The sequence below is a fragment of the Antricoccus suffuscus genome, assembly GCF_003003235.1.
GTDB lineage: Bacteria > Actinomycetota > Actinomycetes > Mycobacteriales > Antricoccaceae > Antricoccus > Antricoccus suffuscus.
The window spans coordinates 1-57,671 of record NZ_PVUE01000017.1; the positions used below are offsets into that span (position 1 = coordinate 1).

The window sequence follows — 57,671 nt, forward strand, 5'->3', positions numbered from 1 at the left end:
CTTCTACACTCCCCGCGAGGTATTCACTAAACTCCTCAACCAGGACCTAGAAAACCAAGAACGTGTTGCGACCACCCCTTGAATTCACCGACGGATCGCGGGTTTTTCGTGACGGATCGCGGGTGAGGGCTACTTCGCCTCTGTGTCGACGATCGCCGCGACCGGCCCGCCACCAGAAGGGCCTTGGTGTACGGCCGCGACGGAAACGAACACGGCCGGGTCGCCGGTGACCGCGGCGGTGACGCCGCCGACCGTTGCCTTGATCTGCCGGTGCCAATGCACGTCAGAATCGTCGAGCATCGCGTTGCGGCGGTCCCGCACCATGCCGCTCGGATCGGCCTCGCACTTGAGGAACACGTTAACCAGGCTGGAGCCGAGATCACTGTGGTGCGGTCGATCTGGCAGTTCGAGGCCTGCCGAACGTATCGCTTCCCAGATACCGTCTTGGTCGAGAGCATCCTTCATGACGCTGTGACCGACGCGGTAACGACCGCCGATCCCGCGCACATTGCCGACGACCACAATCTGCGCTTGGTCGAGCTCGACTCCCGATGAGCATGAGGCAACAGCGGAATAGAGCTCAAGGTTCTCCATCACATCCTCGTCGGTGGGCATCGCAATCTCGCCCAAGGCCACGGCGATCCCGAGGGCCGTCGTGGCATTGGACAGGTCCATCGACTCGTGAGTGTGCTCGGTCCACACGGTCTTTCCGCGCCTTTTCGCGTCGCGGATCGTGTCGATAGTCAGCAAGGGCGTTTTCGTCTGTACATAGTGCACGTCGGCGGCGTCAGTGATACCGGCGTTCTCCATCGCCTTGCGTACGCCGGCCGCGACCTTCTCGATCATCGGCGTACGACCGATGTCCTCGGGCCGGATCTGTTCGCTCATCGCGATCCCGACGGACACGCGCGGCTCGTCGGTCTTCGTCGCCTTGTCCGCGGGCACTGTCGCGAAAATGGTGGCATGCGGGCTAATGACACCATCGGTGCCGCCGGACCAGACGATCGGGATTTGTTTGACGTCGTACGCCGAGCGGCTTCCCTTGGATACCAGCACTTCACGGAAGGCGCGATCGGCAATGATGCGCGTGTAGTCGTTGACTCCGCCGTTGCCCTCGGTCTTGCCGATGACGGCGATCACCCGGTCCGCCTCGAGCGCTCCCTCGTCAATCAGCTTGGCCAGCTCCGATGCATCAGAGACGTTGTGCAGTGGTACTTTGCGAACCTCAATGGCTTCTGGCATTCAAATCACCTTCCGTGTTGCTTCCTACGAATACCGCAGGCTGGTCTTTTCAGTCAGGTACGACGATGGTGCCGATATCACCCGCGATCGCGTCCCCGATGTGTTCGAGCGAGGTGATCACCGCGCGGTGTCCGCTGCGTGCGAATCGAAGCACCGCCTCGACTTTGGGGGCCATACTGCCGCTTCCGAAATGGCCCTGGGCAGCGTACTTTTCCAGCTGCGACACCGTGACTCGGCCGATGTCCTGCTGGTCGGGAGTGCCATAGCCGAGTACGGCGTGGTCCACATCGGTGGCGATAACCAGTACGTCGGCATCGATCGACCGAGCGAGCAATGCGGCGGTGAGATCTTTGTCGATCACGGCCTCGATACCGCGCAGTCGGCCGTCGTCCTGGCGAACGACCGGGATCCCTCCCCCACCTGCCGCTATGACGACGTAACCCGCGTCTCCCAGGTCACACACCGCTTGCGCGTCCAGGATTTCCAACGGTTCCGGGCTGGCCACGACCCGCCGCCATCCCTTCGCCCCGCGGTCTTGCCAAATCTGGCCGGCCGCTATCAGCAACTCGGCACGTTCCCGGGGCAGATAACGCCCAATAGGCTTCGTCGGATTGGTGAATCCCGGATCACTTTCATCGACCCGGGTCCGGGTCACGACGGTGACCGTCTGACGGTGCGCGCCGCGCGCCGCGAGCGCGCTCTCGAGCGCGTCTTGAATGGTGAATCCGATCGTCGCCTGGGTCTGCGCGCCGCACCAGTCCAGCGGTACCGGCGACATCTCATGCGCCGCTAACTCGTTCTTAGTCAAGACATTGCCGACCTGTGGGCCATTCCCATGCGTCAACGTGACAGCCATACCGGTGGCCAGAAGGTCGGCGACCGGTTCCATTGCGGCCTTGATCGCCACGTTTTGGTCGATCCAGGACGTGCTTCCGTCAGGCCCGGTCATCGCGTTGCCGCCGAGCGCGATCAGCACCCGGTGCGCAGTGGCAGGTGCACTGGTCGTCATGTCAGTCCTCACCGATGTCTTCGTGCCAGACCTGTGGACTTTGAGCGATAAAGGTCGCCATCAGCTGCTTACATTCGGCTGACTCCATGACGACAATCTCGACCCCGTGCGCGCGTAGCAGGTCTTCGGCGCCGAGGAAGGTGGCGTTTTCACCGATGACGACCCGCGGGATTTTGTACAGCAGAATCGCGCCCGTGCACATGCTGCAGGGCGACAGTGTCGTGTACATCGTCGACCGTGCATACGTTTTGGCCGTTAATCGTCCGGCGTTCTCCAGGCAGTCGGTCTCGCCGTGGCGGATCGCCGAACCCTGCTGCACGCGCCGGTTACGACCGACTGCCAATACGCCGGAATCGACGACAAGCGCGGCCCCAATCGGTACCCCACCCTCGGCCAACCCGATTCTTGCCTGCGCGAGCGCGGCCTCTAGGAACCGTTCGTCCTCGTCAGTCATCGCGTGTCCAGGTCGGCGTGCAGTGGCCCACCGGACAGTCGGGCGTAGCCAGGGCCGCGGTCGAAAAACGGGTCGGACGGCGAATGTGCCTCACCGGCACGGTCGACCCGCAGCTGCCTGGTCCTCCGTTCGTCAAGGGTTGCCTCGGTACCGGTTCCGTCAATCACCACGGCATAGCTGTCGGCCGCCCCCTGCACCGATACCTTGCCCCAGCGCACATCGCGCAGCACCAGTTGTGGATCGCGCTCGAGAGGATCGCCCCAGCCGCCACCGCCGGTCGTGCGAATCCGGATGACTTCTCCGGCGGCGACATGGTCCCCATCGGCCAGTGCGTCGACGGCCCGCTCGTTGGGTCCGCCGGGATCGATCGTGACCCCGAACGACATCCCGGCTTTACCGCCCTTTACTCCCCAGCAGGCGAGGATCGATCGGTCCGCGATCGACATGAAGCGCGCCTCGCGCAGCATCCGGATGTGCTTCTCGTAACCCAGCCCGCCGCGAAACTTGCCTGCGCCCCCAGAATCCACGGCAAGGCCCAGCTTTTCGACGATAAATGGGAAACGCGACTCCGTGAACTCACTGGGCAGGTTGCGTGAGTCCGGTACGACGTGGATCGTGTCCTCTCCATCGGCGTAGTAGCGGCCTCCCGAGCCGCCTCCGAGCACCTCCCGCATGAGGTACGGCTGTCCGTCCGCGTCCGTGCCATAGACACCGGTATAGCGAATAGTCTCCTGATCGGCGGGCATCTTGCCGTCCACCGCCTTCGCCACGACGCCGGCGAGTACGCCGAGGAGCCGAAGGATGACAAACGTCCGCGCGTTGGTCGGCGCCGGGAAGATCGGCGTAATCAGGGTGCCCTTCTCCGGAAACCTCATCTCGATCAACGGAATGATGCCTTCGTTGACGTCGAGTTCGGCCATCCGATCTGGAGTATCTGCAAGGTTGCGCAGAATCGGCGCGAGCCATTTTGCAAGGAAGTTTCCGTCGGCATAGTCACCACAGTGGTTGATCGGGCCCTTTGCCTGCGGCGCCGTACCAGTGAAGTCGAGGATGATCTTCGGACCGTCATCGGGACCACCAGTCGAACTCTTGGTGAGGGTGATCCGCTGTGTGTGTAGCTTGGGCTCATCGACACCGTCATGCTCGGCGTAGTCCTCCCACGCGTAGACACCGTCCGGGATTTTGGACAGGATCTCTCGCTGGTAGGTCTTGGTGGTCTGATCGAGAATCGCGTCGAAGCACCGCTCGACGGATTCCACGCCGTACCGGGTGAACAGCTCACCTAACCGGCGCGCACCCATGAGGCAGGCCGAGCACTCGGCATCAAGATCGGCGGCAAGGGAGTCAGGCATCCGCGAGTTACGGGTCATGATTTTCAATGCCGACTCGTTGGGTACGCCGGCGTCCCATAGACGGATCGGCGGCACCATGAGCCCCTCCTCGAACACGCTTGTCGCGTGCGAGGGCATCGACCCCGGTACGGCGCCGCCAATGTCGTCGTGGTGTCCAAACGCTTGCACGAATGCCACCACATAAGGCTTCCCATCCGAACCGTCGGCGAAAACCGGCACCGTGACACACAGGTCCGGCAGATGTCCTATGCCGCCCTCAGAGAGGTAGACGTCGTTGTGGAAGAAGACGTCACCGGGCTGCATCTGCTCGATCGGGTAGTCCCGGGTCACCGGATGGACCAACGCGGAGTACGAACGTCCGGTCAGCTTGCGTAGGTGCCGGTCATGAATGCCGGCCCGGAAGTCGTGCGCGTCACGGATCATCGGTGAACGCGACGTCCTTCCGATGGCCGTTTCGACTTCCTGCTCGACACTCGCGAGATAGCCTTCGACGATTTCGACCAGGATGGGGTCAACCGCACTTTGCTTGTCCCGCAGGGAGTATGGCTTCGAGGCCGTCACAGCGTGTCGTTCCCTTCGCTGGTGCGATGGATGATCAGGTTGCCGTAGTCGTCGACGGTGGCGGTGAATCCAGGATGCAGCGGCAGCGTCGCGCCAAACTCCTCGACCACGGCAGGGCCGTCGAGTACGTCGCCCGCACCGAGCCGGGTGCGCTGATAGATCGGAGCGTCGTACCACTTGTCGTAGTAGACCTGCCGGGTATCGGATCGGGCGGCCTCCGCTCCTCGACCCTCGACGATTTTGTCGATCTGCGGGCTGCGGATCGGGCCGACCCCGCTGACCCGGAGGTTGACCCACTCGACGTGCTGCGTCGGATCATGCCGGAAGTCGTAGCTGTAAAGCTCGCGATGCGCCTCATGGAAGTCTGCTGCCGCGCGATCAAGAGTCTGCTGACCAATGTGACCGTCCGCGACAGCGACGCGCACCTCGAAGGCCTGTCCGTAGTAGCGCAGATCCGCTGTACGCAGGAATTTTCGATCAGCTTCGTCGAAACCCTCACGCTCCAGTGCGCCCGCGGCTTCGGCTTGCAGGTCGTCGAAGACGGCGCCGATTTGGGCGACTTCAATGCGATCATGCCGACTCACGTGTGTGCGCACGTAGTCGTTGCGCACGTCGACGGTCAGCAGCCCGTACGCCGAGACGTTGCCGGGATTGGGCGGCACGAGCGCGCCGGCCAGACCGAGGATGTCGATCAGCCGGCAGGCCAGCAGCGAACCGGATCCTCCGAACGTCACCATCATGAAGTCGCGGACGTCGAGACCGCGCTTGACAGTGATTTGGCGTAGCGCGTTGGCTTGGTTCCACGCGGACACCTCGAGGATTCCAGCCGCAGTCTCCTCCACCGTCAAGCCGAGGCGACCACCGAGCTCCGATAGGCCATCTCTCGAAAGTCCCCTATCCAGCGGAATTTCACCGCCGAGCAAGTGCGGAGGGATCCGCCCGAGCGACAGGTGCGCGTCGGTGATGGTGGGCTCGAGACCGCCGGCGCGGTAACACATCGGACCGGGTGCGGCGCCGGCCGACTGTGGACCCACCTTGAGCGTTCCTTCAGGTGACACCCAAGCAATCGAGCCGCCGCCGGCGCCGACGGTGACGACGTCGATCATCGGGATCTTGCTCGGGTAGGCGCCGATGGTCCCCTCGGTGGTCAGCGCCGGTTGTGAGTCGATCACAACGGTGACGTCGGTGGAAGTCCCGCCGCCGTCACAGGTGAGTACGGCGTCATAGCCGGCCTGCGAGGCGATGACCGCCGCGCCGAGTGCGCCGGCAGCCGGTCCGGACAGCACCGTGGTGATTGGCTGATGCACGACCTCGGACGCTGACAGGACGCCACCGTTGGACTTCATCACGTAGAACGGGACCGAACGCGGACCGTGTTCGTCGGTCGTGAACTGTGCCAGCCGGCGGGCGATATTGTCGACGTACCGCCGGATGTTGGGCTTCACGGCGGCGTCGACAAGCGTCGTGATCGACCGCTCGTACTCGCGGTACTCGCGGAGCACTTCGGCCGATATGCTTACGACCGCGTCCGGGTGCTCACGGGCAAGTACGTCGCGCATTCGCAGTTCGTGCTCTGGGTTGGCATAGCTGTGCAGGAAGCAGACGCCCACGGTGTTGATGCCGAGGTCCTTGAAGAACCGTGCCGCGGCGACCGCGTCCTCCTCGTTGAACGGCCGGATCTGTTCGCCGTCGACATTGAGCCTGCCGCGCACCGTGCGCACCCGATCGGCCGGCACGATGCGGTCCGGCTTCACCCAGAAGTAGGAGTTGCCGTAACCGTCTGGCACGGACTGCCGCGCGATCTCGAGAATGTGCCCATATCCCTCGGTCGTGATGAAGCCGAGGTTTTCCACCTTGCCCTCAAGCAACTTGTTCGTCGCCACGGTCGTGCCATGACTGACGGCGCTGACCGCCGTACCGTCGAGTCCTAGCGCGCCAAGGACTTTGTCGATCCCAGTGAGGAAGCCCTCGGCGGGGTCGTCGGGTGTGGAGGGGGTCTTGGTCGTCGCGACTGCGCCGGTCTGCTCATCCATCGCTACGACGTCGGTGAACGTGCCACCGGTGTCGATCCCGATTCGCACCTGCGCAGGAGAGCTCATCGGCCTGACCCCCTGCGCACGCAACTGCCAACAATGACTCCCAGCAAGGCGATCCCGGCACCGACGCCGACGGAAAGAAGGTCAAGCGCGGGCATCCCCGTGCCGGGCGACGCGGCTGCCGCGCGACCAGTGAAAGCGACCGGAGCACCCGGCGTGGCCCTAACCGGCACCGCCGCTACGGCCTTGCCCGTCAACTGGTCGTTGAGGTTGCCGAAGAACTCGGCAGCCATCTTCTTTGCCACCCCGGCGAGCATCCGCTGACCGACGCCGGCGACCACGCCCCCTACGACCGCGTCCGCGTCGTACGCCACATTGGTGCCAGACCCCTTGGCCGACAGGGTAATCCGGCACGTCGCATCGACAGTCCCGGGAGCGCCCGCACCGGAGGCACGCAGCACGTACGACGACGGTGGTTGCTTGTCGCTGAGCGCGACCTTGCCGTCGTACGTGCCGCGGATCGATGCCACACCAGCGGACACGGTCATCTTGAAGTCGTCGACCGCGACCTGCTCCAGCGACTGGCAGCCGGGAATGGATTGGGCCAGCACGGACGGGTCGTTGAGCGCCTGCCACACGGTCTCGGGCGGTACGTCGAGGGTGGCTTCACCGGCGATCTTCATCGGGGATCTCGCATTTCTGTCGACAGACTGGGGTGCTTGGTGAGAGAGGCCTCGTCGTTGGCGGCGGCCGCACGCAGATGGTGCAGTTCGGACGGGGAGATGGGCATTGCGCTGATCCGTACGCCGAGCGCATCTTCGATTGCCGAGGCAATGACCGCCGACACGGGGATCACCCCGGCCTCGCCGGCACCCTTGATGCCGAGGGGGTTGAGCGGTGACGGTGTCTCTAGGTGCGCGGTGTCGATATGCGGGATCTCGCTGGCATACGGCATGAGGAAGTCCATGAAGGATGCGTTCTGCAGCTGGCCATACTCGTCGTAGGCCATCCGCTCGTAGAGTGCGCCGCCGATACCTTGGGCGACACCGCCATGGATCTGACCCTCCACGATCATCGGGTTGATCATCCTGCCGCAGTCGTGGACGACGGCGTACTTGAGAATCGTGATCTCGGAGGTCTGCGGATCAATCTCGACGATCGCGGCGTGCATCCCCGAGGCGAAGGTCGAGCGGATTGGTGAGTAGTACTCGCGGCCCTCGAGTCCGGGTGCCTCCCCCGCCGCGACGGGTGGCGCGTCCGGGTCATTGGGCCCGGCAAACTGGGTGGCCGCGCGGGTCGCGTCGTCGAAGGCGTAACGCAGCGGGTTGGACAGCACCGCGATCGTCTGCAGCGCAATCGACTGATCCGCAGAGCCTTTGACCCTCACGAGCCCATCGACTATCTCCAGATCATTGGGGTCGACCTCCATCGCATCGGCCGCTATCCGAGTCGCCTTCACCCGCACCGCGCGCGCCGCCAACGCGACAGCGTTGCCGCTCATCACGGCCGCTCGCGAGGCAAAAGTGCCGACCGCATAAGGAAAGCGTCGAGTATCACCGGTCGTGACCTCGACATCTTCGAGTGGTACGCCGAGCTCGTCGGCGACGATCTGCGCGAACGACGTCTGATGGCCCTGGCCCTGACTGGTAAGCCCGGTCGACACTTTGACCTTGCCGGTCGTCTCGACTTGCACGTGGCCGCCTTCGTAAGGCCCGACCCCCGTCCCTTCGACGTAGCAGCCGATCCCGAGCCCGACGATGCGTCCCTCGCTGGCGGCGATGCGCCGCTGGGCGGCGAAGTCGTCCCAGCCGACGAGGTCCTTGAGCATCGCCAATGACTTCGGGTAGTCGCCCGAGTCGTAGATCAACGGGCGACCGTCCTGGAATATCAAGCCGTGGTCGTAGGGAAACTCGTCGGGCTGGATGAAGTTGCGCGACCGCACCGTCGTGCGGTCCAGTCCGAGCGCGTCGGCGATCCGGTCCATCGTGCGCTCCATGGCGTACACGGCTTGCGGCCTGCCGGCGCCACGATACGGCGTCACGATCACGGTATTGGTGTAGAGGCTGTCGAAGACACAGCGGTAGGCGCCGGGCTTGTAGGGACCGAGGAGCTGGGTCGAGGTGATGATCGGGACGATGACGCCGTACGGCATGTAGGCGCCGTGATCGTGCCACACGCGTACATCGAGGCCGAGCAGTCTGCCCGCGTCGTCGAAGCCGACCGTAATGTCGTGGATCTGTCCGCGTTCGTGTGCCGCAGAGATGAAGTGCTCGCGGCGGTCCTCGGTGAACTTGACCGGTTGGCCGAGCATCCGGGCGGCCATCGGCACCAGCAGTTCCTCCGGCCACGGGTGCACGATCTTGACGCCGAAGCCGCCGCCGACGTCCGGCGCGATGACTTCGACTTGCGAAAGGTCGAGGCCGAGCTTCGCGGCGATCGCGGCCCGCACGGAGGTGGATGCCTGAGTGGACGTGTAGACGCGCAGCGACTGGTCTACGTCGTCCCAACGGGCGTGTACGGCGCGGCCCTCCAGCGGCATCGAGGCACTGCGCTCGATCGCGTGTGTGAAGGACAATGTGTGCGGCGCGTTGGCGATCGCGGACTCGACGTCACCGACTTCCTGCTCGAAATGCGCTCCGACGTTGCCTGGCGCATCGTCGTGGACCAGCAGCTGCCCGTCTCGTGCTTGCTCCAGGCCGACTACCGGTGGGAGGAACTCGTAGCTCACGGCGATCTTGTCAGCCGCGTCCTCCGCGGCGTACCGGTCCTTTGCGACGATGAACGCGATCGCCTCCCCGACGTAGTTGACCTCGTCCTTGGCCAGCGCATATTGCGTGCGTCCGGCGATTATCGACGGGTGCGGGATGAGCAGCGGTAGTGGCGCGGCCAGTGGACCAGCCAGATCGTCATAGGTATAGATCGCGACGAGTCCGGGGACGTCGATCGCCTCGGTGACGTCGATATCGGTGATCCGGGCGTGCGCATGCGGCGAGCGCAATACCGCCGCACTGAGCGCGTCGATCCCATCGCGGGCAACGTCGTCGGTGTAGCGACCTTCGCCGCGGACGAGGCGGTTATCCTCGTAGCGCAGCACTCGCTCACCGAATTGTCGGGTCGTCATCGAATTGCCTCCGACGACAGTTCCGCGGCACGCAACACGGCTGTTTCGATATTTTGGTAGCCGGTGCAACGGCACAGGTTGCCGGTGATCATGTCCCTGGCCTGGGCCGGGTCGGGCGCCGGATTGTCCAATATTCCGGCGGCAATGGTGATCATGAATCCAGGGGTGCAGAACCCGCACTGGAGCGCGTGACACTCGCGGAATGCCTGCTGCACAGGATGAAGCGAGCCATCGGGCCGCGCGAGTCCTTCCACCGTAGTGATCTGCAGGCCCTCGGCCGAGACGGCGAACATCAGGCAGGATCGCATCGGTACGCCGTCGACCAGCACCGTGCACGCGCCGCAGACGCCGTGCTCGCAACCCACATGGGTGCCGGTCAGCCCGATGTCGTGCCGGATTGCGTCGGACAGCAGTCGGCGACCGGGGACGCTGATCTGGTGCGAGATTCCGTTGACCACCAAGGTGATGCCGTATTGTTCTTCGTCCTCACGCATCGCGCACCTCCTCCATCGCGTCGCTCAACGCCCGCACTGTCAGTGTGCGCGCCAGGTGCGCGCGATAGTCGGCGGTCGCATGGATATCGGCCGTGGGCTCCACGCCGGCGGTCGCGAAGTCGGCGACCGACTGTAATTCGACCCCGGACCGGACGTTGACGCCGCGCAGCACCGCTTCGAGATCCACCAGCTGCGGGGTGTCGGCTACCGAGAAGTACGCCGCCCGCGCCGTCTGTATCGCGCCCTCGGCATCCACGGTGATGATGACCGCTACACCGGCGAGCGCATAGTCACCGTGCCGCCGGGTGGTCTCACGAATCGCCGTACCGGCGCGATCCGGAGCGGTGCCAAACGTCGCCGACACCGCGAGCTCGTCCGGTCGCAGCGCTGACTCCATCGGGCCGACAAAGAAGTCGGCCGCCGCGATGTCTCGCTCGCCTGCCGTGCTGCGGGCTTGGATGCTGCCGCCCGTGAGCAGCAGTACGGCGGGCATCTCCGCGGACGGGTCGGCGTGCACGATGCTGCCCACCGTCGTACCGCGATTGCGGATCGCCGGGTGGGCTACCAGCTGCAAGGCCTTGCGCAGCAGGGGTTGCGCCGCGTGCGCCGCATCGTCGGCAGCAAGCCGCGAGTGTCGCACCAGCGCCTCGACCACCACCCCGTCGGACGTGACGGCGATGTCGTCGAGGTCGGTCAGGTGGTTGATATCGATGATGTGCTCGGGGGCGGCCAGACGCATGTTCATGAGCGGGATCAGGCTTTGCCCGCCTGCCAGCACCTTTCCATGCTGGCCGGTGTCCGCCAGCAGACGTGTCGCCTCGTCGACCGTGTGCGGCCGGTGATACGAAAAGCGGCTAGGTTTCACTCGCGCCGCTTCCCGCTACCTGGGCTACGTCCGACGGCGATCGACGTACCGTCACCGAAGCCTGGGTCGTCCGCTGCTTTCGCGGCGGCATCACGTTCTCGCACAATCGACTCGCGCATCTCTCTCGGAGCCAAGACGCGGGCGATGTGCCAGCCGACAACCGCGACAATAGTGCCGAACGCAATCCCCGCCAGGCTGAACTTAGAGGAGAACTCGAGCGACACGTTGCCGACGCCGATGATGATCCCGGCGGCCAGCGGCACCAGGTTGATCGGATTGGCGAAGTCGACTCGATTTTCCTTCCAGATTTTCGCGCCGAGCAGTCCGATCATGCCGTAGAGCACGACGGTGATCCCGCCGAGTACGCCGCCGGGGATGCCGTTGATGAGAGCACCAAACTTTGGACAGAACCCGAGCAGTATCGCCACCAGCGCCGCGACGTAGTAAGCCGCCGTGGAGTACACCCTGGTCGCTGCCATGACCCCGATGTTCTCGGCGTACGTCGTCGTCGGCGAGCCACCAACGGATGTGGCGAGCACGGTCGCGAGCCCGTCGGCGGCAATGGCGCGGCCCATATAGGGATCGAGATTCTCGTCGGTCATCTCGGCGACCGCCTTGACGTGCCCGACGTTTTCGGCGATCAGCGCAATAACGGCCGGCAGCGTCAGCAGGATGAACTGGCCGTGGAACGACGGCGCGTGGAAGTTGGGCAGACCGAGCCAGTCAGCGTCGGCGACGGCGCCAAAGTTGGTGCGACTGTGCGCGAACGCGGTCGCGTGGCAGTACAGCCCTTCCGCGTCGCATGCCTTACCCGCAGCATCTTGCAGGTTCTGACCGGGTAGCACCGAGGTGATCGGGCCGGCCATCTTGTCCAACAGCCAGGAAAGTAGGTAGCCGAAGACGAGCGCCAGCAGGATCGAGATCCGGGCCCATAGTCCACGCAACAGGAGCGACGCGATGACAACGAACACCATCACAGCGAAGCCCACCCACTGGTCCTGCGGCCAGTAGGTGCCTGCCACCACCGGCGCCAGGTTGAACCCGATCAGCATGACCACCGCGCCGGTGACCGCGGGCGGTAGCCATTTTTGGATGATGTGTCCGCCGGCGATGTGCACAACCACCCCGACCAGCAGCAGTACGACGCCGGCAATCATGATCGAGCCGGTCACGTCGCCTGAACTGCCGCCGGCGGCGCGGATCGCCGCAACCCCGCCGACAAAAGCGGCACTGGTGCCGAGGTAGCTCGGGATGCGCCCGCTGACCACAAGTAGGAAGATGATCGTCGCGACACCGGACATCATGACCGCGAGGTTGGCGTCCAAGCCCATGATCAACGGGAAGACGAAGGTCGCGCCAAACATGGCGACTACGTGCTGCGCGCCGATGCCGACCGTGCGCGGCCAGGTGAGCCGCTCGCCGGGTTTGACCGACTGGCCCGGCCCGGGTGTCTTCCCGTCACCGTTGTAAAGCTTCCATTTCAGACTCAAGACTGCCTCCTAGGACCCCGAATCACCGGCACTTGGTCAATACGCTCGTGAATGAAGCTGCGTGGCGTGCAACACATGATCCAGGAATTCAATCAGTGGGTCGAACACAAAGCATGGTCAACTTTCGACGTGCCGGGCGCTCCGGCATGGCAAGTCTCGCCGGATCACACGGCCCGCAGGTGAAGGACGTGTAGAGCCAGTAATAGGTTGAGCCGAAGATTCGCGTCTTGGCTGAACGGGCCGACAAGCCTCTCCAGCTTGCCGATTCGGTATCGCAGCGTGTTGTAGTGGAAGTGCAGCAGGCGGGCGGATTTCGCGACGTTCAGGTTGGTTTCCAACAGCACCAGTAGCGTCTCGCGCAGGTCGGCGGCATCGTCCGAATCGTCATTGGCCAGCGGTCCGAGCACCTCGGTGACATAGTCACGCAGTTCCGCGCCATCCGGGATGAGTGAGAGGAGCCGGTAGACGCCCAGGTCGTCAAAGTAGGTCACCTCATCGCGGTGGTCGAACTGACGCGACACGGCCAGTGACCTGCGGGCCTGCGAGAAGCCGGACGGGATCTCGGCGACCTCGCGGATGGCCCGGCTGACACCGATCCGGCTGGCGCGACCGGCAGACTTCAACGTTCGGGTCGCTCGGGCGGCCGCGTCCGCAAGCTGCTCCCGGGTGAGATGCGCACCGACCAGTGCAACTGCCCCGCCAGAGGCGGCGACACACGCGGCGGGTTCGTCGTACTCCCGCAGCGCCTTACGCCACGTGTCGGCCAACTGGTCGAGGCTCTCGAGTGTGGGGGCGGTCTTCGCCGCCGGTCCGGTCACGTCGTACTCGATCATGCACACGACGAGGTCGCGGCGCAGGTCCCACCCGAAACCGTGTGCCTGGGAGTGCACGCGGGAGACCTCGAGTTTGCGGCCCTCGATGAGATCGCGCACCAAGTCGGCCTTGTAGCGAGCCTCGACGCCGGCGACCGCCTGCTGGCGGATGATCACCAGCGCCGCGACCGTGCTGAGCCGCTCGAGCACGGTGGTCATGTCCGGGTACGCCGGGACCATTCGGGCGCCGTCCTCCGGCAAGGCACGGATCGTGCCGAGCCGGGCACCACCGGCCACGATCGGTACGGCGATGTGCTCACTGCCGCGTAATGCGCCGAGGCGTTCGAGTTCGTCCGCCGTGCACTCGCCGGCTGGCGTCGCCGCCGACTCCACCCGCCCGGCCTGGTCCTCGATCATGACGGTCGTGGCGAGCAAGGTCGCGGCCTTCTGACCGACCTCGGACAGCCCGCCACCTGCCAGCACGATGCCCAGCAGTGCCTGATGGACCTCCTCGGACCGTGCGGTGGCGACCGTCTGATTGTGCAAGACCTCGGTCAGTACCTCGTTCATGATGTCGTCGAACCCGAACTGGTTGCCCACCAAAATCACCGGGAAGTCACGCTCTGCGGCGGCCAGCAGAGTCGACTCCGGCAGCTCGTCGATGTATCGGCCGAGTTTGATCGCCAGTCCCGCCAGGCCGCGCCGGTCGAGATCCTTGACCAGCTCGGTCAGCGACTCAGGATCTTCACGCAGCGGGTATCCGGTCGTCAGCAGCAGCTCGCCGGCCTTGACCCACGGCAGGACGTCCGGGACCTCCATGACGTTCATCCGCTGCACGATGCGATCAAGGCCGTCCCAGCCGGCAACGACACGTGCATCCGACAGAGAGCCGACGCGCAGCACATCCCGGACCGAAAGCCCACCCTGCATCGATGCCATTTGAATACTCCTTTCGACGACACATGTTGCACTTTGCGCCGTTGGTTGGCAACTTTCGATATACACCTTGGGCGCCGACGTCGTTACCGTCACGGACATGGCGAAGACGATGCAGACCTCGCTACGGTGCGCCGCGCCGGAGCGCACCCGGCCGCTGTGGGAATCTGCCGTGCAGCCACTGCGTGTCGTTATGTCGTTTCGATATGCCATATACCTAGAAACTGAGGCTGGCGAGCCACTGGCGCTGTGCACCCGGGACGCGGCGGCCATGCCGTTCTCTGCGGTGCTGCCGGTGACGTCCGACGACGTGACGATGCCGGCGCGAGTTTCCGACGCGCGGATCGGCGACGGCATCCTCACACTCGGCCACGTCACGGTGCGGCCGGGTAGATACACCCGCTCTCCGGCGCCACCCTCGAGCCTCACGCCGCCGTTCCTCACCCGGTATGCCGCGCTCGGCGCGCAGACGGCGCCGCTGCTCGATCTGCCGGCTAGCGCGTTACGGCTGTGCGCCGCGTCGATCGAGGACCCGTCGCTGCTGCGATATTTAGTCGGGCTCGGTACCGGCCTGACGCCGACCGCCGACGACGTACTCGCCGGGGTACTCGGCGCCTTACACAGCTTTCGCCATGACGCGTTTGGGACGTTCGGCGCTCAGGTCGCGGCCTTGACCGCGCGCACGACGTGGCTGTCCGCGCGGCTACTGGAGGCGGCCGCCGCGGGAGCTCATTCGGCGCCAACTCTCGCGCTGCTGACACGGGTCAGCGATGACGATGCGGCGTGGGCGCGAACTGTGCACGAAGTGCTTCTGCATGGGCACACGAGCGGTGCCGGGCTCGCCTATGGCGTCGCGCTTGGCGCGCACGCGAGCAGCAGCCTGATCCACCTCAACCAAGGAGATGCCGCGTGAGCGAGCACGTAGAGATCCGCAGCGGCGTGTACCGCGACTCGGTCGCGCTGCTTCAGGTCAGCAAGCACGTCGCCGCCGTCGCGGGGGTCGAGGCGGCAATCATTGCGATGGCGACCGAGCTCAACCTCGACCTGGCGCGGCAGATGGGATTCACGGGTCTAGATGCGGCCGAGCCGGCCGACCTGTTGATCGCGATCCGCTGCGGCGACGACGTTCTTGAGACCGCGTTGACCGAGATGGAAGGCGCGATGGCCTCGTCCCCGTCGGTCGCGGCGAGCAGCCTCGAAGTGCCGGCGCACACGGTCGGTGCGGCGTTGCGCCGCGCCGACGAGGCCACCCTGGTGTTGCTGTCCGTGCCGGGCGCCCACGTGCTGCCCGAGGCTCTCGACGCGCTCGAGGCAGGCCGCAGCGTGATGATCTTCAGCGACAACGTGCCTATCGCGCACGAGGTACTGCTCAAAGAACTAGCCGCGCAGCGCGGTCTACTGGTGATGGGTCCGGACTGCGGCACGGCCATCGTGGGCGGGGTTGCGCTGGGCTTCGCCAACGTCGTACGACGTGGCGACGTTGGCATCGTGGCCGCTTCAGGCACAGGCGCGCAGCAGCTCGCCTGCCTACTGGACCACGCCGGCATCGGTATTAGTCAGCTGATCGGCGTCGGCGGACGCGACCTCCGGGCGGAGGTCGCCGGCCGCTCCACGATCCAGGCCCTCAGCGCACTCGATGCCGACCCGGGTACGACGGACATCATCGTCGTGTCCAAACCCGCACCGGCCGAGGTCACCCATGCCGTCCGCGCGGTCGCCGAGCGACTCTCCACGCGCGTAACGTTCTGCGTCCTGGGTCCTGGTCAGCCCACGATGTCCGACACGGTCAGCTCTCTCGTGCAGTCGCGTCACGGCACGTCACCTAAGTGGCCGGCTGTTGGTGTCCGCGAGCAGCAACCGCGCGCCGGACGTCTCAGTGGCATCTATAGCGGCGGCACCCTGGCCGACGAGGCGATGGTCATCGCGTCGTCGCGGCTCGGCGAGGTGCGCTCCAACATTCCCTTGTCGCCCGGGCTGCTCATCGGTCCGAACGAACGCGCCAGCACACACGTGGTCATCGACTACGGCGACGACGAGCTCACCCGCGGCCGACCGCACCCGATGATTGACCCCAGCATCCGGCTCGAGCGGATCGCCATGGACGCTGCCGATCCATCGTGTGCGGTGATCCTGCTGGACGTCGTACTCGGGCACGTCGCCGATCCCGATCCGGCCGCCACGTTGGCGCCTGCGCTTCGCGCCGCGGGCAAGCCAGTCATCGTCTCACTCATCGGCACCGAAGCCGATCCACAACACTGGTCGCGCACCGCCGAGGCACTCGCCGACGCGGGCGCGGAGGTCTATCTCTCCAACGCGCAGGCGACAGCCCGCGCGGTCGACCTCGTCGCCGAAGGGACTGTCGCATGACCGATCCGAGTTATTCGTTTCTGCGCGACGAACCTGTCATCGTGAGCGCCGGCGCCGCGATTTTCGATGAGGCTCTGCACGGTCAAGCAGTGCCGCTCACGGTTGTCGACTGGGCGCCACCGCGATTTGCCGATTCGGCCCACATCGCCTCTGTGACAAGTGATCCGCGGCGGCACGCGGCCAATCAGCAGGCACTCGACCGGGTACTCACGGCCCGTTCAGAACTGGTCGACGTGCGGCCCGCATCCGAGGCGCTGGGTCTGAAACCGGGGCAGTTTCTGCACGCTGGCCCACCGATCACGTGGGACCGCGCATCCGGTCCGATGCGCGGTGCGCTCATCGGCGCGATGATCTTCGAAGGCCTTGCTGCAAACGCGGAAGATGCCGAACGGGCCCTCGCCGGCGACAACGTCGAACTCGACTCCTGCCACCATCACGACGCGGTCGGACCGATGGCCGGGGTCATCTCCCCGTCTATGTGGGTGTTCGAACTGCGCGACCCGGTGCACGGGGGTACGGCGTACTGCTCGCTCAACGAGGGTTTGGGCAAGGTGCTGCGCTACGGCGCCTACGGCCCAGAGGTCATCGACCGGCTTACGTGGATGAGCACGGTCCTCGGCCCCGCACTCCAGACTGCCGTGCGTGCGGCGAAAACCGTCGACTGTGCAACGATTCTCGCGCAAATGTTGCAGATGGGCGACGAAGGCCACAACCGCAATCGCGCGGGTACGCTGATGTTACTGCGCGACTTACTTCCCCACCTTGTCGCCAGCGGCGTGCCGGCGCGTGACCTCGCTGAGGTCTGCCGGTTCGTCGGTGGAAACGACCACTTCTTCCTCAACCTCGTGATGCCGACCGCCAAACTCGCAATGGATGCCGGTCGCGGCGTACCCGGGTCGAGCCTGGTCGTGGCGATGGCGCGCAATGGTACCGACTTCGGGATCCAGTGCTCCGGCACGGGAGACCAGTGGTTTACCGGACCCGCCAACAAACCCGAAGGCCTATTCCTCGGGCAGTACGGCCCCGACGACGCCAACCCGGATATCGGCGACTCTGCAATCACCGAGACGATCGGCGTCGGTGGATTCTCGATGGCGACTGCGCCGGCGATCGTGCGGCTTGTCGGCGGCGACGTCAACTTCGCGCTCACCACGTCCCGGAAAATGTACGAGATCACCCTCGGCGAGCATCCGATGTACTCGATCCCGATCCTCGAGTTTCGCGGGATTCCGTGTGGCATAGACGCTCTCGCGGTTGCACGGACCGGGATCTTGCCGCAGATCAACACCGGAATGGCCGGTGCGCTCGCCGGTACCGGCCAGGTCGGCGCCGGACTGGTCACCCCGCCCGAGAAGTGCTTTACAGATGCCGTTGCGGCGCTGGCGGCAGCGCGTCCGTCAACGGCGTAAGCGCGATACCAAGCAGTCCGGGGCCTACGTGCGCGCCGACGACTGCGCCCACCTCGCCGACCACGATTGACGTATCGGCAGGCAATGCCTTTGCCAAGTCTGCGGCTAACGACTCGGCGCGGTCGGCGGCCGCGAGATGCTGCACCGCGATCTGCACCTGATTGTCACGCTTTGCCGCATCGACCAGAGCAAGGGCCTTGAGCCGGGCGATTGCTCGGCTCGACGTGCGAACCTTTTCCAGCGGCATGATCCGGCCTTCGGACAGGTGCAGCAATGGTTTAACCGCGAGCGCCGTACCCAACAACGCTTGTGCCGCGCCGATCCGACCGCCGCGACGTAAGTATTCAAGAGTGTCCACGTAGAACAAATTGGTCGACTCTTCGGCGATCCAATTGACCAACCGCACGATCTCGTCGGCCTCGATGCCAGCCTCCGCCGCTCGCTTCGCGGCAAGTGCGGCCTGACCCATGGCCATGCAGGTGATGCGGGAGTCGACGACGTGGACCCGGCCCTGCGGACGCTTCTCGTTGCATTCGGCGGCCGCCGTACGCGCGCTGTCGAACGTGCCCGACAACTCGGAGGAGATATGCACGCTGACGATGTCACTTGCGCCTTCGTCGAGCAGCCGGTAATAGACGCTCAGGAAGTCCTCTGGCGTGGGCCGCGAGGTAGAGACCGCGATGCTCTTGTCGCGCAATGCCGTCGCGACGTCCTGCGGAGTAATCTCGCCGCCCTCCTGCCCGCTGCGATCACCGAGCACGACATGCAGCGGCACGATCGAGACCGGGTGCTCGGCAAGCAGCGCCTGCGGGATGTACGACGTCGAGTCCGTCACGACAGCGGTGCCATTGGTCATGGCTCCAACCTAGGGCATTCCAGCGCGATTAGCGCGTCACGGATCAGCGGTGGTGCGGAACGGGCGCTGGCTGGGGTCGTTCGGTGGAGAGCGTCTCGTCCGAGTCGACGTTGGGCGTCGACTCCTCTTCGAGCGCGGCGAGCGGGCCGATGTTGTGTCCGTGTAGCCGCCACGAGCGGTCGGCGCCGCGGCGCAGCTCGCTCCAGCGACAGTTAGCGAGCGGTGACAGCTGCATCCAGTGCTCCTCGGGCAGCCCGAGGACCCGTGCCAGCAGCGCCTTGTGCGTGCCTCCGTGCGCCACCAGCACGACGGTGCCGTCGTACTGGTCGACGATCTCGGCGAGCAGCTCGGCCGCTCGGTCTGCCACCTCGGGTGCGCTCTCACCGTCACCACGGTGGACCTCGTCGCCGCGTTGCCATGCGGCCAACTCATCCGGGAACCGTGCGGCGACTTCGGCGCGGTCGAGCCCCTCCCAGCGGCCTAGCGACGTCTCACGTAAACGTCGGTCTGCGTGGATTTGCATGCCGGTCAACTCGGCCAAGGCTGCGGCGGTCTGCATCGCTCGAGACAGGTCCGAAGAATAGATCGCGGTAGGTTGTTCGGCCGCGAGGTACGGCGCGGCCTCGGCCGCCTGCCGGATGCCTTTCGGCGCGAGCGGGACATCCTGCTGCCCCTGAAACCGGCCGGCCGAGTTCCAGTCAGTGAGTCCGTGCCGCCACAGGATAAGCCGTTCGATGCTCACTCGGCCGAGTCCGCGGCCGCCCGCGCTGGATCCTCGAATGGGATTTCGGGGCAGTCTTTCCAAAGCCGCGCGAGGTCGTAGAAGACGCGCTCCTCGGTGTGCTGCACGTGTACGACGATGTCAACGTAGTCCAACAGCACCCACCGGCCTTCCCGGGCGCCTTCGCGGCGTACCGGCTTGACCTTGTCCTTGAGCAGTCGCTCTTCGATTGCGTCGACAATCGATTTGACCTGCCGCTCATTGCTGGCCGAGACGATGACGAAGCAGTCGGTGATGACCAGCTGTTCACTGACGTCGATGATCACGATGTCGGTGCCGAGCTTGTCCGCGGCCGCGGTGGCGGCGGTGGTAGCGAGGTCAATGGACTTCTGGGTGGCGCTCACGATTACGGCGTACTCCTCAAGGGCGTGGGTGTCGTATACAGGTTACGCGCGCCGATAGAGCTTGCGCTTCTCGATGTACTGCACTACCCCATCGGGCACGAGATACCAGACCGGCATTCCGCGGCCTCGGCGTTCCCGGCAGTCCGACGAAGAGATCGCCAACGCCGGAACTTCGACAAGGGTCACCGCGCCGTCGGGTAGTCCGTCGTCGTCGAGCACGTAGCCCGGACGGGTGACCCCGATGAAGTGGGCGAGCTCGAACATGTCTGCCGCGTTCTTCCAGCTCAGGATCTGCTGAAGGGCGTCCGCGCCGGTGATGAAGAACAGCTCCGCGTCCGGATAGGTGCGGTGCAGATCGCGCAGCGTGTCGATCGTGTACGTCGCACCGCCGCGGTCGATGTCCGCCCGGCTCACGGAAAATCGCGGGTTGGACGCGGTCGCGATGACCGTCATCAAGTAGCGATCCTCCGCGGGGCTCACCTGGCGATCAACCTTCTGCCAGGGCTCGCCGGTCGGCACGAAGATCACCTCGTCCAACCCGAACAGGGTTCCTACCTCGCTGGCGGCGACAAGGTGGCCGTTGTGCACCGGGTCGAACGTGCCGCCCATGATGCCTATACGGGCTGGGCTCACGCGCCCGGGAGGATGTTGTGCACAAACTCGGCGAGCTGCGCCGCGTTTCGGCATTCCTGCATGTCGATGACGTCGGCGTACCGGTCGGCGACGGAGTCACCGCTGCCCCACATCCGCTGCGCCTCTGGGTTGAGCCAGTAGGCGTGCCGGGACCGGCCGACGATCGTGCGCAACGTGGCCAGACTCGGGTCACGATAGTTGCTGCGCGCATCGCCCAGGATCAACAGGGAGGTCTTGGGCCCCACCGCTTCAGGCCATTTTTCCTCGAAGGCCTCGAACGAATGGCCGTAGTCGCTGTGGCCGTCGAACCAGACGAGGTTGGCCTCGCGCCCGATCCGTTGTACAGCGGTGGGCAGGTCGGCACCGGGGGTGAAGAACTCGGTCACCTCGTCGGTGGTGTCAACGAAGGCGAACGCGCGCACCTTGGAGAATTGCTCGCGCAGCGCTGAGGTCAGCATCAGCGTGAAATGCGAGAAGCCGGCAACCGAACCAGAGACGTCGCACAGGACGACGAGTTCGGGTTTGTGCTGCTTGCGCGGCTTGTGGTACGTGTTGATCGGGATGCCGCCAGTGGCAAGCGAGGCGCGGACCGTACGCCGGAAGTCCAGCCGACCGGAGCGCCCGAGACGACGCCGAGCCGCAAGCCGAGAGGCAAGACGACGCGCAAGAGGATGGACGGTACGGCGTAGCTCGGCGAGGTCGTCCGACTGGGCGCGCAGAAAGTCGACCTGGTCGGCCATCGGGCGGACCGTCGACTTTGCGACATTGTCCTTGCCGCGATCCTCGGCGACGCGGCGACGTACCTCGGCGTCGACCAGACGGCGAAACTCGGCGAGCCGGTCACGAATGGTCTGGCGGGCGACAGCTTCTTGCATGCCACCCTTGTCGGCGCCCTTGAGCAAACCGGCGAGCAGTTGAGATACAAGCGTGTCCGGGGACAACGCACGCATCACGCGGTAGCTGTAGTAGGACTCGCGCCCACCACCCGCGGCGCCCTTGCCCAGCGCCGAGACGGCGTTGCGCGCGATTCGGCGCAGCAGGTCGGTATCGCCATTGAGCAACGCATCGGCGAGCATCTTGCGCCACGCTTCGATGTCGGCCTCGCCGTCGGCGTTGGTCGGCAACTCGGGGTTGTCCGGGTCGCCTTCGCCACCCTCACCGTCGCCGGAGCCGATCGCGGTGCCGTCCCCGACCGCCAGCGGCCACCACAGGTCAAACATGGTGTCGAAGGCGAGCCGGTACGACGGCCGCTTGACGCAGACCGCCGCCAGACCCTCGCGAAGGTCTTCGCGGCGTAGTACGTCGACGGTGTTGAACACCGTTGCGGTGTCGATGCACTCGCCGATGCCCACCGGGATTCCGGTGCCGCGTAATGCGTCTACGAATCCGGTGAGGTGGCTGAGGAGTCCACCCGTTGCCACGGTTGCGTCCGGCGCCTGCGTGGTCATGGCTAGTTCAGCTTCAGTTCGCCGGCGGCCTTGGCCGCGTCGCTGGCGTGTTTGAGTACGACGCCGAGCGTGGTCTTGACCGCTTCCTCGTCGAGGGTGTTGATGCCGAGCGCGAGGAGGGTCTGGGCCCAGTCAATCGTCTCGGCGATCGACGGCGACTTCTTCAGCTCCATCGCGCGCAGTGCGCGGGCCGTCCGCACGATTTGCTCTGCGAGCGCCGGTGCAACGTCGGGCACCCGGGAGATGATGATGTCGCGCTCGCGCTCGGGACCCGGATAATCCAGGTGGAGGTAGAGACAACGCCGCTTGAGCGCCTCGGACAGCTCGCGGGTGGCGTTGGAGGTCAGCAGCACGAACGGGCGGCGGTCCGCATGGATCGTGCCCATCTCGGGGATCGTGACCTGGAAGTCACTGAGAATCTCAAGCAGCAGGCCTTCGACCTCGACGTCGGACTTGTCGATCTCGTCGATCAGCAGCACGGTCGGGTCGGTACGCCGGATTGCGGTCAGCAGCGGACGCGACAGGAGGAACTCTTCGCCGAAGATGTCGTCGCTGGCGTCTTCCCACGTCTCGCCGGAAGCGGCTGCGGTCGCATTGCCCTGTTGGATGCGTAGCAGTTGCTTCTTGTAGTTCCATTCGTAGAGCGCGCGGGCCTCGTCGAGACCTTCGTAGCACTGCAAGCGCACGATGTCGGCGTCGATCGCGCCGTTGATCGCCTTGGCGAGCTCAGTCTTGCCGACCCCGGCGGGACCCTCAACCAGGAGCGGTTTGCCCAGGTGATCGGCGAGATAAACGGTCGTCGCGGTCGCGCGGTCGGCAAGGTAACCCTGCTCTCCCAGCTTGGCGAGCACTTCGTCAACGGACGAGAAGTGTGGCCGGTGCGGGACGACCGGAGCGTTTGAAGCCTTAGCGGATGAGTTTGTAGTCACGTATCGCACACTACCGAATGGGATTCGGTTTGCAGACCCCTAATGCCAAACCTCACTTTTACGCATCTTGACAGCGCGCCTACGAGACGCCGCGAATCTGCCCCTCGCCCTGCACCAGGTAGGTCGTCGTGGTCAGCTCGGGCAGCGCCATCGGACCCCTGGCGTGCAGTTTTTGAGTCGAGATGCCGATCTCCGCGCCGAACCCGAACTCGCCGCCGTCGGTAAATGCGGTGGACACATTGACCATGACCGCGGCAGCGTCGACTTGCCGAGTGAACCGGCGCGCCGCGTCGATGTTCGAGGTCACGATCGCCTCGGTGTGACCGGTGCCGTGAGCGCGGATGTGCGCGACCGCGGCGTCGAGCGAATCCACCACGCCGACCGCGAGGTCCAGCGAGAGGTATTCGGTGTCCCAGTCTTCGTCGGTGGCGGGTACGACGCTGTCCCCCACGATCCGACGAGTGTCGTCGTCGCCGTGCAGGACGACGCCCTCGTCCTGCAGCACCTTCGCGGCCTTGGGCAGGAATTCGGCGCTGACCGACCGGTGCACCAGCAGCGTCTCGGCCGCGTTGCACACGCTCGGACGGCGTACCTTGCTGTTGCGCAGGATCTCCAACGCCATCTGCTGGTCGGCACTCTCGTCGACGTAGACGTGCACGTTGCCGACGCCGGTCTCGATCACCGGAACACTCGCGTTGTTGACGACGTGCTGGATCAGGCCGGCACCGCCGCGCGGAATGACGACGTCGACCAGTCCGCGGGCGTGCAGGAGCGCGGTCACCGTGGAACGGTCGTCGGCCGGGACTCCCTGGATTGCATCGGCCGGCAGCCCGCACCCGTTGAGGGTGTCGCGCAGGACGCTGACCAGGGCGGCATTGGACGCCGCCGCTGAGGCCGATCCGCGCAGCAACACCGCATTGCCGCTCTTGAGGCACAGCCCAGCGCCGTCGACCGTCACGTTGGGGCGGCCTTCATAAATGATTCCGACGACGCCCATCGGCACCCGGATCTGCTGCACGCGTACGCCGTTAGGCATTGTGTAGCCGCGCACAACCTCGCCGATCGGGTCTGGCAGCCCAGCCACGTTGCGCAATTGGTCGGCGATCGCGCCGATCCGCGCGTCGGTCAGCTGTAGTCGGTCGATCAACGCATCACTTGTGCCGGACTCTCGGCCGCGTCGTACGTCTTCGGCGTTGGCCGCGAGGATCTGCGCAGACGCGGCGACGAGCGCGTCCGCCATCGCGTGGAGGGCGGCATCCTTGTCGGCGCGCGAGAGCAACGCCAGCGCGGCGGCCGCCTGACCGGAACGCTTGGCCAGGTCGTTGACAAGTTCGGTGGCGCCCACTACCTCTGTCATAACATCGATCCTTTCACGCCCACTGTCAGAGCAGGGCAATGTCATCGCGGTGGATGAGCTCGCGTTGGTGGTCCGCGTCGAGGTCGGCGATCTGTTTGCCCAGCAGCGCGGGGATCTCGCCGGCGTCGTACGACGACAGGCCGCGAGCGACCGCGACACCCTGTAGGTCCCGCAGTTCAATCGCGTCGCCGGCGGCAAACGATCCCGCCACACCGGTGACCCCGGCGGGCAACAGCGACTTGCGCCCCTTCACGACGGCCCGGACAGCACCGTCGTCCAGCGTGAGGTAACCCTTGGGCACCGATGCCCAGCGCAGCCAGAAACGGCGCTGCGGCGGTCGTTTTCCACGTTTGTGTACGAATGTGCCGACGGTCCGGCCGGCGAGGGCGTCGGCGGCGTTGTCCATCGAAGTGATGATGACCGAAACGCCGGCGCCTGAAGCGATCCGAGCAGAGTCAAGCTTCGTGGCCATGCCGCCGGTGCCGACCCCGGCGCTCGATGCGCCCTTGGTATCCACCGCCTGCAGCATCGCTTCATCAGTGATCTCCGCGATCAGGTTCGCCGAACCGCGGTTGGGATTAGCGTCGTACACCCCGTCGACGTCGGAGAGCAGAATCATGCCGCCCGCGTTGACCAGGTGCGCGGTGAGTGCCGCGAGCCGGTCGTTGTCCCCAAACCGGATCTCGTCGGTAGCGACCGCGTCGTTTTCGTTGACAATCGGTATGACGCCGAGGTTAAGCAGTCGGTCGAGGTTGCGCTGTGCGTTGCGGTAGTGCGTGCGCCGCTGCAGATCGTCGGCGGTGAGCAGTACCTGGCCGACGTGCAGACCGTGCCGGCCGAACGACTCGGCGTACGCGTGCACCAGCAGCATCTGCCCGACACTCGCCGCGGCCTGCTGGGTCGCCAGGTCCCGGGGCCGGGCGCCGAGACGAAGGGGCTCCAGTCCCGCCGCGATCGCGCCGGAGGAGACGAGCACGATGTCGCGGCCATCCTTGACGGCGCCGACCAGAGCATCGACCAGCAGATCAATGCGGGTGCGGTCGAGGCCCGTGGCGCGGGATTTTCCGGGCCGGCCGCTGGGCATGGTGAGCGATGACGAGCCGACTTTGACAACGACGCGGCGGGCGTCGCCGAGGGCCTGATGTGCGCTAGCCATCGACTCAGCCGTTGACCGTCGGGCCGTCGGCATCGAGGTCTTCGAGCTCGAACGGTTGGCGCCGCGCACGTTTCGCGGCGCGACGCTCCTCCGCGCGCGGCCGCTGGTCGGCCGCCGATTCGAGCCGAGGGTCTGTGCCCCGGTGGCCGAACGCGACGACGCCGGTGTCCCCCGCGATCGAGTCGGCGGTTGGGTCCCAGCCGAAGGTCACGCCGCCAATGGTGACGTCGCACCCGGCGACGGCACCCGCTTTAGCCAGCGCGGACTCGACGCCGAGCTTCGCGAGCCGGTCGGCCAAGAAACCGACCGCTTCGTCGTTCTGGAAGTCCGTCTGCTTGATCCAGCGTTCGGGTTTGACGCCGCGTACGACGAAACCTTCGGTCTCGGGGTCTGGTTCGACGGTGAATCCGTTCTCGCCGACGGCCTTGGGACGGATGATGATGCGCGCCGCTTCCTCGGGTGGGTTGGCGATCCGATGGGCGACAACGGCCTCACCGAGCGCGAACTTCAACGGTTCGAGTCCCTCGTGAGTCACCGCCGAGATCGCGAATACTGTGAAGCCACGCTCTTCGAGCTGAGGGCGCACCATGTCGGCGATCTCCCGCGCGTCGGGTACGTCGACCTTGGTCAGGACCACCATCGAGGCGCGGGCCGAAAGGTCGCCGTACTCGTCAAGTTCGTGGGTCAGCGCGTCGATGTCCGACAGCGGATCGCGTCCGGGTTCGTAGGTCGCGCAGTCCACGACGTGTACCAGCACGGAGGTGCGCTCGACGTGCCGGAGGAATTCCAGCCCGAGGCCCTTGCCTTGCGAGGCGCCGGGGATGAGACCGGGAACGTCGGCGACGGTGTAGACGTGCTCGCCGGCTTGTACGACGCCGAGGTTGGGCACCAGGGTGGTGAACGGATAGTCGGCGATCTTGGGCCGGGCCGCCGAGATCACGCTGATTAACGATGACTTGCCGGCGCTTGGGAACCCAACAAGGCCGACGTCGGCGACGGACTTCAGCTCGAGTACGACGCTGACCTCGTCGCCGGCCTCACCGAGCAAGGCGAATCCAGGCGCTTTGCGGCGCGATGAGGCGAGCGCGGCATTGCCGAGGCCGCCGCGGCCGCCCGGCGCGATCACGAACTCGTGACCGACCATGGTCAGGTCCGCCAGCGGCTCACCCTCAGGCGTGCTCACAACCGTCCCGGGGGGTACCCGCAACGTGAGCGACTCGCCGTTGGCGCCGTTGCGGTGGTCGCCCATACCAGGCTTCGCGTTGCCGGCTCGCTGATGCGGGCGGTAGTGGAAATCCAGCAGCGTGTGCACATTTGCATCGACCACGAGCGTGACATCACCGCCGTTGCCACCGTTCCCGCCGTCCGGGCCGCCGAGCGGTTTGAACTTCTCACGATGAACCGACACACACCCGTGCCCGCCGTTGCCGCCTGCGACGTGAAGTACGACGCGATCGATGAACGTTGCCACGTCCTACCTCCCGGATTCTGTTGGGACTGCCCGTTGAGCTAAATGCAGCGAGGGCGCGGGACCATCTGGTCCGACGCCCTCGCTGGTGAAATCTGTGGTGCGGTTAGCTGGCGACCGTCTGCTCGACGATGCTGATCTGCTTGCGACCACGACGGCTGCCGAACTCGACTGCGCCGGCGGTCAGCGCGAACAGCGTGTCATCGCCGCCACGGCCGACGTTGTCGCCCGGGTGGAAGTGGGTGCCACGCTGGCGAACGATGATCTCGCCGGCCTTGACGACCTGGCCACCGAAGCGCTTGACACCAAGCCGCTGTGCGTTGGAATCGCGACCGTTCCGCGAGGACGATGCGCCTTTTTTGTGTGCCATGAGGTGTCCTACTTCCCGCTGGTGATGCCGGTGACCTTGACAATGGTCAGCGGCTGACGGTGGCCCTGACGCTTCTTGTAACCGGTCTTGTTCTTGTATTTCATGATCTTGATCTTCGGGCCCTTGGCGTGGTCAACGACCTCTGCCTTGACGGCGACTTTTTCAAGCGACTTCGCGTCCGCGGTTACGGTGCCGTCGTTGACGAGCAGCAGTGCGGGAAACGAGATCTCGTCTCCGGGCGCTCCTGCCAACTTCTCAACTTCGAACACGTCACCCTCGGCAACGCGATATTGCTTGCCGCCAGTCTTGACTACGGCGTACACGGCAACTCCCTGTATATAACTGGTCTTCTCGGTTACGGCTGCCGAATAGGTACGGCGATGATCCGCTATGAACAGAATTGGTAGTGCCAGAAACTTCTGGCGCGACAAGTAAGGATATCGCAATGCACCCCACCCTGGTCAATCGGGGCGGCTGTGCAATGAGACTCAGTACGCGCAGCCCACGCCCCTAGTCCGCGGCCACGTGTGGCGATCCCGCCGGGCGACGAGCCGCACGACGCCGACGCGGGGTCGGCTTGAGCGGTTCGGCAGCCTGTTCGCTGGACGCCTCGACAGTCGGTTCGCCCTGCGCGGTCTCGGTGACCTGCACGGTCTCGGCGACCCGCGGGGTCTCGGTGGTCTGCACGGTCTCGGTAGCCTGCGGGGTCTCGGCGACCGAGTCGGTTTGCACGATCTCTCCTGCGGGCGGAGTCGCGTTCGCGTCGGGTTTGCGCTTCGAGGCATTGGCGATCTCGGAGATCAGCGCCGACGCATCGTGCTTGGGCTCTGCCTCGGGTTCGGACTGAGTCGCCTGTTTGTCGTCAGACTTGTTACGTGAACGGTCTCGCCCGCGTCGGGACTTGTTGTTGTCCGATCCACCACGCGACTTGTTGTTGTCCGATCCACCGCGCGACTTGTCGTTGTCACCAGACTTGTCCAGGTGGCTCTTGTCGACCGGCTCGGCGTGTACGACGACCCCGCGCCCGCCGCAGTGCTCGCACGGCTCACTGAAGGCATCGAGCAGGCCCTGCCCGACCCGCTTGCGAGTCATCTGCACCAGGCCGAGCGAGGTGACCTCTGCGACCTGGTGTTTCGTGCGGTCTCGGCCAAGGCACTCGGTGAGGCGGCGCAGTACCAGGTCCCGGTTGCTCTCCAGTAGCATGTCGATGAAGTCGATTACGACAATGCCGCCGACATCACGCAGCCTGAGCTGACGGACGACCTCCTCAGCCGCCTCGAGGTTGTTCTTCGTGACGGTCTGCTCGAGGTTGCCGCCGCTTCCGGTGAACTTGCCGGTATTGACATCGATGACAGTCATGGCCTCGGTGTGGTCGATCACCAGCGAGCCGCCGCTCGGCAGCCAGACCTTGCGGTCGAGTGCCTTCGACAGCTGTTCGTCAATGCGGTGGTCGTGGAAGACCTCGCCGGCGCCGACGTACTTCGACAGCCGTGGCGACAGATCCGGAGCAACGTGGTTGATGTACGCCGAGATCGTGTCCCAGGCATCGTCGCCGGCGACGACCATCGACTCGAAGTCCTCGTTGAACAGGTCCCGCACGACCCGGATCGCCAGGTCCGGCTCCTCGTGGAGCACCGAGGGGGCGGGTGTCGAGTTATTGGCGACCTTCTTCTCGATTACTTCCCACTGCGCCATGAGGCGGTTGACATCGCGGGTCAGCTCTTCCTCGGTCGCGCCTTCCGCGGCCGTACGCACGATGACTCCCGCGCCGTCCGGCACGATCTTGCGCAGGATGTCCTTGAGACGGTGCCGCTCACCTTCCGGAAGCTTGCGACTGATCCCGGTCATCGAACCGCCTGGCACGTAGACCAGGTAGCGACCTGGCAACGAGATCTGGCTAGTCAGTCGGGCACCTTTGTGACCGATCGGGTCCTTAGTGACCTGCACGAGGACCTTGTCACCGGAGCTGAGCGCGTGCTCGATCGTGCGTTGCTTGCCCTCGAGCCCAGCGGCGTCCCAGTTGACCTCGCCGGCGTACAACACGGCGTTGCGCTTCTTACCGATATCGATAAAGGCCGCTTCCATGCTGGGCAGCACGTTTTGCACGCGACCGTAGTAAATCCCGCCGGCGAACGACTGCTCGCTGGCGAGCGTGACGTAATGCTCGACGAGTACGTCGTCCTCCAGCACCGCAATCTGGATGCGTTCGCCGGACTGGCGCACGATCATCGAGCGGGTCACCGCCTCGCGGCGGGCCAGGAACTCGGCCTCGGTCAAGATCGGGGCGCGACGACGACCCGCGTCGCGACCTTCCCGACGTCGCTGGCGCTTAGCCTCAAGGCGCACCGAGCCACTGACGCCGCGCACCTTGTTGGAGTCATTGGACCGCGCCGAGACGACCGAACGACCGCCGCCGTTGTCGCCGCTGCTGCTGTCGTCAGAGTCGTCGCCGCGCCGCCGACGACGGCGCCTGCGCCGCGTGCCGCTTCCTTCATCATCGGAGGAGTCCTCCGATGAGCCTTCCGACTTTCCATTCTCCGACCTGCCAGAACCGGATTTGTCCGTGTCCTGCTCATTGCGGGCCGAGTCCTGTTGGCGCGACTCTTGCTTCGATGAGTCTGTGCCGGACTCGTCGGACTGCTCTTTCGCCGAACTCTCGCTCGAGCCCGGATCCTCACCGTTCGTCTCGTCGTCGCGACCCTTACCGCGGCCGCGGCGCCCACGACGCCGGCGACGGGACCCGTCGTCGTTGTCCGAATCTGACGTGTCGTCTTGACCGTTCTTCGGCTTCTCGGCCTTCGACTGCTCCGCGTTCTGGGTGTTGCCGCTCGGCCTGTCCTCGGGCTGCTTGTCAGCACTTTGTTGGTCAGTATTGCCGGACCTGTTGTCGTGCGAGCCGTTGTCCTGCTGAGCGTCGCCCTGGTCCTTTTTGGCCGCCCTGGCCGGCTTCTTGCGGGCGACCGTCGGAACGTCCTCGGGCGCGACAAACAGCGCTATCGGCGGCGCGGCGGCCGGTGCGCTCAAGGCCGGCACGCGGGGCGCTTCCTCCGTGGTCGGCGCATCCGCGGCCTGATGCGACAGCGTGAGCTGGGTGGCTTTGCGCGTACGCTTAGCGGCCTTCTTCGGCGGCGCCTCGGAGGTTTCGGCTCCCCCTGCATCGATGGTCTGCGGCTCGGTCGTCTGCGCCTCGACGGCTGGTGAAGCGGCCTTCTTTGTCGTCCGGCGTTTGGGTTTTGCCTCGGCGGTCGGGTCGGCCTGCGCCGGCTCGTCGGCTGGTGCCGCCTTTGCCGCGGCAGTCTTCGCCGCCGCCTTGGTCGACTTGCGGGGCGCCCGTTTGGCGGCGACCTTGCGCGGCGCTTTCACCGGCGCGTTCTCCTCGGCCCCGGCGGTGTCTGAGCTCGAGGCAGGTGCAGGATTCGGTTCGCCGTTTGTCGGCTCGTGGTCGAGCATCGGGTGAAGCTCCTTCGGCTCCAATGCGCGGCCGGGTACGGCGGTCAAGCCGTACCCTCTTCGGGCGCATGCATCGGCGCATGTCGTGCGTGCCTGCATGTCGTTCCATGCCGACTCGCGAAAGTCTGGTGGGCCATCGCAAGGACGCGGGTACATGCGTCTCACGCGATGCGAATGACGAGGCCGTTGCCCGCTTCGTGCCTTTAGGCGAGCGGATCGACGAGCCGGCCGGTGGAATCGAGGGACCCTTGCTGCAGCCGAAGCGCCGTAGGAAGTACGGGCGGTGCAAGTCCTGCGACATCACGCAACGCGGCGTATACGTCATCCGGTCGTACGACGGGAATGGACTGTCGTACCACCGCGCTCATTATGGCACAGTCGCCAGAATCGCCCGCGGAAACGGTCACGTCGGCGATTGGCGACCTTACGTCGACGAGTTTGCGGCCACCCTGTGTGACTCGCTCGATCGTGACTGTCTCCGTGGCCAGGAAGGTGTCGACGGCCGCTTGCAATGTCGGCGCCTCGACCCCCGGGAAGGTGAACCGCCAGTACGACGCGTCGATCTTGTCGGCCAGCGATTTACCGGTCGCGACCACGCACTCGACGATGTCGAGGTCCGCCGGCAGGGCGTCGTTGAGGGACTCTCGCACGACCCGAGGGTCACGGGCCTCAGTAAGCCCGATCTCGACGTACTCCGCTTCACTGGCAACCGTCGTCGGCGCGGCGCCGACCCACGAGATCTTCGGATGCGGCGTAAACCCGGCCGAGAATCCGACCGGCAGCGCGGCGCGGCGAATCGCGCGTTCGAAGGTGCGGGTGAAGTCGCGATGCGACATAAACCTCAGGCGGCCGGTCTTGGTGTAACGGATCCAGAGCCGTTGCACTACCGGCGGTGGCGGCGGTCCTTCGGGAGTACGCGGTTTACGTGGCTTGCGCGGACCGCTCATCCCTGCCCTACTACGGTCAACGGCAGCAGCTTCTTGCCGGTGGGACCTATCTGGATGTCGGTACCCATCCCCGGGCACACTCCGCAGTCGTAGCAGGGCGTCCAGCGGCAGTCGTCTAGCTCGGTCTCGTCGAGCGCGTCGAGCCAGTCGTCCCAGAGCCACTGCTTGTCCAGGCCTGAGTCGAGGTGGTCCCAAGGCAGGATCTCGAACTCGTCACGTTCACGCACCGTGTACCACTCGAGGTCCACGCCGTACGGCGCGAGCGCCTCACTCGCGCACCGCGTCCACCGTTCGTGCGAAAAGTGCTCACTCCAGCCGTCGAACTTGCCGCCCTCTTCCCATACGCGCTGGATGACCGCGCCGACACGCCTGTCGCCGCGCGAGAGCAAACCTTCGACCTCGGAGGGTTTGCCGTCGTGGTAGCGAAAGCCGATCGACTTGCCGAGGTTCTTATCATCAGAAATCGCCTTGCGCAGTTTGGCCAGACGCTCGTCGATAGTCTGCGCCGAAGCCTGCGAGGCCCACTGGAACGGCGTGTGCGGTTTCGGCACGAAACCGCCGATCGACACGGTGCACCGAATGTCGTTACGTCCTGCAGCCTCGCGGCCGGCCCGGATGACTTCCTTTGCCATGTCGGCGATCTCGAGGACGTCGTCATCGGTTTCGGTCGGCAGGCCGCACATGAAGTAGAGCTTCACCTGACGCCAGCCGTTGGCGTACGCCGTTGTCACCGTCTGGATCAGGTCCTCCTGCGAGACCATCTTGTTGATGACCTTGCGAATCCGTTCGCTGCCCCCTTCGGGGGCGAAGGTGAGTCCAGAACGCCTGCCGTTACGGGAAAGTTCGTTGGCGAGGGTGACATTGAATGCGTCGACACGGGTAGACGGCAAGGACAGCGAAGTCTTGGTGCCTTCATAGCGGTCGGCCAGACCCTTGGCGACGTCCGCGATCTCCGAGTGGTCGGCGCTGGACAGGCTGAGCAGTCCGACTTCCTCGAAACCGGTGGCCTTTAACCCTGCTTCAACCATCTCGCCGATGCCGGTGATCGACCGCTCGCGCACTGGACGGGTGATCATCCCGGCCTGGCAGAAACGACAGCCACGAGTGCAGCCGCGGAAGATCTCCACGCTCATCCGCTCATGCACGGACTCGGCAAGCGGGACGAGTGGCTTCTTTGGATAAGGCCATTCGTCGAGGTTCATCGTCGTACGTTTGTCGATCTTGTCCGGTACGCCGTCTCGATTTGCCTGCACAGCGGCGATCTGACCGTTGTCGGCATAGGTCACGTCATAGAACCGCGGCACATAGACGCCCGAGATCGCAGCGATATCGGCGAGCAACTGCTCTCGCCCGCCGACCTGTCCCCCGCTCTTCCAGCGGGACACAGCGTCGGTGATGTCGCCGACGACCTGCTCGCCATCCCCGAGTACGGCGGCGTCGATGAAGTCCGAGATCGGCTCCGGGTTGAAGGCCGCGTGGCCACCGGCGATCACGATCGGGTGCTCGATTCCGCGGTCCGCCGACTTCAGCGGAATCTGGGCCAGGTCGAGCGCTTCGAGCAAGTTGGTGTAGCCAAGCTCGGTCGCGAACGACACGCCAAGTAGATCGAACTCGTGCACCGGACGGTGCCCGTCGACGGTGAATTGCGGAATGCCCTCCTCGCGCATAAGCGCTGCGAGGTCCGGCCATACCGCATAGGTGCGCTCGGCCAGCGCGTCTGGTCGCTCGTTGAGGATTTCGTAGAGGATCATCACGCCCTGGTTGGGCGCTCCGACCTCGTACGCATCGGGGTACATGAGTGCCCAACGCACGTCGACGCTGTCCCAGTCCTTAACGGTGGAGTTGGGTTCACCGCCGACGTACTGGATCGGCTTTTGCACCATCGGCAGCAGCGGCTCGAGGCGTGGGAATAAGGATTCGACAGTCATAACGGGTCCAGGGTATCCGCTTCGCCGTCGCTTGGCGCCATCCCGTGGATCAAACTAGGCCGGCGGGCCTTAGGCGGCCGTGACGACCTTCGGTTCGGCGCCGAGATGCAGGTCGTCGGTAAATCCGCGATAAGCCAGTCGCGACGCATAAATCGTCGCCACCGAGGCCATCGCGAGCAGGCCGAGCGTAAGCGGGACCCCGTAGCTCAGGCCGTCGCGGGCCGTCGCGGACAGAACCCCGTTGTGTCCGGCGTAAACAGCAGCCTTTCCGGCCGGCGGCAAGAACGCCGCCACCGCCGTCAGTACGCCCGCAGTGCCGAAGGCAACGCCAAGGGACTGGATCATCACTCGGACCGAACTCACGCTGCCGAGACTGTCGGACGGCGCCTGGCGCATAATCGCCGACGTGTTGGCCGTGATGACCATGCCACCGCCGAAGCCCGAAATGAAGCCGCCGAGCGCGACAACCAGATACCAGTGCGGGAGCCAGATCATCGTCGCGCACAGCGCCACGCCGACCAGCGACAGCCCGGCACCGACTCCGCTGATCACCGCGCTGCGTACCCGTCGTTCGAGGGCACCGGCCCACGGCGAGGACAGCAGGGTGCCGATCGCGATCGGCAGGACGAGCAGGCCCGCTTGCGTCGGCGAGAATCCGTACAGAGTCTGGTAAATCAGGGCGATGAACAGCAGCAGTCCGAATCGGACAAACTGGTTCATGAACGACGCGAGCGACGCCCAAGCAAAGAGCCGCTCACGGAACAAACCGAGATCGAGCAGCGGCGCCGACGCACGTCGCTCACGGAAGATGAACACCGGCAGTATTAATACGATCAGCAGGAGCCCGATCAGTACGGTCGGATTGGTCCATCCGTGACCGCTCACCGCGCTGAGGGTGGTGACGACCGATCCGAGTACGGCGAATCCGGTGACGGCGCCGCCGATGTCGAATCTTCCGGTCCGCGCCGGGCGCTCCTCTTTGCGAAGCATCGTGAACGCGAAGTACGTCGCGACCGCGGCGACCGGGACGTTGACCCAAAACAGCCAGCGCCATCCGAGGGTGTCGGTGATCACGCCGCCGACAACGGGCCCGATCAGCTGCGCGACGGACGAGGCGGCGTAATAGATGCCCATCCCCTGCCCAAGCATCATCCGCGGCAACGACGAGGTAAGCAGGGCGCCACTCGTCGACCACATCATGGCCGCGCCGACACCGCTGAGTGCGCGCAGCACGATGACGACCCACGCCGACGTGCCGAATCCGACCGCCAGGCTGGCGAGGGTGAACAACAGCATCCCCGACGCAAACATCCGACGCCGCGACAGCATGTCCGACAGTCGACCGAAGATGACGATAAGGCCGGTGCTCGCGAGCATGTAGCCGAGCAGGATCCAGGTCGCCTGGTCGGCGCTCGCCGACAAGTCGTGGGCGATCTCCGGCAGTGCAACGTTAAGGCTGCTCTGGTTAAACCCGCCGACCAGCATGGATGAAGACGTAATCGCCACCACGCGCCAAGCGTAGGAACGCTCGGCGCGGGCGGCGACCGGAGTCGACTTGGTGCGCTTTATCAGCGAGGACCACCGGTGACATAGAGCGTCTGGCCCGTCACGAATCCGGAGGCGTCACTGGCCAGGAATGCCACGACGTTGGCGATGTCCTCGGGCTGACCGACACGACGCAGCGGGGTGCGCTCCGCGGCGGCCTTCTGGTAGTCACTGACGTCGGCACCGACGCGCTGCGCGGTGGCGTCGGTCATCGGAGTCGCGATGTAGCCCGGCGCGATGGCGTTGACGTTGATGTTGAACGGGCCGAGTTCGATAGCGAGCGTCGCGGTGAAGCCTTGTAGGCCGGCCTTCGCGGTCGAGTAGTTGGCCTGGCCGCGGTTGCCGAGGGCCGAACGGCTCGACAGGTTGACGATCTTGCCGTACTTCTGCTCGACCATGTACTTCTGCGCGGACTTGCAGGTGTTGAACGCGCCGCGGAGGTGGACGCCCATGACGGTGTCCCAGTCCTGTTCGGTCATCTTGAACAGCAGGTTGTCGCGGGTCACGCCGGCGTTGTTGACCAAGATGTCCAGTCGCCCGAACTCCTTGGCGGTCTTGTCGACGGCGGCCTGCACGGCTGCCATGTCGGCAACGTCCGCGCCGATCGCGATCGCCTTGCCACCGGCAAGGCTAATGCGCTCGACCGTGGCAGCGCAGGCCTCTTCCTTGAGGTCGACAACGGCGACCGCCGCACCGTCTTGGGCCAGCTTTACCGCAGTTGCCTGGCCAATTCCCTGCGCGCCACCGGTGACGAAGGCGACTCTCTGAATGTCTTCTGACATGACTATTGCTCCATTTCTCGTCCGCGACCTCGAATCCGCGCGGACTTCATTATGGAGTCAACCACGAGCCGCGGGCCGACCTTTACCTGGCCCGCTCAGCATGAAACGCGCTACATGCGGCGAATGTCAGAGGTTGGGAAAGAAGATCTTCGCCTCGCGAATGCCGTTTTCCGGCGAGTCCGAGCCGTGCACGATGTTGCGATTCGTCGCGGTCGCGAAATCACCGCGGATGCTGCCTGTGGGTGCGGCAACCGGGTCGGTGCTGCCGGCGAGCTGCCGGAATGCCTCGATAGCGCGGTCGCCCTCGGCGACGATGGCCACCAGCGGGCCACCGGTGATAAACGACATCAGATCTTCGTAATACGGCCGGCCTTCGTGCTCGGCGTAGTGCTCGGCGGCCGTCGCGTGGTCGATCGTGCGCAACTCCATCGCCACCAGCTGCAGCCCCTTGCCTTCGATGCGTCTCACGACCTCACCGACGAGCCCGCGCGCGACGCCGTCGGGTTTGATCAAGATGAGGGTGCGCTCGGACATTCATGCTCCTTGGGGCTAATCACTAGTGGTCAGCACAGATGCTACCGGCAGCCGATCAGACGGGTGGATCGGCAATGATCCGCTGCGCGCGAGCAAACAGCAGCTCCGTGTGGTGATGCAACCGCTCCCCGATATGCACCGGGGCCAAGCCCGCGAGCGCGCGGGCATAGGTGCCCTCAAGCACAATGCCGAGCTTGAAACACGCCAGTACGGCGTACCAGTTAATCGAGGAAAGGTCGCGGTCGGTGCGCAGCGAGTATCGCTCGACGAGCTCCGCAGGTGTCGGTACGCCGCCCGCGACGACCATCGGGTTGTCCAGCAGTCCTTCGCCGTACTTGTCCGCGCCGGTAGCGATCAACCAGCCAATATCGAGCAGCGGATCGCCCTGTGTGCACATCTCCCAATCGACCACGGCGGCGACCTCCGGGCGATCACGTCGCAGCATGACGTTGGCGAGGTGGAAGTCGCCGTGCATCAAGCCGGGCTTCCACGTCTTCGGGAAGTTCGCGTTAAGCCAGGCGGCAACCTCGCTGACACCGTCGAGCTTGCGGCCGCGGTATTCGTCGAACTCCTGATACTTCTCCAAGTCGGTGAGCCAGCGCTCCACCTGCCGCTCCAGAAAACCGCGCGGCGAGCCGATGTCCTCAAGCCCCACCTTGCGAGGGTCCACCGCACCAAGAGCGGCGGCGGCATCGACGACGCGCAGGACTGCTTCTTTGCGTACGTCGGCATTCTCGGCGTACAGCGGTGGCAGTCCGTCACCCGGGTTAAATCCGTCGATCGGCTCCATCAGGTAGAAGATCGCGCCGTCAAGGACTCGCTCGTCGTCGCACCCGCCGATGAACCTGGGATGCGGTACGTCGGTCTGCCCAAGGGCCTGGAGTACTTCCATCTCGCGCAGGATGGCGCGGTTGGTGTGCGGACGCAGGTGTTCGGGTCCGCGTCGCAGCACGTAGGTCTTCCCCGCCCGATCGAACATCAGCATGATGTTCTGGGTGCCGCCGCCGATCGCCTTCGCATTGGTGATCGGTCCGTCACCAAGGTGCACCTTGTCCATCCACGTGCGGACCGTGTCGAGGTCGACGAGATCGACCGACGTGTGCGTAGTCGGCGCGTCTTTACTAGCGCTCACTGGAATCCCCCGTCCAGACGCAGCGTGGCGCCGGTCGAAAATGACGAGTCGTCGCTGCAGAAGTACATTGCCGCTCCGACGATCTCGTCAGGATTTCCCGCTCGCGACAACGACGCGTTGTCCTTCAGCGCGGTCAGCGACTCCTCGGTCCAAGCGGTTGAAATATCGGTCAGGAACGCCCCGCACTGAATGCCGTTAACGCGCACAGTGGGCCCGAACGCCTTCGAGAAGCCCTCCGTGAAGGCATCCAGGCCGCGTTTCGCGGCGGCGTACGGAAGCGCTTTGGGCTGCGGTCGCCACGCTTCCATCGAGGAGATGTTAAGGATCGACCCGCCACCGCCGTCGTTGACCATTCGCTCGCCGATCAGCGCGGTGAGTCGGAACGGACCCTTGAGGTTGACGCCGATGACCTTGTCGAACAGCTCCTCGGTGACTTCCCCCAAGCTTGGGTACAACGGCGAGAGACCGGCGTTGTTGACCAGGATGTCCACCCGTGCGAACTCGCTGTAGACGGTGTCGACGAGTCGGCCGCAGTCGTCCCAGTGGCTGACATTGAAGCCGACGGGAAGAGCGCGTACACCGAACTCCTTGGTGACCTCCTCCGCGACCGCCACGCAGTTCTCCTTCTTACGGCTGGCGATGATGACGTCGGCGCCTTCGGCGGCGAACGCGCGCACCATCTCCTTACCCATACCGCGGCTACCGCCCGTAACGAGCGCGACCTTGCCTGAGAGTTTCAAGTCATCTCCTGGATCTCGATGTTCGGTTGAACTGCACGTGCCCTGCACTTAACGCTTAGCCAATCGGGCGGGATGAGTCTTGCCAAAAGTCCTTACGCAGTCGCTTTTTGTCGATCTTACCGACTGCTGTCGTCGGGAGCTCGTCGACGAAATGCACGGTCTTCGGCGCCTGCACCGAGCCCTTGTGTCTCTTGACGTGGTCGATGAGTTCCGCGTCCGTGGCGTGGGTGCCCGGACGGCGAATAATCATCGCCGAGACCGCCTCGCCCCACTTCTCGTCCGGCACGCCGATGACCGCAGCCATCGACACGCCGGGGTGCGCGAGAAGCGAATCTTCGACCTCCCGCGGGTAGACGTTGAAGCCGCCGCTGATGATCATGTCTTTCTTGCGGTCGACGATGTACAGCCGCCCAGCTTCGTCCTTGCGGGCGATGTCACCGGTGTGCAGCCAGCCGTGCGCGAACGCTTCGGCGGTCAGGTCGGGCTGTTTCCAGTAGGACTCCATCACTCCGGCACTGCGCACGCAGAGCTCGCCGGACTCTCCGAGTGGGACCTCTTGGCCGCTGTCATCGAGGATCTGCACCTCACAGGTCGTGACCGGAACACCGCATGACTCGAGCAGCTCGGGACGCTTCGGGTCGTGCTCGGACTTGCGCAAAAGGCTCACCGGATAGCACTCGGTCTGCCCGTACAGCTGGGAGAATACCGGCCCGAGCCGTTCGATACCTTCGACCAGGCGGGACGGCGCCATCGGCGATGCGCCGTAAAGCAGCAACTCCAGCGAGCTGAGGTCGTAGTCATCGAACCCGGCATGGTCGAACATCGTGTAGATCATCGTCGGGACCATCAGCGCGTAGTTGATCTTCTCGTCCTGGATGATGCTCAGCACGTTGGCCGAGTCGAAACCCGTCGTCATGTGCACGGTTCCGCCGCGCAGCAGGGTCGGCAAGATCTTGCTACCGGTGACATGGCTGATCGGGCCAATCGCCAGATAGCGCGGATTGGTCGGAAGCTCGAAGTCGGTCAGGATCGCCTCGACCCCGGACGTCACGGCTGTGTGCCTGCGCAGCGCGCCCTTGGACCGCCCGGTCGTCCCGCCGGTGTAGTTGAGGATCGCGATATCGCTGGGGGCGGCCAGGTCGTACGCCGTGGACACACCGATGTCGCCAGTCGCCTTGTCGAGGTCGATGCCGAAGTCACCGGGGCCGTACCGGAACACCGGCAGATCGGTCAGTTGCGCGGCAATCGCGGCGCCACGCTCGCCGTAGTGGTGCGCGTCCACCACCAGCGCGTCGGCCTCTGCGTCATCGAGCTGGAACAACTGATCCTCAAACGACGCCAGCGAATGCAGCCAGGTGATGCTCATCGCGCTGGCCTGTGCGGCCGTGCCCGCGCACCACATCTCGGCGATGTTTCCAGCGAGCAGGGCAATCCGCGCACCTTTGCGCAGACCCTGCTGGTCGAAGACTGCCTGGAGCCGGCCGATCATGTCCGCGGCCGCGCCGTAGGTCATGGACTTGCCGTCCCACACGAATGCGGTCCGGTCGCGATACCGGCGGAGGGCGCGGAGGCTCAGTGCCCCGGTCGTGGACCCGGTGTGCACGAGGCCGGTCGCGGACGCTCCAGGATTCGTTGCAGTGTCGTTCATGGGCGAGCTGCCTCCCGGGTGGCGGTGCGCGGAGCGCATTTCTCGTATTCAAGCAGGGTCTGCTCGATGATCTCGCGCGCACCCATGAGCCGGCGTACGCCGCTGACCGAATGCCCGGCACTCCAGACGTCACTCCAACGCCGTGGTCCCTCACTTGTGCTTTTGCCGCGCCCGCCGTACATCTCGGTCGCCGTGTGCGCGCTGACCTGTTCGTCGAGGTTGGCCGGATCGAGACCGGATGCGACAATCGACGGCACCAGCATGCTCGTGTCGAGGCCGGTGAAGGCACGGGTGCGCATCACGTCATCAAGGCTGCTGTCCACCAGCATCTGCTTGTACGTCGCCGGGGCCATGCTCTCGTCGGCGGCGATCATTTTCGTACCCATGTAGGCGAGGTCGCAGCCGAGCACCTCAGCGGCGCGTAGCGCCTGACCGTCCGCGATCCCGCCGGCCAGCACGATCGCGCCGTCGAAGATCTCGCGCACCGCCCGCACAAATGCAAACGGGTTCATCCATCCGGTCTGCCCGCCGGCGCCAGCGGTCAGCAGCACAAGCCCGTCGACGCCTGCCTCAATGGCCTTGCGCGCGTGGTGCAGGGTGGCGACATCGGCGAGCACGAAGATACCCCGCTCGTGCAACGCAGGGAGTACGGCGGCGGGCGACCCGACACTGGTGATGACGACCTCGACGTCGTGGCGCAGAAGGCACGCCAGGTCATCCTCGAGCCGGGGTTGCCGGATGATCAAGTTGGGACAGTACGGCGCCGCGGACCGGCTCGCGGTCACCTGGTCGAGGCGGGTGAGCCAGTCGTCGAGGTCGTCGATCGTGCGTGCGTTGGCGGTCGGAAACGCGCCGATCGCGCCCGCCGTACACGCGGCGGTCACTAGGTCGACGCCGCTGACCCGCAGCATGGGCGCGGCGATGACCGGAAGCCGCATCCTCGTAGAGATGCTCTCGGGCAATCCAAACAACTGATACTCCTCCACTGCCCCGTTTATGTGACGAGGGCGACCCTGACGGAGCCTACGTGATTTGGTTAGCCGCCCTAAACGTCCGGGTCGAGACCGAGCGCGATCTCCGTGCTGCGCGGCTAGCTGGTCTTCGTCTCAGGTGTCTGCGGATAGTCCGGCCTGGCCTTCAGGTCGTGATAGAACTTTCCGGCGAAGAACCACATCACGGCAAAGATGGCGCCAAGGATGAACATCGCCCATACCCAGAAGCCCATCGCGATCACGCAAATCTGCAGCACCCAGCCGGCGGCGTACGCCCACGGCTTCTTGATGAATGCGCACAGCGCGATAAGCGCGAGGATGATGACGCCGATCGCGGTCAACCGCGGCCAGGTCAGGCCAGGCCCCATCTGCCGGATTGTGGCGGGCACGAACAGTACGACGATCGCCTCAAGGATCAGCAGCGCCGAGTAGATGCCTCGGATCTGCTTCTCGAGCTTGACCTTGTCGACGGGGGGCAAGCCGTGGTGCTGTGGCGTGGACGGGGCCTGATCGGTCATAGCGGTTCTTCCCACGGCTTCTTTCGATCGGACTTGAGCAGGATCCGGGCGTCGCCGGCGGTGAAGACCGAGCCGGTGATCAGTACGCCGGATCCACTGAGGTGTTCGCCTTCCTCGGTGAGTCGCACCGCGGTCTCGATCGCCTCCGGCAGGCGCGTCTCGACGGTGACTCTGTCCGAGCCGAAGTACTCCACGGCGATACGTGCAAGTCCGTCGATGTCCGAGGACCGCGAGTTGTTGTTACGGGTCACGACGATCTCGTCGAGGATTGGTTCGAGCAGGTCGAGCATCCCGGCGATGTCCTTGTCGCTGGACGCGGCAAATACGCCTACCAGCCGGGAGAAGTCGAACGACTCGTTGATTGCCGCGACGCTCGCGGACATCCCGTGCGGGTTGTGCGCGGCGTCGACCATGATCGTCGGTGACGTGCGCACGATCTCAAGTCGTCCCGGAGCCGACATGGCGGCGAAGGCTTCCTGCACGAGCTCGCCGTTGAGAGGCCCTTCGGCGCCGGAGCCGAAGAACGCCTCGACCGCAGCGAGCGCGACTGCCGCGTTTTGGGCCTGATGCGCGCCAAAAAGGTTGAAGAGCAGGTTGTCGTACCGGCCGCCTATGCCCTGGATCGACAGCATCTGGCCCCCGACGGCGATCTGACGGTCGGCGACGCCGAACTCGACACCCTCACGGGCGACGATGGCGCCGACCTCTGTTGCGCGGGTGAGCAGCACGGTCGCTACGTCGGTTTCCTGCGCCGCCAGAATCGCACTGGAACCGGGCTTGATGATGCCGGACTTTTCCCCCGCGATCTTGGCCAGCGTATCTCCGAGCAGGTGCGCGTGGTCCATGCCGATCGGCGTCACGACGGCGATCTTGCCGTCGGCCACATTGGTCGCGTCCCATCGACCGCCGAGCCCGACCTCGACGATGGCGATGTCCACTGGCGCATCGGAGAATGCGGCGTACGCCATGGTCGTTATCGCCTCGAAGAACGACACCGGCACCTGCTGTGCCTCGTCCGGTACGCCGTGGCCGGCGTCGACCAGCTCGAGATAAGGCGCGACCTCTTCGTAAATCTCGACGAATCGCCGCTCGTCGATGGGCTCACCGTCGAAGCAGATCCGCTCGCGCACGGTGCTCAGATGCGGACTGGTGAACCGTCCGGTGCGTAACCCGAACGATCGGAAGAGGTCGTCGATCATGCGCGCGGTCGACGTTTTCCCGTTGGTGCCGGTGATGTGCACGACGGGGAACGTCTTCTGCGGCGACCCCATCAGCTCCATCAGCGATTGCATCCGCACGAGTGATGGCTCGATCCGAGTCTCTGGCCAACGGGCAAGAAGCTGCGCTTCGACCTCGGCGGCGCTTAGCTGGTCCTCACTCACGCGAGCTCGATCGCGTACGCCGGGGCATCGTCGGAATCGCTCGCACCGACGAAGACGAGCTTCGCGGCACGCCCAGCGGCAGCCACGTCTTCGGACGCCTGCGACAGCACCTCCGTGTCCTCATCCCCCGCGGTCACCGTCACGGCGGCAATCTCGGCAGACCCTTTAACTTTGGCCTCGGACTTGGCCTTGCGGATCGCTCCGATCGCCTGCGTGGCAAGGGAAAGCACTCGGGCATCAGCATCGGCGGGGCGGATCTGCGCGGCGACGGGCCAGGGCTGACGATGCACCGAGCCCTCCTGCCACCAGGACCAGACTTCCTCGGTGACGAACGGGATCGTCGGGGCGAACAGCCGCAGAATCACCGAGAGTGCCTGCGCCAGGGCGCTCTTGGCCGACTGCGCGCCCTCGTCGTCGCCGTACGCCCGCGATTTGACCAGTTCGACGTAGTTGTCGCAGAAGGACCAGAAGAACGACTCGGTGCGTTCGAGCGCGACGGTGTAGTTGAACTCGTCGAACCCCGCAGTCGCCGCGTCGATCACATCGGCTAGGCCGGCGAGCATCGCCTTGTCGAGCGGATGGGTCACGGGAGATGCCGCGTCCGCGGCGCTCGCGCCGGTGCCGAGCGCGAACTTGCTGGCGTTGAGCAGTTTCGTCGCCAGCCGCCGGCCGACCTTCATCTGTGACTCGTCGAATGCCGTGTCGGTACCGGGACGACCGGAGGCAGCCCAGTAGCGCACCGAGTCCGAGCCGTACTGCTCAAGCAGTCCGATCGGGGTGACCGTGTTGCCTTTGGACTTCGACATCTTCTTGCGGTCCGGGTCGAGAATCCACCCGGAGAGTGCGACATTCGCCCACGGCACGGTGTCGCTCTCGAGGTCGGCGCGTACGACGCTGGAGAACAGCCAGGTGCGGATGATGTCGTGGCCCTGTGGGCGCAGGTCCATCGGATAGACCCGGTCGAACAGGTCGCCGTCTGCCTCCCACTGCCCCGCGATGTACGGCGTGAGCGAGGAAGTTGCCCAGGTGTCCATCACGTCGGGGTCGCCCATGAAGCCGCCCGGCTGGTTGCGCTGGTCCTCGGTGAAACCCTCGGGTACGTCGCTGGCGGGGTCTACCGGCAGGGACTGCTCATCGGGCACGATTGGGGCGTCGTAGTCCGGCTCACCGTTGTGATCGAGCCGGTACCAGAGCGGCACGGCGATGCCGAAGTAACGCTGGCGACTGACCAGCCAGTCGCCGCTGAGGCCCTCGACCCAATTGCTGTAGCGGTGGCGCATATGGTCTGGGACCCAGTGCAGCTCGCGGCCTCGGGCGAGCATCCGATCGCGAGTCTGTTCGTCGCGGCCACCGTTGCGGATGTACCACTGGCGGGTCGAGACAATTTCCAGTGGACGGTCACCGCGCTCATAGAACTTGACCGGATGCGTGATCGCGCGCGGCTCGCCGTCGAGATCACCGGAGTCCCGAAGCATCTGCACGACCGCCTCTTTGGCGGAGTGCACGGTCTTGCCGACCAGTTCTGCGTACTTCGCCTGGGCCTCAGGCGAAGTAATCACCTCCGGCGCGTCCTCGACGATCCGGCCGTCGCGGCCGATGATCGTGCGGTTAGGCAACTGCAGTTCGCGCCACCACGTGACGTCGGTGGTGTCGCCGAACGTGCAGATCATCGCGATGCCGGAGCCCTTTTCGGGGTCGGCGAGTGCGTGCGCCACGACCGGGACCTCGACCCCGAACACGGGGCTGGTCACCGTCGTACCGAACAGTGGCCGGTAGCGCTCATCGTCCGGATGCGCGACCAGTGCGACGCACGCCGGAAGCAACTCGGGGCGGGTGGTCTCGATGTAGATCTTCTCGCCGTCATGCCGGTGGAAGGAGATCCGGTGATAGGCGCCGGGACGCTCACGCTCCTCCAGCTCGGCCTGCGCGACCGCGGTGCGGAACGTGATGTCCCAGAGCGTCGGAGCCTGCTGGTTGTAGGCCTGGCCGCGCTTGACGTTGCGCAGGAACGCCTTCTGCGAGATGGCCCGCGACGTGTCGTCGATGGTGCGGTACTGATGCTTCCAGTCGAAGGAAAGCCCCAGCGTGCGGAACAATTCCTCGAACGACCTCTCGTCGATCACTGTGAGCTCGTGACACAGGTCGATGAAGTTGCGCCGCGAGATCGGGATCTCTTGTTTGCCGGGCTTCTCCGGCGGGATGAAGTCGGCGTCGTACGGCACTGTCGGGTCGCAGCGCACACCGTAGAAGTTTTGCACCCGGCGTTCGGTGGGCAGCCCGTTGTCGTCCCACCCGATCGGGTAGAACACCGACTTGCCGCGCATCCGCTGGTAGCGGGCGATCGTGTCGGTGTGCGTGTAGGAGAAGACGTGCCCGACGTGCAGCGATCCCGAGGCGGTCGGCGGTGGTGTGTCGATCGAAAACACGTTGCCGCGCGGCTGGCTGCGGTCGAACGCGTAGGTCTGCTCATCGGCCCAGCGGTGCGCAAGCTTCGCCTCGACACCGTCGAGGGTAGGTTTTTCGGGCAGCGCGGAAGGCGGAGTCGTTGCGGTCATCCTGCCATTCTAGTGCTCGAGCAAGGCGACCAGCCGCTTGACTGCGGTGTTGCGGTACGACGACTCGACCAGCTCCGCGACCTCGACCCAGTCCGGCTCCGCGGCGCGGAAGTCCAGCCCGATCCAGCCGTAGGCACCGACGTACGCCGGCACGAAGAAGCGCTCATCTGCCAGCAGCGCTTCCTTCTCGATTTGGTCAGGCAGAAACAGCACCGACTGGCCGTAGGTATCGGCCGAGTGGTCGCCCTTGACGCTGCCGCCGAAGCTCGCGAACACCTTCTTGGTGTAGAAGTTGGGCCGGCCGTGCGAGACCTTCTCCGCCGCCTCCGGCAGCGCCAGGCAGACCTCGCGCAGCCTGGCAAGGAACGGGTCCGCGTCGTCATACATCGTCGGGTGCGCCATGGCGACCACGCTAACCGGTCGGCCCCGGGATGAGAAATGACCGCCCGACCACCCAGAAGAGGGTGTCGCAGATGAGCAGTACGCCGGCCAGTCCGAGGGCGCCGGTAGCCACCATTCGCAGCCGCGGGCCGATCTGCGCCCACCGTGCCTGCAGCCACGCGACGCCCTGATGATGCAGCCCGAAAGCCATCGCGGCGAGGATCAGGATCAGTGGGACTTGACTGACCGCCGACCACAACACCATCGCGCAGACGACCGCGACGGTCGAATGGCCGCGGCCGGCGATTACCACGAGCGCGGCGAGTGACGGATCGAGCAACGACATACTTGCGTAGATCGCACCGGCGGTCAGCAGCCCTGCGCGGCCGACCTTAGGCACGAAACCGGTCCCCGGCGCGAGTCCGCGGCGGCGTACCAGCCACCACATCCATACCAACGCGACGATCGCCAGGGTCGCCTCCACCGCCGCCCGCCACCAGGTCTCGGCGAACACAGCTGTCCAGTCGAATCCGGACAGCCGGCGGCCAATCGTGAGCGCGAGTACGACGCCGTACACCATGCTGCCTGCGATGACCGCAAATCCGAACACGGCGACGTCGCGAGATCGGGCGCCGAGCGCGAGCGCCCCCGCCGCGAACAATCCGCCCGCCGGGTCGAAGCCCACGAGCGCGAGTGCCAACGCACTGGCTATGAGTGCAAGCACGCGCCAATGTTAGAACCGCGCGGCCGAAACGGCGAATCGCGCTAAGACGCCCCTCAGGTAGCGTGTCCGCATGACGGATATCTTCCACGGAATTGGCGTCGCGCTGGTCACCCTTTTTGACGACGAGGGAAATGTCGACATCGACGCGACCACCGCGCTCGCGGCCACCCTTGTCGGCGAGGGCCTCACATCGGTCCTCGTCGCCGGTACGACGGGCGAGGCGGCGGCGCTGACCTCACCGGAGCGCGCCGATCTCGTGCGCGCCATGAAGGACGCGCTCGACGTACCGATCATCGCCGGTACCGGGGCGGCCACCGGGTCGCAGGCCGCCGCACAGACCACAGCATCGGTCGAGGCAGGCGCCGACGCCGTACTGGTGCTGTCCCCGCATCGTGTCGCCGACCCGACGGCGTACTACCGGACCGTGGCGCAGGCCGCGGGCACGACACCGATGCTCGCCTACCACTTCCCTGCGCAAAGCGCGCCCGGCGTCGAGGTACCGCTACTGAACGACCTGCCGATCGTCGGGATCAAGGACTCCAGCGGCGACGCCCGCCGCCTGCTGCAGGAGGTCGAGGAATTCGACGGGCAGATCTACTCCGGCGCCGCGGCACTGTGCTTGTACGGCGGGGCGCTCGGCATCCCCGGGATGCTCCTCGCGGTCGCGAACGCGTTTCCTCAGGAGGCGCAGGCCGCGTTCGCCGGCGACGCGAAAGCGCAACTGAAACTCAGCAAGCCCGACCAGCTCAGCTCGGTCTCGTTCCCGGCTGGGATCAAGCAACTCACCCACGAGGCCTACGGCACGAGTACGACGGCGCGAATCGGCCGTTAGGAACCGTTGCCGCGCCCGGAAGACCACGTGCTCATTGAACGACGAAATTCAGTCGAGGACGAGGTGCTGATGACCGTCGAGTAGTTCCCTGACGGCATCGAGGTGACCGGCATGGGTGGCTGTCTCAACCAGCACATGCACGAGCACCGATCGGACATCGGGGAAACGCCCCGGTGCCTGGCCGGGGCTTGCGGGCGGCTCCTCTAACCGGCGTTCGGCGGTGATCGCGTTCGAGGTGGCAATGGCCTCGCGGTAGGCCCGCAACACGTCAGCGACGGGCTCGTCGTCGTCGACGACCCAGTCGGCAGCATCTCCTTCGGGCCAGAAATCGAGCGGTCCCCCGGCGATGACCACCTGGAACCAGAACCGCTCGTCTGACAGTGTCAGGTGGCGCACCAGGCCGAGGCAGCTCCACCCGGACGGCAGCACCGGTCGACGTAACTGCTCATCAGAGAGACCGTCCAACTGCGCCAGCACATGTTGGCGCTTGGCGTTCAGCCAGGAGAGTAACTCTTCTCGTTCCCGATCACTTTTCGTCACGTCGACGAACGTACGCCGCTTGATGAGCGTGTGGGATCGAAGCGGCACCGCGCTAACAGACGATCCTCAAACAGGACAGTGACGCGCTGGGCTGCGACCCGGATTGGCCGGAAAGCAGCGTCACCACTTCGTCGCGGGCAGTTAGAGTTGGCGGTCTAGTGCCGCGTGCGTGCGGAGGACGGGGGCCAGCTGGTGGCGATCGATGAGTCGAACCTCTACTGGGCTCGTCCGGCCGGGCCACCGGCAACGCGCACAGGAGTACTAGTGCTGGCCGGATCTAGCGGCCGCATGGACACCGGCCGAGCAGATATGCTCGGAACGCGTGGGGTCACCACGCTGGCGCTTCGCTGGTTCGACGGCCCAGGGCTTCAGCAGGTGCCGAGAGAAGTCCCCCTCGAGCTGTTCCTCGAGGCAGTCGGCCTACTGGCACGGGAATGCGACCAGGTAGCCCTCATCGGCCTGTCATACGGAGCCGAGGCCTCCTTACTGGCCGCATCATTGACCGATGGCGTGAGTGCGGTCGTGGCCTTGGCCCCAACCGATGTGGCGTGGGAGGGGCATCTCGACCACCATGCCGACCCGGCACGCAGCAAGTGGTCTCTCGACGGGCATCCGATCCCCTTCGTCTCGCTGGATCGCTCCTGGCTACCACCCGTCGGCAAGCCCGCGTTCGTTGACTGCTATCGATCCAGCCGTTCGATTGCCGCACCGGAGGAACTGATGGCAGCGGCAATTCCGGTAGAGCGGTTCACTGGCGAGGTTGTGCTTGTTGCCGGCGGGGACGACCAGGTGTGGCCCAGCGCCGAGGCAGCGACCCGAATCACGATGCGCCGGCGGGCTGCCGGCCTGGACACGATCGTGGTGAGCGACGAGCAGGCTGGCCACCTGGTCGTGCTGCCGGGAGAGGTACCGCCGAACGCCGCCCGGCCTTATCACGTGGGCGGAGACGCCGCCGCACCTAAGCGCCTTGGCAGGAGAGCCTGGCCTGCAATCTGCAATGTCCTCGGGCTGGCTCCGGGAGGGTGAGCGGTCCCGCCGGCCTTGACCGGTCAATGCCACCCACGGGTCATCGATCCGCTTATGGTTCGGCCCAATGAGTGGGCGTGGGGGCCCTTGCACGGCGGCCAGGGGTCCTGCGCGCTGCCGTCTTCAGTGACGTGGGCTGGTTACCGATCGTCGGGGTGCGCGCTGCACGCGTCGGGGACCGCGGTGAAGGTCCGCGCCCAGATCTCCGGTAGCTGGATCCTGAATTGTGAACGAGCGGTTGTTGCTTGTCGAGTCAGGCTCGTAGACGCCGTCGCGCACGATCTTGCCTACGCAGGTGCTGACAGGTCTCGGCGCGCCGTGTGCCGCAGAGACTGGGCGCCGCCTCGGTCCACAAACGCATGGTCGACCTCGACGGCTGCGTGCCGATCATGCACGACTACGGTCATCACCCCATTGTCGAACCACGGTCCGCCCGTGACATCCCACAAGATTCCGGGGTCTTGTACGCCGGCCCGGCGGGCGAAGCCGCGCAGGATCGCGGCGACGCGGGGGCGCTTGACGATCTTGTTGACGACCCGGATCGGCAGCTCAAGAGGGTTGCGGAAAGGCGACATCGTCAGCTGATGGATTCGGGTGCCGGTCGGTGGGCCCTCGAGCCAGGCCTCCTCGATGAACGAACAGTGCACATCGCCCGAGAGCATCAGAATCGTAGCCGGCGCCTGTTGGCCATTTGGCCGAGCGACCTGCGCGATCAGGTCGGCCATCTCGTTAAACGACCGGCGAAATGCCGACCAATGCTCCAAGTCGAGCCACAGTCGGAGTCGTTCGTGTGCCTTCGCCCGCAACGGTCCCAGCCGCCCTTCGGCCGCCGCTTCGTTCCAGCCCTCGAGGTGATGGAGCCCCGGGATCATCAGCACCGGCACCGACGAGCCGATGACAAGGTGATCGATGCCCGGCTCGAGACACTTGGCTCGGGCCCACTGCCACTCGTCGGGGTCCATGATGTCTCGGTGACCGGGTGTGAGGTTGCGCGAGGCGCGCGCGTCCAGCATGACCAGGCGGGTACGACCGAAGTCCCGATGGAAGCTCCACCTCGCCGTCCCAGGCTCCGCGTCCGCTCTCCACGCGAAGTCCGCGATGACCTCTTCGCGGGCGTGGTCGTCGGCGGCGGAGCGGATCTGCGCCAGCAGTACGTCGTGATCGAGCTCGCGCGGCGACAGATTGCCGAGATGCTGATAGACCCAGTACGACGAAAATGCGCCGATCACCCGGTCCGGCCACCACGGTTCGTTCTCAATGTTGCGGCGCCAGTCGAACGAGGAGTTCCAGTCATCGCGCAGGTCGTGGTCGTCGAGGATCATGCAACTGGGCACCGTTGACAGCAGCCAACGCACCTGCTCGTCCGTCCACGACTCCTGATAGAGCCAGGTGTACTCCTCGAAGTCGCAGATCTCTTCCGAGACGTCCTCCTCGCCGTCGTTACGACGAACGGTGGCGGGCCCGAGCCCGGCGCGACGGCGCGCCTTGAGCCGTTCGACGATGGGCGCCGACGGCATGTCGGCGTACACCTGGTCGCCGAGTAGGAGCAGCGCGTCCGGCCACTGCTCGATCGGCTGCGTGGACATCTGCCGGGCCATCGCGATCAGAGAGTCTGCGCCGACGGTTTTTACCGCCTCGGGCGAGTCGGGTTCGCCGCGCCGGCAGGACCCGAAGGCCAGCCGCACGCCGCCGCCCTCAAGGCTTGTCCTGATCAGGCTCGGCCGAGCGTTCTCGAGCGGCCAGCACTTATCTTCGTCGAGTTCGACCGTGTACTCGGTCGCCGTACCCGGTGTCAGCCCACGCAGGACGATGAGCGCGTAGTGGTGGCCGTGCAGTCCCCACGTCGGCTCGGTCTGCGTCACGTCACCACAGCGAACGCTGACCGCACAGGAGCGGTCGGTCTCGAGCCAGATAGTGGCGCTGTCGTTATCGACGTACCGCAGCAGCGGGCCGACGAGAATCTGCGCGGCGTTATCAGGCATGGACGGCTAGCCGCGGACGGGGCGCAGGGTTTTTGCTCAGGCGGACTTGTCGCGCCGCTCGGCCTTGGCCGGCTTGGACTGCACGATCGTCGGGTAGACGTTGTCGTCGACGACTTCCTTGGTGATGACGACCTTCTCGACATCGTCGGCGCTGGGTACGTCGTACATGACGCCCATCAGCACCTCTTCAAGGATTGCGCGGAGGCCACGAGCGCCGGTGCCCCGCTTGATCGCCTGGTCGGCGATCGACTCCAGCGCGTCCGGCTCGAACTCGAGCTCGACACCGTCGAGGTCGAAGAGCCGCTGGTACTGCTTGACCAGTGCGTTTTTGGGCTCAGTGAGAATATTGATCAGCGCGTCGCGATCGAGCGCGGTCACGCTCGCGGCGACCGGGATGCGACCGATGAACTCCGGGATCATCCCGAACTTGACCAAGTCTTCCGGCATGACCTGCCCGAACACGTCGTGCGTGTCGACGTCTGCCTTGGACCGGATCTCGGCACCGAAACCGAGACCCTTCTTGCCGATCCGCGCCTCGATGATCTGCTCGAGGCCGGCGAAAGCGCCACCGACGATGAACAGCACGTTGGTCGTGTCGATCTGGATGAACTCCTGGTGCGGATGCTTACGGCCGCCCTGTGGGGGCACCGCCGCCGTCGTACCTTCGAGAATCTTCAGCAGCGCCTGCTGGACACCTTCGCCGGACACGTCGCGCGTGATCGACGGGTTTTCGCTCTTGCGTGCGACCTTGTCGATCTCGTCGATGTAGACGATGCCGGTCTCGGCGCGCTTCGTGTCGTAGTCGGCGGCCTGGATGAGCTTGAGCAAGATGTTTTCGACGTCTTCGCCGACGTAGCCGGCCTCGGTGAGCGCGGTCGCATCGGCGATCGCGAACGGAACGTTGAGCATCCGAGCCAGCGTCTGCGCGAGATGGGTCTTGCCGCAGCCGGTTGGGCCGATCATCAGAATATTGGACTTGGCCAACTCGACAAGGTCGTCCTTGGACTTGTCCGGGCCCTTCGCCTGCACACGCTTGTAGTGGTTGTAGACCGCGACCGCCAGATTGCGCTTGGCCTTGTCCTGGCCGACGACGTACTGATTGAGGAAGTCGACGATCTCGGTCGGCTTGGGAAGCTCCTCGAGCTTGACATCACCGGTCTCGGCGAGCTCCTCTTCGATGATCTCGTTGCACAGATCAATGCACTCATCGCAGATGTAAACACCCGGTCCTGCGATGAGCTTCTTTACCTGCTTCTGGGACTTGCCACAGAAGGAGCATTTCAACAGGTCTGCGCCGTCACCCATACGAGCCACTTGCCGTCCTCACGTCTTCAAAACTATCCCGTACGACGTTACCCGTTCACCCGGACAACGTCGCGCTGATTTACCGGACCGCGTCGAAATCACCCCGATCACCGATCCTAAACGTCGATGGAGCACAACGGACGCCACCGCCCGTCGTGCTCCATCGATAAGTCCGACTAGCTGTTGCCGACCAGTCCGGAGAGCTTGCGATAAGGCACGACCGTGTCGATCAGACCGTAGGCTTTGGCCTCTTCTGCGGAGAAAATCTTGTCCCGCTCGATGTCGTTGCGGATCGTCTCGATGTCCTGCCCCGTGTGCCGGGCCAGCATCTCCTCGAGCATCACGCGCATCCGGCCGATCTCGTTGGCCTGAATCTCCAGATCCGAGACGTAGCCTTCGCCCCCGCCAGACGGCTGATGGATCAGGATCCGCGAGTTCGGGGTCGCGCCGCGCTTGCCCGGCGTACCGGCCGCCGCGAGCACCGCCGCGGCCGAGGCAGCCTGGCCAAGGACGAAGGTCTGGATGTCGCAGTGCACGAACTGCATCGTGTCGTAGATCGCCGTCAGAGCGGTAAACGAGCCGCCCGGCGAGTTGATGTACATCGTGATGTCGCGGTCCGGATCGTCCGATTCCAGCGTCAACAGCTGAGCCATCACGTCGTTGGCCGACGCGTCATCGACCTGTACGCCGAGGAAGATGATGCGTTCCTCGAACAGCTTGTTGTAGGGGTTGGACTCCTTGACGCCGTACGACGTGCGCTCCACGAACGACGGCAGGATGTATCGGCTCTCGGGCATCGAATGGCCCAACTTGCTATTCATATCGTACTGAGTCATGTTGTCGTCTTTCTCTAGCGACGTCCGCCGGACGGAAGTTGTTCGGCGCGGGACACGATGTGGTCGACGAAGCCGTATTCTTGGGCCTCTTGCGCCGTGAACCAGCGGTCGCGCTCGGCGTCTTCGGTGATCTTCTCGACCGACTGTCCGGTCTGTTCGGCGATGAGCTCGGCCATCTCCTTCTTGGTGCGCTTGAACAGGTCGGCCTGGATCCGGATGTCCGACGCCGTGCCCTGCACACCGGCGGACGGCTGGTGCATCATGATCCGCGCGTGGGGCAGGGCGTAGCGCTTGCCCTTGGTCCCGGCCGAGAGCAGGAACTGCCCCATCGATGCGGACAGCCCCATGGAGTACGTCGCCACGTCACATTCGATGAACTGCATCGTGTCGTAGATCGCCATGCCCGCGGTGACCGAACCGCCGGGCGAGTTGATGTAGAGATGGATGTCCTTGTCCGGCTCCTCAGCGGCCAGCAGCAGCATCTGCGCGGCGAGCTGGTTGGCGACATCATCGACCACGGCCGAGCCGAGGAACATGATGCGTTCACGCATCAGGCGCTCGTAGACCGAGTCGGAGAGGTTCATGCCGTTAGCGGCGGAGGCCATTGATGGCACCGACCGCTGTGGTTCGTTGGTAAATGGAGAACTCACGTATTCCTGCCTTCCGCGGGTATGAGTCACGTGCTGAGAATCAAGCTGATTATTTGATCTGCTAGGACATTAACGCGCTTTGCTACGCAAAGAGTCCCGAGAACGCCGTCGTTCGCTATCAGCGCACGAGCATTCTCGGGACCCTTGTCGGCTACGCGGACTACTTGTCCTCGGTGGTGGTCGGAATCTCGGCGCTCACCGCGGAGGCGTCGGCACTCTGCGGTACGTCGTCGGTCGGATCAGCATCAACGCTTTCGGCGTCCACGACCTCTGCCCCGTCATCACCCACGTTGACCGTCTGGCCGAGCGACTTGGCCGCTTCGGCCTGGATTGCGTCGAGGTCGAGCACCTTGCCGGACTCTTCCTTCACGGTGGCGCCCTCGAGGATCTGCGCGAGCGCCTTGTTGCGGCGTACATCCGAGACCAGCGCGCCGACCTGATTGGCCTTCGCGATCTCGTCGGCGAACTCCTGCGGCGCCATCTGGTAGCGCTGCGCCTGCTGCACGAGGTACTGCGTCAGCTCGTTGTCGTCGACACCGATCTCTTCTTTGTCCGCGATCGTGTCGAGCAGCAGCTGGGCGCGCAGCGACTTCTCGGCGTTCTCCTTGGTTTCCGCGTCGAACTCCTCGCGAGTCTTGCCCTGCTCGTCGATCCACTTGTTGAGCGCTTCTTCGTTGTGATCGAACGAATGCACCGCGTCGTGCTCACGGGCCTCGACCTCGGCCTTGAGAGCCGCCTCGGGAAGGTCAAACTCGACCTTCTCCAGCAGCGCCTCGACGACCTTGTCGCGTGCCGCACCAATCCGCTGGAAGTCCTTGACCCGCTCTAGCCGAGTGCGCAGATCGGCCTTCAGCTCGTCCAGCGTGTCGAACTCGCTCGCAAGCTGCGCAAAGTCATCATCGACCTCGGGGAGCTCTTTCTCCTTGATCGACTTGACCGTCACGGTCACCTCTGACTCTTCACCGGCCTTGTCGCCCGCGACGAGGGAGGTCGTGAAGGTCTTCTCCTCGTCCACGGACAAGCCGATCAGTGCCTCGTCGATGCCCTCGACAAGCTGGCCGCTACCGATCTCATAGGAGAGGCCGCTGGCCGAGCCGCCCTCGACCTCTTCGCCGTCAAGCTTGGCGATCAGGTCGATCGAGACGAAGTCGCCGTCCTGCGCGGCGCGCTTGACGCCGGTCAGCGTGCTGAATCGGTCGCGCAACGACTCGACCTGCTCGTCGACCTCGGAGTCCTCGACCGCGACGTCGTCAACGGTGACCTCGACGGAGGAGTAGTCCGGGATCTCGATCTCGGGGCGCACGTCGACCTCGGCGGTGAACTTGAACTCGTTGTCTCCGACCTCGTCGACCGCGACTTCAGGCTGCCCGAGCGGGTGTAGCTCCGCCTCCTGCATCGCCTCGGTGTATTTGTCGGGCAACGCGGAGTTGATGACCTCGTCGAGGACGGCGCCGCGCCCGAGGCGCTGCTCGAGGACTCGCGGCGGAACCTTGCCCGGGCGGAAACCTGGCACGCGGACCTGCGAACCCAGTTTCTTGTATGCCGCGTCGAAGCTGTCCTTGATTTCATCGAAGGTTACTTCGACGGCCAGCTTTACCCGAGTGGAGCTCAGGTGGTCGACGGTGCTTTTCACAGGGTGTCTCCTAGGGGTTGTGCGCAGCGGTCGTGTACTGATTGGTTAGACATGCTGGTTCGTGTTGAGATGATGCGAATGACAATCGGACGAGCGAGCCGCCACGCGCACGGCAAAATGCACACTTTCAGCAGTGCTCGACCGCCGAGTCTATGTGTTAACACCCGACGTTGAACAAGAGAGGTCGTCACAGATTATGTGTTTTGCGCCCGATGCCACCCCGCCGCCCCTGCCCAGTGGTGCCCAGCCGATCCCCGGCGAGGACCTCAGACTGACCTCGACGGACGGTACGTCGTACCTTGCCTACCAGGCGAAGGCCGCTAGCCCGACCGGCTCTGCGGTGGTGATTCTTCCTGATGTGCGCGGGCTTTTCGGCTTCTACAAGAACCTCGCGTCGTACTTCGCCGCCGCCGGCATCGACGCAATCGCGATCGACTATTTCGCCCGTACGGCGCCCGACGACAATCGCGCAGGCGAGTTCGACCCCTGGCCCCATGTGCGCCAAACCACCACACCGACGGTGCGTGCCGACATCGCCGCGGCTAAGGCCCACATCAGCGAACTGCCCCACGTCACGTCCGTCTTCCCGGTCGGATTCTGTTTCGGCGGCGGGCACGCGTTCGCTCTGGCCGCCGCCGGTATGGGGTTCGCGGGGGTCGTCGGCCTCTACGGTCGCCCGTACGCCAACTCACAGGACAGCCCGAGCGCCATCGAGGTCACCGACCAGATGGACTGCCCGCTGCAAGGATTCTTCGGCGGCGCGGATGCCGGCATCCCGGTAGACCTAGTTGGCGAGTTCGACGACGTACTCACCGACTCCAAGGTGCCGCACGAGATCAAGATTTACGACGGCGCGCCGCACAGTTACTTCGACCGCTCGTCGGCCGAGTGGGACGACATCTGCCAGGACACCTGGACGCGGATGCTCAACTTCATCTCGACGAACACCGCCGCCTAGCGCGTCAGGTCGGTTCCTCCAACACCACCCGTACGCCGAGCAGTCGCACCGGCCGGTCGAGGTCGAATCGCTCAAGGACGCGCAGCGCGCCGCGGCGTACGTCCTCCGGGTCGGTGGTCGGGGCTGGAAGCTTCCCGGTCTTGGTTCGGGTGAAGAACGATGCGGTGCGCACGGTCACGCCGACATGCGTAGCGACGCGGCCGTCCCTGAAGGCCTCGGCCGCCACCTCGCTCGCGATCTCGGTGACGTGCGCTTCGATGTCGTCACGTTCGGTGAGGTCGACCGGAAAAGTGGTTTGCTTGCTGGTCGACTTCGCCACCCGTGGCTCGGTCTCGATCCGCGTGTCAAAGCCACCCTTGGCGAGTTGCGTGAGGTTCGGTCCGATCGTCGGGCCGAACCACTGGGCCAACGCCCGTGGATCTGCGCTGGCGAGTTCGGCCACGGTCTTCAGGTCGTGAGCGGCGAGCTTGGCTGCCGTCCGCGTGCCTATCCCCCATAACTCTCTCGTCTGCCGCTCACCCATGATTGGCATCCAGTTCGCCGCCGTCAGCTGGTAGACGCCGCCGGGTTTCGCGAAACCGGTCGCCATCTTCGCCCGCTCCTTGGTGTCCCCGATCCCCACCGCACAAGACAATTCCGTGCGTTCGAGGACCCGCGCTCGGATGTCGTTAGCGAGCCCGACCGGGTCATCGGTCGTCGCACCGACGAACGCCTCATCCCAGCCCCAGACCTCGACCGGAAGCTCGAAACTGCGCAACGTGTCCATCACCTCTTCGGAGGCTGCGTCGTACGCCGAGTGGTCGGCCGCAAGGAATACCGCTTCCGGGCACTTGCGGTACGCCGCCCGTAGCGGCATTCCGGAGTGCACGCCGTACTCGCGCGCCTCGTACGACGCGGTGGCGACGACCTGCCTGGCCTGAGTCGGATCGCCGGACCCGCCGACCACGACTGGTAGCCCGCGCAGCTCGGGCCGCCGCCGGATCTCCACCGCTGCGACGTACTGGTCGAGATCGACGTGCAGGATCCAAGCCTGCATCTGCGGAGCGTCTTCGGTCACCTAGTAAGCGTCTCACTCGCACCGAATCAACGGTCGGACTCGCAGCACAAATTGACCCCGACCCATATCGCGGATTCGCAGTCGACAACTCGATAGGCTGAATT

At 65.1% G+C, this 57,671-nt stretch carries 50 protein-coding genes; 6 read left to right on the forward strand and 44 right to left on the reverse strand.

What is annotated here, in order from left to right; genetic code table 11:
• Positions 1-129: 129 nt before the first annotated feature.
• The 11 genes from bar to CLV47_RS16795 all read right to left on the reverse strand — a co-directional run bounded on the left by bar (position 130) and on the right by CLV47_RS16795 (position 14,375).
• A complete protein-coding gene (gene bar / locus CLV47_RS16745) occupies positions 130-1,242 on the reverse strand; it encodes a barbiturase (protein ID WP_106350220.1) in 1,113 nt (370 codons plus the stop codon).
• 49 nt (positions 1,243-1,291) lie between these two features.
• A complete protein-coding gene (arcC, locus tag CLV47_RS16750) occupies positions 1,292-2,251 on the reverse strand; it encodes a carbamate kinase (protein WP_106350221.1) in 960 nt (319 codons plus the stop codon).
• A 1-nt stretch (position 2,252) separates the two neighbouring features.
• The gene (locus CLV47_RS16755) at positions 2,253-2,705 is read right to left on the reverse strand and encodes a nucleoside deaminase (RefSeq protein ID WP_106350222.1); all 453 of its coding nucleotides are present in this window, start codon (positions 2,703-2,705) and stop codon (positions 2,253-2,255) included.
• On the reverse strand, positions 2,702-4,618 hold the full coding sequence (locus tag CLV47_RS16760) for a hydantoinase B/oxoprolinase family protein (protein WP_106350223.1): 1,917 nt from the start codon (positions 4,616-4,618) through the stop codon (positions 2,702-2,704). The genes CLV47_RS16755 and CLV47_RS16760 overlap by 4 nt, the downstream gene beginning before the upstream one ends.
• Entirely contained in the window at positions 4,615-6,717 is a 2,103-nt protein-coding gene (locus tag CLV47_RS16765) for a hydantoinase/oxoprolinase family protein (RefSeq protein ID WP_106350224.1), read from the reverse strand. Before CLV47_RS16765 ends, CLV47_RS16760 begins: the two co-directional genes overlap by 4 nt.
• Entirely contained in the window at positions 6,714-7,337 is a 624-nt protein-coding gene (locus CLV47_RS16770) for an SRPBCC family protein (RefSeq protein WP_106350225.1), read from the reverse strand. The genes CLV47_RS16765 and CLV47_RS16770 overlap by 4 nt, the downstream gene beginning before the upstream one ends.
• Positions 7,334-9,775: an aerobic carbon-monoxide dehydrogenase large subunit gene (gene cutA, locus CLV47_RS16775; RefSeq protein ID WP_106350226.1), complete on the reverse strand. Its 2,442-nt coding sequence runs from the start codon at positions 9,773-9,775 to the stop codon at positions 7,334-7,336. Before cutA ends, CLV47_RS16770 begins: the two co-directional genes overlap by 4 nt.
• A complete protein-coding gene (locus CLV47_RS16780; RefSeq protein ID WP_106350227.1) occupies positions 9,772-10,269 on the reverse strand; it encodes a (2Fe-2S)-binding protein in 498 nt (165 codons plus the stop codon). The genes cutA and CLV47_RS16780 overlap by 4 nt, the downstream gene beginning before the upstream one ends.
• Positions 10,262-11,134, reverse strand: a complete 873-nt coding sequence (locus CLV47_RS16785; protein WP_106350228.1) for an FAD binding domain-containing protein — start codon at positions 11,132-11,134, stop codon at positions 10,262-10,264. The genes CLV47_RS16780 and CLV47_RS16785 overlap by 8 nt, the downstream gene beginning before the upstream one ends.
• Complete coding sequence (locus CLV47_RS16790; protein ID WP_106350229.1) at positions 11,131-12,624, reverse strand: uracil-xanthine permease family protein; 1,494 nt, start codon at positions 12,622-12,624, stop codon at positions 11,131-11,133. The genes CLV47_RS16785 and CLV47_RS16790 overlap by 4 nt, the downstream gene beginning before the upstream one ends.
• A 164-nt stretch (positions 12,625-12,788) precedes the next feature.
• A complete protein-coding gene (locus CLV47_RS16795; RefSeq protein WP_106350230.1) occupies positions 12,789-14,375 on the reverse strand; it encodes a PucR family transcriptional regulator in 1,587 nt (528 codons plus the stop codon).
• 97 nt (positions 14,376-14,472) lie between these two features.
• On the opposite strand from CLV47_RS16795, the gene CLV47_RS16800 reads away from it, so the two are divergent.
• From CLV47_RS16800 to CLV47_RS16810, 3 genes are read left to right on the forward strand one after another with little or no spacing between them, the layout of a single operon-like run.
• The gene (locus CLV47_RS16800; protein ID WP_146135414.1) at positions 14,473-15,285 is read left to right on the forward strand and encodes an oxamate carbamoyltransferase subunit AllH family protein; all 813 of its coding nucleotides are present in this window, start codon (positions 14,473-14,475) and stop codon (positions 15,283-15,285) included.
• Positions 15,282-16,739, forward strand: a complete 1,458-nt coding sequence (locus CLV47_RS16805) for an FdrA family protein (RefSeq protein ID WP_106350232.1) — start codon at positions 15,282-15,284, stop codon at positions 16,737-16,739. Before CLV47_RS16800 ends, CLV47_RS16805 begins: the two co-directional genes overlap by 4 nt.
• A complete protein-coding gene (locus tag CLV47_RS16810) occupies positions 16,736-18,148 on the forward strand; it encodes a YlbE family protein (RefSeq protein ID WP_106350233.1) in 1,413 nt (470 codons plus the stop codon). The genes CLV47_RS16805 and CLV47_RS16810 overlap by 4 nt, the downstream gene beginning before the upstream one ends.
• Here CLV47_RS16810 and CLV47_RS16815 read toward each other — a convergent pair.
• From CLV47_RS16815 to CLV47_RS16940, 26 genes are all read right to left on the reverse strand, one after another.
• Complete coding sequence (locus CLV47_RS16815; RefSeq protein ID WP_106350234.1) at positions 18,099-19,004, reverse strand: DegV family protein; 906 nt, start codon at positions 19,002-19,004, stop codon at positions 18,099-18,101. The genes CLV47_RS16810 and CLV47_RS16815 overlap by 50 nt on opposite strands.
• Before the next feature lie 43 nt (positions 19,005-19,047).
• Positions 19,048-19,746, reverse strand: a complete 699-nt coding sequence (locus tag CLV47_RS16820) for a histidine phosphatase family protein (RefSeq protein ID WP_202862650.1) — start codon at positions 19,744-19,746, stop codon at positions 19,048-19,050.
• On the reverse strand, positions 19,743-20,129 hold the full coding sequence (gene rsfS / locus CLV47_RS16825) for a ribosome silencing factor (RefSeq protein ID WP_106350235.1): 387 nt from the start codon (positions 20,127-20,129) through the stop codon (positions 19,743-19,745). The genes CLV47_RS16820 and rsfS overlap by 4 nt, the downstream gene beginning before the upstream one ends.
• A gap of 42 nt (positions 20,130-20,171) precedes the next feature.
• Complete coding sequence (nadD, locus tag CLV47_RS16830; RefSeq protein ID WP_238145482.1) at positions 20,172-20,762, reverse strand: nicotinate-nucleotide adenylyltransferase; 591 nt, start codon at positions 20,760-20,762, stop codon at positions 20,172-20,174.
• A complete protein-coding gene (locus CLV47_RS16835; protein ID WP_106350237.1) occupies positions 20,759-22,210 on the reverse strand; it encodes a vWA domain-containing protein in 1,452 nt (483 codons plus the stop codon). Before CLV47_RS16835 ends, nadD begins: the two co-directional genes overlap by 4 nt.
• A gap of 2 nt (positions 22,211-22,212) precedes the next feature.
• The gene (locus tag CLV47_RS16840; protein ID WP_106350345.1) at positions 22,213-23,139 is read right to left on the reverse strand and encodes an AAA family ATPase; all 927 of its coding nucleotides are present in this window, start codon (positions 23,137-23,139) and stop codon (positions 22,213-22,215) included.
• A 79-nt stretch (positions 23,140-23,218) separates the two neighbouring features.
• Positions 23,219-24,496 carry a glutamate-5-semialdehyde dehydrogenase gene (locus tag CLV47_RS16845; RefSeq protein WP_106350239.1) on the reverse strand — a complete coding sequence of 426 codons (1,278 nt, stop codon included), beginning with the start codon at positions 24,494-24,496 and terminating at the stop codon, positions 23,219-23,221.
• Positions 24,497-24,521: 25 nt separating this feature from the next.
• Entirely contained in the window at positions 24,522-25,652 is a 1,131-nt protein-coding gene (gene proB / locus CLV47_RS16850; protein ID WP_106350347.1) for a glutamate 5-kinase, read from the reverse strand.
• A gap of 4 nt (positions 25,653-25,656) precedes the next feature.
• A complete protein-coding gene (gene obgE / locus CLV47_RS16855) occupies positions 25,657-27,123 on the reverse strand; it encodes a GTPase ObgE (RefSeq protein ID WP_106350240.1) in 1,467 nt (488 codons plus the stop codon).
• Between the two features lie 103 nt (positions 27,124-27,226).
• Positions 27,227-27,490, reverse strand: a complete 264-nt coding sequence (gene rpmA, locus CLV47_RS16860; RefSeq protein ID WP_106350242.1) for a 50S ribosomal protein L27 — start codon at positions 27,488-27,490, stop codon at positions 27,227-27,229.
• Between the two features lie 8 nt (positions 27,491-27,498).
• Positions 27,499-27,936 carry a 50S ribosomal protein L21 gene (gene rplU / locus CLV47_RS16865; RefSeq protein WP_272946806.1) on the reverse strand — a complete coding sequence of 146 codons (438 nt, stop codon included), beginning with the start codon at positions 27,934-27,936 and terminating at the stop codon, positions 27,499-27,501.
• 64 nt (positions 27,937-28,000) lie between these two features.
• Positions 28,001-30,988 carry an Rne/Rng family ribonuclease gene (locus tag CLV47_RS16870; RefSeq protein ID WP_238145483.1) on the reverse strand — a complete coding sequence of 996 codons (2,988 nt, stop codon included), beginning with the start codon at positions 30,986-30,988 and terminating at the stop codon, positions 28,001-28,003.
• 155 nt (positions 30,989-31,143) lie between these two features.
• Positions 31,144-31,887 (reverse strand): TIGR03936 family radical SAM-associated protein, encoded by a 744-nt coding sequence (locus tag CLV47_RS16875; protein ID WP_106350245.1) that lies wholly within the window; start codon positions 31,885-31,887, stop codon positions 31,144-31,146.
• A complete protein-coding gene (locus CLV47_RS16880) occupies positions 31,884-33,815 on the reverse strand; it encodes a TIGR03960 family B12-binding radical SAM protein (RefSeq protein WP_106350247.1) in 1,932 nt (643 codons plus the stop codon). Before CLV47_RS16880 ends, CLV47_RS16875 begins: the two co-directional genes overlap by 4 nt.
• 69 nt (positions 33,816-33,884) lie before the next feature.
• A complete protein-coding gene (locus CLV47_RS16885; RefSeq protein ID WP_146135415.1) occupies positions 33,885-35,324 on the reverse strand; it encodes an MFS transporter in 1,440 nt (479 codons plus the stop codon).
• 59 nt (positions 35,325-35,383) lie between these two features.
• The gene (fabG, locus tag CLV47_RS16890) at positions 35,384-36,142 is read right to left on the reverse strand and encodes a 3-oxoacyl-ACP reductase FabG (protein WP_106350250.1); all 759 of its coding nucleotides are present in this window, start codon (positions 36,140-36,142) and stop codon (positions 35,384-35,386) included.
• Between the two features lie 126 nt (positions 36,143-36,268).
• Positions 36,269-36,676, reverse strand: coding sequence for a nucleoside-diphosphate kinase (gene ndk / locus CLV47_RS16895; protein ID WP_106350251.1), 408 nt, complete (start codon positions 36,674-36,676; stop codon positions 36,269-36,271).
• Positions 36,677-36,731: 55 nt separating this feature from the next.
• Positions 36,732-37,808, reverse strand: a complete 1,077-nt coding sequence (locus CLV47_RS16900; RefSeq protein ID WP_202862651.1) for a phosphotransferase family protein — start codon at positions 37,806-37,808, stop codon at positions 36,732-36,734.
• Positions 37,805-38,548, reverse strand: a complete 744-nt coding sequence (locus CLV47_RS16905) for an SDR family NAD(P)-dependent oxidoreductase (protein WP_106350253.1) — start codon at positions 38,546-38,548, stop codon at positions 37,805-37,807. The genes CLV47_RS16900 and CLV47_RS16905 overlap by 4 nt, the downstream gene beginning before the upstream one ends.
• 55 nt (positions 38,549-38,603) lie before the next feature.
• A complete protein-coding gene (locus CLV47_RS16910; RefSeq protein ID WP_106350352.1) occupies positions 38,604-40,196 on the reverse strand; it encodes an AMP-binding protein in 1,593 nt (530 codons plus the stop codon).
• Entirely contained in the window at positions 40,193-41,167 is a 975-nt protein-coding gene (locus tag CLV47_RS16915; RefSeq protein ID WP_202862652.1) for an NAD(P)H-dependent flavin oxidoreductase, read from the reverse strand. Before CLV47_RS16915 ends, CLV47_RS16910 begins: the two co-directional genes overlap by 4 nt.
• Before the next feature lie 119 nt (positions 41,168-41,286).
• Complete coding sequence (locus tag CLV47_RS16920; protein WP_106350254.1) at positions 41,287-41,706, reverse strand: DUF4233 domain-containing protein; 420 nt, start codon at positions 41,704-41,706, stop codon at positions 41,287-41,289.
• On the reverse strand, positions 41,703-43,088 hold the full coding sequence (locus tag CLV47_RS16925; protein WP_238145484.1) for a bifunctional folylpolyglutamate synthase/dihydrofolate synthase: 1,386 nt from the start codon (positions 43,086-43,088) through the stop codon (positions 41,703-41,705). Before CLV47_RS16925 ends, CLV47_RS16920 begins: the two co-directional genes overlap by 4 nt.
• Complete coding sequence (valS, locus tag CLV47_RS16930; protein WP_106350256.1) at positions 43,085-45,643, reverse strand: valine--tRNA ligase; 2,559 nt, start codon at positions 45,641-45,643, stop codon at positions 43,085-43,087. The genes CLV47_RS16925 and valS overlap by 4 nt, the downstream gene beginning before the upstream one ends.
• 9 nt (positions 45,644-45,652) lie before the next feature.
• The gene (locus CLV47_RS16935) at positions 45,653-46,045 is read right to left on the reverse strand and encodes an MmcQ/YjbR family DNA-binding protein (protein ID WP_106350358.1); all 393 of its coding nucleotides are present in this window, start codon (positions 46,043-46,045) and stop codon (positions 45,653-45,655) included.
• A 10-nt stretch (positions 46,046-46,055) separates the two neighbouring features.
• Positions 46,056-46,748, reverse strand: a complete 693-nt coding sequence (locus CLV47_RS16940; RefSeq protein ID WP_106350257.1) for a hypothetical protein — start codon at positions 46,746-46,748, stop codon at positions 46,056-46,058.
• 70 nt (positions 46,749-46,818) lie between these two features.
• On the opposite strand from CLV47_RS16940, the gene CLV47_RS16945 reads away from it, so the two are divergent.
• A complete protein-coding gene (locus CLV47_RS16945; protein ID WP_106350259.1) occupies positions 46,819-47,580 on the forward strand; it encodes a dihydrodipicolinate synthase family protein in 762 nt (253 codons plus the stop codon).
• 48 nt (positions 47,581-47,628) lie between these two features.
• Here CLV47_RS16945 and CLV47_RS16950 read toward each other — a convergent pair whose 3' ends face one another.
• Positions 47,629-48,168: a DinB family protein gene (locus CLV47_RS16950; RefSeq protein WP_202862653.1), complete on the reverse strand. Its 540-nt coding sequence runs from the start codon at positions 48,166-48,168 to the stop codon at positions 47,629-47,631.
• 117 nt (positions 48,169-48,285) lie between these two features.
• Between CLV47_RS16950 and CLV47_RS16955 the strand changes: the two genes are divergently transcribed.
• Positions 48,286-49,146: an acyl-CoA thioester hydrolase/BAAT C-terminal domain-containing protein gene (locus tag CLV47_RS16955; protein ID WP_106350260.1), complete on the forward strand. Its 861-nt coding sequence runs from the start codon at positions 48,286-48,288 to the stop codon at positions 49,144-49,146.
• Positions 49,147-49,433: 287 nt separating this feature from the next.
• On the opposite strand, the gene CLV47_RS16960 is transcribed toward CLV47_RS16955, so the two are convergent.
• The 5 genes from CLV47_RS16960 to tig form a co-directional block, all read right to left on the reverse strand.
• On the reverse strand, positions 49,434-51,128 hold the full coding sequence (locus CLV47_RS16960; protein WP_106350262.1) for an alkaline phosphatase D family protein: 1,695 nt from the start codon (positions 51,126-51,128) through the stop codon (positions 49,434-49,436).
• Positions 51,129-51,164: 36 nt separating this feature from the next.
• Complete coding sequence (clpX, locus tag CLV47_RS16965; protein WP_202862657.1) at positions 51,165-52,433, reverse strand: ATP-dependent Clp protease ATP-binding subunit ClpX; 1,269 nt, start codon at positions 52,431-52,433, stop codon at positions 51,165-51,167.
• A gap of 176 nt (positions 52,434-52,609) precedes the next feature.
• Positions 52,610-53,269, reverse strand: coding sequence for an ATP-dependent Clp protease proteolytic subunit (locus CLV47_RS16970; protein ID WP_272946807.1), 660 nt, complete (start codon positions 53,267-53,269; stop codon positions 52,610-52,612).
• 14 nt (positions 53,270-53,283) lie between these two features.
• The gene (locus CLV47_RS16975; protein WP_474863647.1) at positions 53,284-53,919 is read right to left on the reverse strand and encodes a ClpP family protease; all 636 of its coding nucleotides are present in this window, start codon (positions 53,917-53,919) and stop codon (positions 53,284-53,286) included.
• Between the two features lie 160 nt (positions 53,920-54,079).
• The gene (gene tig, locus CLV47_RS16980) at positions 54,080-55,552 is read right to left on the reverse strand and encodes a trigger factor (RefSeq protein ID WP_106350268.1); all 1,473 of its coding nucleotides are present in this window, start codon (positions 55,550-55,552) and stop codon (positions 54,080-54,082) included.
• 196 nt (positions 55,553-55,748) lie between these two features.
• Here tig and CLV47_RS16985 point away from each other — a divergent pair, with 196 nt between their 5' ends.
• Entirely contained in the window at positions 55,749-56,510 is a 762-nt protein-coding gene (locus CLV47_RS16985; RefSeq protein ID WP_106350269.1) for a dienelactone hydrolase family protein, read from the forward strand.
• A 4-nt stretch (positions 56,511-56,514) separates the two neighbouring features.
• On the opposite strand, the gene CLV47_RS16990 is transcribed toward CLV47_RS16985, so the two are convergent.
• Entirely contained in the window at positions 56,515-57,567 is a 1,053-nt protein-coding gene (locus CLV47_RS16990) for a DNA polymerase IV (RefSeq protein WP_202862654.1), read from the reverse strand.
• Between the last annotated feature and the right edge of the window lie 104 nt (positions 57,568-57,671).

What these genes read in the sequence shown, in the direction of transcription:
- bar (WP_106350220.1), bottom strand. Translation starts at nt 1,242, where the DNA reads ATGCCAGAAGCCATTGAGGTTCGCAAAGTACCACTGCACAACGTCTCT.
- proB (WP_106350347.1), bottom strand. Translation starts at nt 25,652, where the DNA reads ATGGCTAGCGCACATCAGGCCCTCGGCGACGCCCGCCGCGTCGTTGTC.
- clpX (WP_202862657.1), bottom strand. Translation starts at nt 52,433, where the DNA reads ATGGGTGACGGCGCAGACCTGTTGAAATGCTCCTTCTGTGGCAAGTCC.
- CLV47_RS16960 (WP_106350262.1), bottom strand. Translation starts at nt 51,128, where the DNA reads ATGCCTGATAACGCCGCGCAGATTCTCGTCGGCCCGCTGCTGCGGTAC.
- CLV47_RS16935 (WP_106350358.1), bottom strand. Translation starts at nt 46,045, where the DNA reads ATGGCGCACCCGACGATGTATGACGACGCGGACCCGTTCCTTGCCAGG.
- CLV47_RS16875 (WP_106350245.1), bottom strand. Translation starts at nt 31,887, where the DNA reads ATGAGCGGTCCGCGCAAGCCACGTAAACCGCGTACTCCCGAAGGACCG.
- CLV47_RS16815 (WP_106350234.1), bottom strand. Translation starts at nt 19,004, where the DNA reads ATGACCAATGGCACCGCTGTCGTGACGGACTCGACGTCGTACATCCCG.
- CLV47_RS16945 (WP_106350259.1), top strand. Translation starts at nt 46,819, where the DNA reads ATGACGGATATCTTCCACGGAATTGGCGTCGCGCTGGTCACCCTTTTT.
- CLV47_RS16765 (WP_106350224.1), bottom strand. Translation starts at nt 6,717, where the DNA reads ATGAGCTCTCCTGCGCAGGTGCGAATCGGGATCGACACCGGTGGCACG.
- CLV47_RS16810 (WP_106350233.1), top strand. Translation starts at nt 16,736, where the DNA reads ATGACCGATCCGAGTTATTCGTTTCTGCGCGACGAACCTGTCATCGTG.
- CLV47_RS16770 (WP_106350225.1), bottom strand. Translation starts at nt 7,337, where the DNA reads ATGAAGATCGCCGGTGAAGCCACCCTCGACGTACCGCCCGAGACCGTG.
- CLV47_RS16795 (WP_106350230.1), bottom strand. Translation starts at nt 14,375, where the DNA reads ATGGCATCGATGCAGGGTGGGCTTTCGGTCCGGGATGTGCTGCGCGTC.
- CLV47_RS16780 (WP_106350227.1), bottom strand. Translation starts at nt 10,269, where the DNA reads ATGCGTGAGGACGAAGAACAATACGGCATCACCTTGGTGGTCAACGGA.
- valS (WP_106350256.1), bottom strand. Translation starts at nt 45,643, where the DNA reads ATGACCGCAACGACTCCGCCTTCCGCGCTGCCCGAAAAACCTACCCTC.
- fabG (WP_106350250.1), bottom strand. Translation starts at nt 36,142, where the DNA reads ATGTCAGAAGACATTCAGAGAGTCGCCTTCGTCACCGGTGGCGCGCAG.
- ndk (WP_106350251.1), bottom strand. Translation starts at nt 36,676, where the DNA reads ATGTCCGAGCGCACCCTCATCTTGATCAAACCCGACGGCGTCGCGCGC.
- CLV47_RS16800 (WP_146135414.1), top strand. Translation starts at nt 14,473, where the DNA reads ATGGCGAAGACGATGCAGACCTCGCTACGGTGCGCCGCGCCGGAGCGC.
- CLV47_RS16920 (WP_106350254.1), bottom strand. Translation starts at nt 41,706, where the DNA reads ATGACCGATCAGGCCCCGTCCACGCCACAGCACCACGGCTTGCCCCCC.
- arcC (WP_106350221.1), bottom strand. Translation starts at nt 2,251, where the DNA reads ATGACGACCAGTGCACCTGCCACTGCGCACCGGGTGCTGATCGCGCTC.
- cutA (WP_106350226.1), bottom strand. Translation starts at nt 9,775, where the DNA reads ATGACGACCCGACAATTCGGTGAGCGAGTGCTGCGCTACGAGGATAAC.
- CLV47_RS16835 (WP_106350237.1), bottom strand. Translation starts at nt 22,210, where the DNA reads ATGACCACGCAGGCGCCGGACGCAACCGTGGCAACGGGTGGACTCCTC.
- CLV47_RS16845 (WP_106350239.1), bottom strand. Translation starts at nt 24,496, where the DNA reads ATGACAGAGGTAGTGGGCGCCACCGAACTTGTCAACGACCTGGCCAAG.
- CLV47_RS16755 (WP_106350222.1), bottom strand. Translation starts at nt 2,705, where the DNA reads ATGACTGACGAGGACGAACGGTTCCTAGAGGCCGCGCTCGCGCAGGCA.
- CLV47_RS16880 (WP_106350247.1), bottom strand. Translation starts at nt 33,815, where the DNA reads ATGACTGTCGAATCCTTATTCCCACGCCTCGAGCCGCTGCTGCCGATG.
- CLV47_RS16910 (WP_106350352.1), bottom strand. Translation starts at nt 40,196, where the DNA reads ATGAACGACACTGCAACGAATCCTGGAGCGTCCGCGACCGGCCTCGTG.
- rpmA (WP_106350242.1), bottom strand. Translation starts at nt 27,490, where the DNA reads ATGGCACACAAAAAAGGCGCATCGTCCTCGCGGAACGGTCGCGATTCC.
- CLV47_RS16970 (WP_272946807.1), bottom strand. Translation starts at nt 53,269, where the DNA reads ATGACTCAGTACGATATGAATAGCAAGTTGGGCCATTCGATGCCCGAG.
- CLV47_RS16985 (WP_106350269.1), top strand. Translation starts at nt 55,749, where the DNA reads ATGTGTTTTGCGCCCGATGCCACCCCGCCGCCCCTGCCCAGTGGTGCC.